This is a genomic window from Streptomyces sp. GS7 (assembly GCF_009834125.1).
In the GTDB taxonomy this organism is placed as follows: Bacteria; Actinomycetota; Actinomycetes; order Streptomycetales; family Streptomycetaceae; genus Streptomyces.
In genome coordinates this window covers 514939-572609 of record NZ_CP047146.1, presented here as the reverse complement: position 1 = coordinate 572609, position 57671 = coordinate 514939, and the positions used below count along the sequence as shown (strand labels likewise).

Below are 57671 nucleotides of genomic sequence, written 5' to 3'. Positions count from 1 at the left end.
CGCGCGAACGCCTTCTCCAGGCCCGCCACTTCGATCGGGTCGCCGAGCGACGTACCGGTGCCGTGCGCCTCGATGTAGCCGAGGGTCGCGGGGTCGGTGCCGGAGCGCCGGAAGGCGTCGGCCATCAGCTCGGCCTGCGCCTGCGGGTTGGGCACCGAGAAGCCGCCGGTCCGCCCGCCGTGGTTGAGGGACCGGCCGCGGACGACCGCGTACACGTGGTCGCCGTCCCGGAGGGCGTCGCGCAGCGGCCGCAGCAGCACGGCGCCCACGCCCTCGCCGGGGACGTAGCCGTCGCCGGAAGCGCCGAAGGCGCGGCAGCGGCCGTCCGTGGACAGGAAGGATGCCTGGCCGAGCAACAGGTACTTGTTGGGGTGGACGGCGAGGTTGACGCCACCCGCCACGGCCGCCTCGCACTCGCCGCGCAGGATGCTCTCGCACGCCTGGTGGATCGCGGTGAGCGAGGACGAGCACATGGTGTCCAGGGCGATGCTCGGCCCGCGCAGGTCGAAGAAGTACGAGGCGCGGTTGGCGATGGCGGCGTTGAACGAGGAGGGGACCAGCCCGGCGGGCTCGTCCGGGCCGCGCACGCCGAACAGCTGGTACTGGTTGTACATCACGCCCACGTACACCCCGACCGGGCGGCCCTTCCAGCTCGCCGGGGCGTGCCCGGCGTCCTCGAAGGTGTGCCAGACGGTCTGCAGGAACAGCCGCTCCTGCGGGTCGATGATCGCGGCCTCATTGGGCGAGACGTGGAAGAAGAGCGGGTCGAACTCCTCGATGCCGTCGAGGAATCCGCCCCAGCGGCCGTAGGTGCGGCCCGGGGTGCCCGGCTCGGGGGCGTGGATCGCGTCGTGGTCCCAGCGGCTCGCGGGGACCTCGGTGATGCAGTCCCTGCCGTCGCGCAGGTTCTCCCAGAAGCGGTCGAGGTCCTCGGCCATCGGGTAGCGGCCGCTGATACCGACGATGGCGATGGCGTCGTCCTCGACGGCGTCGGCGGCATCGGTGGCCCGGACGGCAGCGCCGCGGACGCGGCCTTGGACCGGCGGCTCTCCCAGCGCCAGTTGCTGGAAGGGGTGCGCATGGCGGCCGATCGACTCGATCATCCGCTCCTGGTGGCCCGCGATCGCGATGACATGGCTCGCGGTGCCGGCCAGCGCGGTCAGCAGGATGCCGGTACCGGTCGCGTCGTCGAGCGGTTCCATGCCCATGGACCGCAGCCCGGCCGCCGCGTCCTCGCTCAGCCCCATCCCGCCGCTGCGCCAGGCGGGCCAGCCGATCGAGACCGTACGGCCGTGCCGTTCGCCCGCGGCCGCCAGGCGCGCCCGTTCGGCGGCGAAGGCGTCCAGGAAGGCGTTGGCGCACGCGTAGTCGGTCTGGCCGGCGTTGCCCCAGGACGCGGCCGTGGAGGAGCAGAGTACGAAGAAGTCCAGCGGCTCCGCGCCGGTGGCGCGGTCCAGGTGCACGGTCCCGGCGACCTTGGCCGCCAGGACGGCCTCGGCGTCCGCTGCGGTCTTGCCCGCCACCATGCCGTCACGCAGCACGCCCGCGGCATGGATGACACCGTGCAGGGCGCCGAACCGCCGCCGGGCGGCCGTGACCAGCGCGGCCACGTCCTCGGTGCGCGAGACGTCGGCGACCTGGTGCAGCACCTCGGCGCCCAGCGCGGTCAGTTCGTCGATACGGCGCCGCTCCTCGGCGCCGAGCGGGGAGCGGCCGCACAGCACCAGCCGGGCCCGGTGGCGCTCGGCCAGATGGCGCGCGAACACCAGGCCCACGCCGCCGAGGCCGCCCGTGATGAGGTAGACGCCGCCCTCGCGCGGCTCGGCGGTGGGGCTCGCGGAGTCCACGGCGGCGGTCCGGCGGTAGCGGCGCACGGTGCGCCGCCCGCCGAGGATCCGTACGTCCATGTGCGCGTCGTCGGACAGCTCGGCCTCGGCCCGCTCGGCCAGCTGCGCGGCCGGCACGTCGATTTCGAGCAACGTGGCGCGGATGCCGGGGTGTTCGAGCCGGAGGCTCTTGAACATCCCGCCGAGGGCTCGCAGCGGCGTGAAGCCGCCCCCGCCCGCCGCCGACGGCGTCAGGCAGTAGACGAGTCGCACCTCGTGCTTGCCCGGCAGCCGCATCAGGGCGGCGGCGAAGTGCAGCAGGGCGGTGAACTCGCGCTCCAGTACCCGCTGGTCCGCGCCGGTCTCCGCCGGGACCCAGATGACCTCGGTGGGCAGCGCGTCCCGTGCGGCGAGCCGCGCGAACAGGCGCTGCCAGTGCTCCGCCACCGCCGGGTCGAGCCGGAAGCCGTCGCCCTCTTCGGCGAACGCGGCACCGAAGCCGACGCGGGTCGCCCGGTGCCGGCCCGGGTGGGCGGCGAGGCGTCCGGCCGGGTCGACCAGCAGCCGCGTGCCTGCCGGGGCCCCGGCGGGCACGACCGGCGGCGGCGCGTCCTCCCAGACTCCCTCCAGGTACAGCACGTCCGGCGCGGCGGCCGGCGCCGCGTCCCCCTCGGCTTCGCGCGTCTCGACTTCGCGCTTCTCGGGTTCGCGCTCCCCGTGCGCCTGGGGGGGCTCGGGCGCGGGCGCCACGTCCCCGAGCGTCTCGTGCAGATGGCCGGCGAGGCCCTGGACGGTGTTGTGCTCGAACAGGAGCGTCGGATACAGCTCCGTCGACAGGGCGGTCTCCAGTTCCCGTACGACCGCGAGCAGCGCCGTGGACTCCAGTCCCAGTTCGTAGAAGCCGCGCTCCGGGTCGATCCGGTCGGCGGTGGTGCCGAGCCGTTCGGCCAGCAGGGCGCTGATCAGATCGCGCAGGGTCCCGACGCCCGCGGCCGGCGCGGCCACCGGCGCGCCGGTGGCATCGGACGCCGTGGCCGTCGCCTCGGCCGCCGCGGCCGCCTCGGCCGGGCCTGCCGCCACCCGCGTCAGCTGGGTGATCGAACCGGCCTGCCGTACCCGCTTGGACGTCAGCCCGTGCAGCCACATCTGCCGCACGCCGTCCGCGTCGTAGAAGTCCAGGTCGCAGACGTTGAGGTCGGCGTCGTGTCCCGCGTAGCGGGGCGGCCGGGCGTGGACGCGGTTGTCGCCGCCCAGGGCCCGACGGGCGCGGAACGACTCGATGTAGATGGGGATGTAGGGCTTGCGGTCCTGCGGCGCGACCTCGCCGAAGCGCTCGGTGAACGCCTCGGCGAACTGCGAGGGCAGCAGCGTCGCGGAGTCCAGGCAGGCCGGATGGAGATGGAAGTAGTCGAGGTAGGCGGCCGCGGACGGGCTGACGGACAGCTCCGCGAGCAGCTCGCCGGCCGCGACATGGAGGGTGCCGCGGCCGCGCATGAAGTCGCCGTGCACGATTCCGGCCGCCCGCACGGCCCGGTACAGCTCCGCCATGTCGACCGTGCGGGCGCCGCGGTCCCGCAGCTCGGCGAGGTCGACGCGATGGTGCGGAAACGGCTCGCCGAGGTGGAGTTCGCACTCCAGGACGTCGGACGGCTCACCGCGGCCGCCGTCGCGCAGCAGCGGAACGCCGCGCACGGTGACGCGCCGCCGGTCCGCCCGGCCCGTGAACCGGAACTCCAGCTCGGTGTCGAACCGCTCGCTCGCGGCCACCGCCTGCTGGAAGAGGATCCGCCGCAGTTCGGCGGTCTCGGTGTCCACGCCCTTGGACCGCAGGATCCGGTAGATCAGGTCGAGGAACGAGACCCCGGGGAGGATGCTCGTGCCGTGCACCGTGTGGTCCCGCATCAACGGGTCGGTGGCGCGGACCGTCACGGTGCACTTCAGCCCGTCCAGCCGGGCATGCGGTGTGTTGCTCAAGACTCGTCCTCTAGAAGCGCAGCTCAAGGAATGGGGTGGTCTGCCCGGTGGGTGCCTGGGCGGGTGCTTCGGTGGGGGCTTCGACGGGGGCCGGGGCGGCCTCGGGCTCCGGGAACCAGTAGCGGCCGCGCCGGTACCGGGGAGGCTCCAGCGGGGCCCTCCGCCGCGGGTGCCGGGCGAGCAGCTCCGGATCCGGCTGGCTCACGATCACATGGGCGTTGGTGCCGCCGAAGCCGAAGGAGCTGACGCCCGCCCGACGGACGCCGCCGCGCCCCTGCCACTCGGTGAGCCGCCGGACCGGGAAGAACGGCGAGTCGGCGAACCGGAAGCGGGGGTTGGCCCGCTCGCAGTTCAGGGTGGGCGGCAGCTGGCCGTGCCGGATCGACAGGATCACCTTGATCAGCCCGGCGATACCGGCCGCGCTCAGCAGATGGCCGACGTTGGTCTTCACACTGCCCACGCCGCAGAACCCGGTCTCACCGGTGGTCTCGCGGAACACCGCGGTCAGCGCCTTGAGTTCCATCGGATCGCCGATCATGGTGCCGGTGCCGTGCGCCTCGACGTACGAGACCTCGTCCGCGCCCACCCCGGCGGCGCGCAGCGCGTCCGCGATCACCTCGCGCTGTGCTTCGGGGTTGGGTGTGGTGATGCCCATCGTGCGGCCGTCGTTGTTGACCGCGCTGCCGTCGAGCACCGCGTGGATGCGGTCCCCGTCGCGCAGCGCGTCCTCCAGGCGCTTGAGCAGCAGTACGCCCGCGCCCTCGCCCAGCACGATGCCGTCGGCCTTCTCGTCGAAGGTGTGGCAGCGCCCCGTCGGGGACAGCGCGCGGCCCTCGCTCATCCCCACGAACGGGATCTGGTCGAGCAGGATCTCCACGCCGCCCGCGAGCGCCATCTCGCACTCGCCGAGCCGCAGGCTCTGAGCCGCCAGGTGCACGCTGACCAGCGAGGACGAGCACGCCGAGTCGACGACCATGTTGGGGCCGCGGACGTTCAGGAAGTGGGAGACGTGCGCGGCGATGAAGTTCTGCGCCATCCCGCTGATGCTGCCGCCGCCCGGACCGGCGTGGTACGCGCCGAAGTTGGAGGTACGGGAACCGGCGAACACGCCGACCCGGCGCCCCTCGACCTCCGCCTGCTCGATCCCGGCGTCGCGCAGGCACTCGACGCCGACTTCCAGGAACTGCCGGACCAGGGGGTCGAGCCGGGGAGCCGCCGCCTCGTCGATCCGGAAGAAGGCCGGATCGAAGTCCTCGATTCCCTCCAGGTAGCCGCCCCACTTGCTGATGCTCCTGCCCGGTTCGTGGCGCTCGGAGTAGTAGCGGTCCACGTCCCAGCGGGAGCGCGGGACCTCGGTGACGGAGCTGGTACCCGAAGCCAGGTTCCGCCAGAACGCTTCCTGGTCGGGGGCGCCGGGGAAGTGGCAGGCGAGACCGATCACGGCGATCTTTCCGGCACCGGGCACCGGAGCCGCGGCGTCGGGCACCGTCGTGGCCTCGGGCACCGTGGCACGCTCGGGCGCCGCCGCGGGCTCGGGCACCGCCGCGGGCTCGGGCACCGTGGCGCCCTCCGCCTGCAGGTGCGCCGACAACCGCCGCAGCGTGGGATGTTCCAGGAAGGCGGAGGGCTCCACGGAGATCCCCGCCTCCCGTTCCACCTCGACCAGCAGCTGCGCGATCATGATCGAGTCCACGCCGAGGTCGGCGAAGTTGACGTCCGCGTCCAACCTGCTGTCATCCAGGCGCAGTTGCCGGGAGAAGACGCCGGTCAGGCGGGACAGCAGCGCGTCCTGCGCACCCTGGGCCGATGCGGACGACACGGCCGGTTCGACCGATACGGCCGGTACGGGCTCGGCCCGTTCGGCCGGTGCCGGTGCCCGGTCCGCCACGACCCGGGCGGGCAGCCTCAGCAGCAGGTCCCGGTCGAAGACTCCCGGATCCACCGCGACCGGCATCAGCACCGGCCGCCCGGACACCGCCAGGGCGCGGTGCAGCAGACCGAGGCCCGCCCGCGTCGGCAGGGTGCGCAGACCCAGGTCCCGATAGGCCGGGGTGGTCACCTCGGGCATCCCCATCGACTGCCAGCTCGGCCACTGCAGCGAGCGGAAGCAGTCGCGGCCGACCGCCGCCTGGTACTCGGCGAAGCGGTCGAGGAAGGAGTTGGCGAGGGCGTAGTCGCTGATGCCCGCGCCGAGGGCCGGAACCTGCCCGGACACCGACGAGCACAGCACGAAGAAGCGCAGCGGGTCGTCGGCCAGCGCGGCGCTCAGCTCCTGCAGCCCGGCGACCTTGGGCTCCAGTACCGTCCGCATCTCGGCGACCCCCTTGCCGACGAAGGCCGGGTTGGCGGTCAGGCCGAGTCCGGCGCAGTGCACGACCCCGGCGACGGGCCCGTACTCGGCGCGCACGGACGCGAGCGTGGACCGCAGCCACTCGCGGTCGTCGAGCCGGCCGCCGACGACGGTGACCCGCACGCCCGGCCGCTCCAGGTCCCGCAGCGCACCCAGCCGTGCGGCCAGCGCCGGATCGGTGTCCGTGGCGGCGCACAGCGCGTCCCAGTGCTCCCGCTCCGGCAGCTGCTGACGGCCCATCAGTACAAGGCGGTCGGCGCCCCGCTCGATCAGGTCGGCGGCGATCGTGCGGCCGAGGGCACCGGTACCGCCGGTGATGAGCACCGGCCGGCCGCGCAGGCCGTCCCGCCAGTCCGCGGCCGCCGGGTCGGCCTCCACCGCCTCAAGCACCGGCAGATGGCGGACGCCCTCGCGGAAGCATGCCTCGACGTCGCCGCCGTCGGCGGCGAGTTCGCGGGTGACGACCGCCCGCAGCCGCTCCGCGGTCAGCGCATACGCGTCCACGTCCACCGTCCGGGCCCGCACCCCCCGGTACTCGGCCGGCAGCACCCGCACCAGACCGGCGAACGCGGCGCCGCGCAGGCTGGGCCGCTCGGCCCGGAAGGCGGTCAGCCCGCGGGTGAAGTGCAGGTAGCACAGGCCCGTGGTGCGGAACCGGGCGACCAGTTCCTGCGCAAGGACCACCCGCGCCCAGCTCTCCCGCACCCGGTCGCACGGCTCGTCCGCGACGTCGACCAGGTCGACGACCGTGCCGATCCGGGCACCGCCGTCCAGCACCCGGCGGGCGATGCGGGTCCCCGCCTCGGGGTCGGCGTCCTCGTCGGCGCTCACCGTGACGACGAGGGCGTCCGCGCCGAACGCCTCCCTGGCCAGCGGCTCGGTGGCGGGGCCGGCCAGCACCAGGACTGGCCCGCCGGCCGGGGCCGCGGGCGCGTCGGCGCCGGCGACGCGCCCATCGACGCGCCAGTCCTTGGCGAGCACCAGCTCGCCGGATGCCGGGGCGCCGGACGCCTGCGGGGCCGCGGCCGGCACCGGCCGAGACCCCTGCCCCTGCCCCTGCCCCTGCCCCTGCCCAGTCAGCCAGTGCCGCTCCCGGGCGAACGGATAGGTCGGCAGCGTGACCAGCCGCTCGGGCGCGCCGGAGCGCAGGGCCGACCAGTCGATCTCCGCTCCGCCGACCCAGAGTTCGGCCACCGGGGCCAGGTGCCGGTCGCGCAGCATCCTGCGCAGGTAGGCCTGTCCCTCGGGCTCGGCCAGCCACGCGTGCCGCCCGCCGTCCGCGGACCGCGCGGTGCCGACGGTCAGCGCCGGTACGCCCGCGGCGTCGCCGCTCTCGGCGAACCGGGCGAGCGCGTCGCGCAGTTCGGCACGGCCACTCACCACGGCCGCCAGGCGGGCCGTCATCGGCACCCGCCCGACCTGCGAGGTGTGGGCGAGTTCGGCGAGGGTCGCGGTGGTGTCGCGGTCGAGGAACGCGGCCGTCTCGGCGGCGTAGGCACGCAGCCGGTCGGGGTTCTTGGCGGAGAGCACGAACAGCCGGGTCCCGTCGGCCCCGTCGGCCTCGTTCGCCTCGTCGCCGTTGTGCGGCGGCGCCGCGGGCGCCTCCTCCAGCACGATGTGCGCGTTGACGCCGCCGAAGCCGAAGGAGCTGACGCCGGCGCGGCGCGGCAGCGGGTTGCCCGCGGCATCGGCAGGCCGCCAGTCCCGGGCTTCGAGGACCGGGGCGAACGGGGTGGCGTCGACGCGGATGAGCGGGTTGAGCCGCTCCACGTGCAGGGTCGCGGGCAGTCGTCCGTTGCGCATCGCCAGCAGCACCTTGACGACCCCGGCGACACCGGCAGCGGGCTCCAGGTGGCCGATGTTGCTCTTGACGGTGCCGAGGCCCACCTCGGTCGCGGACCCGGACGTGCCCTGCGGCACGTCCCGCGAGGCGTCCTCGGCCAACCGGCGCCACGCCTGCTGGATGGCGTCCACCTCGACCGGGTCGCCGAGTTCGGTGCCGGTGCCGTGCATCTCCACGTACGACACCGTCCCGACCGGCACCGCCGCGTCGCGGTAGGCGGCCACCAGCAGGTCCGCCTGGGCATCGGGATTGGGCGCGGTGAGGGAGGTGGCGTGGCCGCCGTGGTTCACGGCGCTGCCGCGGATCACCCCGTGCACCCGGTCGCCGTCGGCGAGGGCGCGGGACAGCGGCTTGAGGATGAGCGCGGCGACGCCCTCGCCCTTGACGTAGCCGTCGGCGCGGCTGTCCATGGCCTTGCAGCGGCCGTCGGGCGCGAGCACCCCGAGCTGGTGCGCGCTGACGACGGTCTGCGGCGACAGGACCAGGCTCACGCCGCCCGCGATGGCCAGCTCGCTCTCGCCGGACCGCAGCGAGCGCACGGCCCGGTGGAGTGCCACCAGCGAGCTGGAGCAGGCGGTGTCGATGCTCTCGCTCGGGCCGCGCAGGTCGAGCAGGTAGGAGATGCGGTTGGCCAGCATGGTGCGGGCCAGCCCGGCCCCCGCGTAGGCGTTGGGCTCACCGCCGCCCAGCACCATCGACTCGTAGTCGGTGAACTGCGTGCCGACGAAGACGCACACCGGGCGCCCGGCGAGGGAGTCGGGGCGGCGGCCGGCGTCCTCCAGCGCCTTCCACGCCTCCTCCAGGAAGAGCCGGTGCTGGGGGTCCATCACCTCCGCCTCAAGCGGCGAGATCTTGAAGAACAGCGGGTCGAACCGGTCCACGTCCTCCAGGAACCCGCCCCACCGCGGGGTTCCCGGGAACCGCTCGGCCAGCTCCCGCCAGTCCCAGCGCCCGGCCGGAGCCTCACCGATCAGGTCGCGGCCCCGCACCAGGTTGTCCCAGAAGGCGTCGGGATCGGGCGAGCCGGGGAACCGCCCGCTCATGCCGATGACGGCGATCGGCTCGTCGGAGGTGAGGGCGCGGGTGCGGGCGCCCTCGCGGGCGGCGGGTGCGGTATCGCCCTGCCGGGCGAGGAGCGCGGGCGCCGCTGCCGCGGGCGGCGCCGACGCGGCGGCCTCCCGGGCGGCGGGCGGGTCCGCCACCGGCGGTGCCGGGGCGTGCACCCGGCCCAGGTCGGCGGCGTACTCCGCCACCAGGTAGTCGCCGAGCTTCGCGATCGTGTTGGCCGAGAAGAGCGCGGTGGTCGGCACGTCGATGTCGTAGCGCTCGCTCAGTTCGTGGGAGAGCGTCTTGAGGCCGAACGAGTCGAGCCCGTACTCGCCGAACCCCGCGTCCGCCTCCAGCGCGTCGGCGGGCATGCCGAGCACGCCCGAGAGAATCCGGCGCAGCTCCTGTACGGCCGTGGCCCTCAGCGTCGTGCCCGGCACGGCGGCGGGGGCCGCCCCGGCGGCGGCCGACGCCTGCGTGCCGGGGTCCGCCACGGCAGGAGGCCGCGCCGTGGGCCGCTCCGGCTCGGCGCCCTCGGCGGCCCGGACGTGCGCGCGCACCCGGTCCCGGTCGCCCGGGACGGCCATCAGCCGGGCCGGACCTCCGGCGAGCGCGAGGTCGAGCACCCGCTCGCCCTCGCCGGTCTCCAGGTAGCGGAAGCCGGTGGTGGCGAAGTAGCGCTCCTCGTCCGCCGCTTCGACGTGCATGCCACCGTCGCGCCACATGGGCCAGTCGACGGCGACGGTCCTGCCGCGCCGCGCCCCGGCCGCGCGCAGCGCCTCCCGTTCGGCCGCGAAGCCGTCGAGGTAGCGGGCGCCGACACCGTAGTCGACCAGTCCGAAGTCACCGAGGTGGCCGGAGGTCGAGGAGTACAGCACGAACAGGTCCAGGTCCTGGTCGCGGGTGGCCTCGTCGAGCGCCCGGGTGCCGTCGATGCGGGGCCGCAGCTGTGCGCGCAGCTCCGTCAGGTCCTTGTCGGGCAGCGGCCGTCCGCTGACGGTTCCGGCCAGGTGGAAGACGCCGTCGAGACCGCCCCACCGGGCGGTGATCCCGGCGACCACCTCGGCCATGCGGGCGGCGTCGGCGACGTCGCCCTGGAAGTAGTCGGCCTCGGCGCCCAGTTCGCGCAGCTCGGCCAGGTGCGCCCGCTTCGCCGCGTCGAGGGGCGAGCGGCCGAGCAGGGCCAGCCGGGCCCGGTGGCGGGTGGCGAGGGTGCGGGCGAGCAGCCGCCCCAGCCCGCCCGTACCGCCGGTGATCAGGTACACGCCCCGGTCCCGGAAGGCGGAGCCGGCAGGTCCGGCGGCGGCCGCGCCGAGTTCGGCGGCGGGCAGCTCCCGCTGGTGCTGGGTGCGGCGTTCGGCGCCGTCGTGGCGCACCACCGCCGCGTCCAGCCGTTCGGCGGCGAGTTCGGCCAGCAGGCTCCGCTCCTCGTACGGGCCGGTGAAGCGGATCACCGAGAAGGCGGTGCCGGGGGAGATCGCCCGGAGCGCCCCCGCGAAACCGCCCCACGCCTCGGCGAGCGCGGCGTCCCCCTGTTCGCCGGTGGCGACCTGGACCCGGTCCACGGCCGCGCCGACCGCCACGACGGCCTTCAGCAGCAGGGCGAGCGACTCGGGGCCGTAGGCGGTGCGCTGCTCGGCGGTGCCCGCGGCCAGCGGCCACAGGTGGGCGATCCGGCCGACCCGGATGCCGCGCTCGCGCAGGCTCCGCAGCAGCCGGACGTAGTCCTCGGGGCGGCCCGGGTCGAGTTCGTAGGAGTGCTCCCCGAGTTGCCGGAACGCCGCGCCCGGCCGCACGGCCACGGGTGCGCCGGGCAGCCGGCCGACGAGCGCGTCGTCCGCGCACAGGGCCAGCGTCGTCCCGGCGAAGGTCCCGGCGGCGGGGACCGGGGTCCGCCGCCACTCGGTGCCGAACAGCAGCACGTCGTCGGGCAGCGGCGCCGGAGCGGCGGCCGCCGTCCGCTCCCCGGCGGGGAACCAGTAGCGGTCCTCGGCGAACGGATACGTGGGCAGGGACCGGCGCGCGGGCACCGTCCGGTACAGCCGCCGCCAGTCGACCGCCGCGCCCCGGACCCACGCCGCGGCGACGGCCCCCAAATCCCCTTCCCGCGCGTCGGGTTCGGGCGGGGTGGCGCCGCGCTCGACGCGGCCGGTCAGCACACCGCCGCCGCGCCCCTCCAGCCAGTCCCGCAGGCGCTCCCGTGCCTCCTCCCCGTCGCGGGCGACGAGGGCGAGGCGCTCGGGCAGGGCGGGGCGGCCGACCTGCAGGGTGTAGGCGGTGCCGGTCAGGTCGCGCGGCCACGCGGCGGCGGACGCGGACGGGGTCGGCGCCGAGGCCGGCGCCGACACGAACGCCCGCGCGTACGCGCGCAGCCGCTCCGGGTCCCGGGCCGAGAGGGCGAACACCACCGGCTCCGACTCCGCGGGCGGCTCCTTCGCCGCGTACTCCTCCAGCACCACGTGTGCGTTCACTCCTCCATAGCCGAACGAGCTGATACCGGCGCGGCGGGGCAACTCCCGCCCGTCCGCGCCGCGCGGGCCGTGCCACGGGCGGCTCTCGAACGGCACGTGGAACGGCGAACCTTCCAGCCGGAGGTAGCCGTTGAGCTCCCGGACGTTGGGGTTGCCGGGGATCCGGCGGTGCCGCAGCGCGAGCAGGGCGCGCAGCAGGGCGGCGATCCCGGCGGCCGGCTCAAGGTGCCCGATGGCGTTCTTGAGCGCGGCGAGCGCGCAGTGCGGCTCGTCGGGCGCCGGGTGGCCCCAGCGGCCGTAGAGCGTGGCGAACGCCTGCCGCAGCCCGTTGACCTCGGCGGGGTCGCCGATGACGGTGCCGGTGCCGTGGGTCTCGATGTAGCCGATGGTGCGCGGGTCGACACCGGCCCTGGTGTGCGCGGCGACGATGACGTCGGCCTGTGCGCCCGGGTTGGGCGCGGTGAGCGAGTTGGCCCGGCCGCCGTGGCCCACGGCGGTGCCGCGCAGCACGGCGTGGATCGGGTTGCCGTCCGCGAGGGCCCTGCTCAGCCGCTTGAGCACCACGGCGCCGACGCCCTCGCCGCGCACGTATCCGTCGGCGTCCTTGTCGAACGCCCGGCCCACGCCGTCGGGGCTGAGCATGCCCGCCCGTTCCAGGGAGGCGAAGCTCACCGGCGACAGCAGCACGCTCACGCCGCCCACGATCACCGTGTCGCAGTGCCCGAGTTCCAGCGCCTCGGCGGCGCGGTGCAGCGCCACCAGCGAGCTGGAGCACGCGGTGTCGACCGGCTCGCTCGGGCCGCGCAGGTCGAGGTGGTACGAGATGCGGTTGGCCAGCATCGAGGGGGTCAGGCCGGTCGACGCGTAGGCGTCCACCGTCACCCCGGAGCGCTGGATCAGCTCCGCGTACTCGGCGGCGCCCACGCCCACGAAGAGGCCCGTCGGGGTCCCCGCCAGGTCGCCCGGGTCGATGCCCGCGTCCTCGATCGCGGTCCACACCGTGCGCAGCAGCAGCCGCTGCCGCGGGTCCATCCACGCCGCCTCGCGGGGCGAGATCCCGAAGAACAGCGGGTCGAAGCGGTCGATGCCGGGCATGAACCCGCCGCGGTGCACGCGGGTGCGGTCGGCGGCCTCGGCGGGGTCGCCGTGCGCCGCCCGCCAGTCCCACCGGTCGGCGGGCACCTCGGAGACGAGGTCACCGCCGCCCTCCAGGTTCGCCCAGAAGGCGTCCAGGTCGGGCGACCCGGGCAGGATCCCGGCCATGCCGACGACCACCACGGGGTCCTCGGCGGGGGGCGCGGAACGGTGCTGCGGCCGTGCCGCGGCCGCGGTCCGCGGCTCCTGCGCACGTCCGGGCTCGGCCGCGGCCACGGACTCGGCCGCGGACTCGGCCGCGGCCACGGGTACGGGCTCGGCCACGGGTGCGCGCACGGACTGCGGCGCCTGATCGTCCACCAGCTCGGCGGCGTGCTCCCGCCACAGCAGGGCGGTGAGCGCGGCCGGGGTCGACGCCTCCAGGAACGTGTCCGGGGTGACCGGCACCGCGAGGCCCTGGCTCACCTGGTCGGCCAGTTTGATCAGGGCGAGAGAGTCCAGGCCGTGGGCGTGGAAGGTCAGCTCGGGGTCCAGCTCCGCACCGGGGTAGCCGGTGAGCCCGGACAGCAGCTCCAGTACGCGCTCGGCGAGCCAGGGCGGCGGCTCGGCGCCCGGCGCGGCGGCGGACTGCCGCTGACGACGCGGGGCCGTCCCCGCCGCGGTGACGGGGGCGGACGGCGCTGGCGCGCTCGGCCGCTCCGGGTTCCGCGCGGCGATCCAGGTGCGCTCGCGCGCGAACGGGTACGCGGGCAGGGACATCGGCCGCGGCCGCACCGCATACAGCGCGGACCAGTCGAACTCGGCGCCCTCCGCCCAGCGTTGGGCCAGCCGGTCCAGACCGGCACGGCTGGTGTCCGTACCGACGGGCTCGGGGGCGGGGCGCAGCCAGGTCTCGCCGCGCACGGTCCCGCGGTGGACGCCCGGCACGCGGTCGTCACCTGCGGCGAAGCGGCGCAGCGCCTCGCTCAGTTCCCGTGCGTCGGAGGCGACCAGGGCCAGCCGCTCCCCCATCGCCTCACGGCCCGCCTGGAGCGTCCAGGCCAACCGGTCCAGGTCGAGGGCGGCCGCCGTCGCCGGCGCCTGTCCGGCGAGTGCCGCGGCCACCTGCCGGAGCGTCAGCTGCTCGTGGAGGGCGTCCGGGCGCACCCGGTCCGGGTCGAGGGCGTGCCACTCCGCGACCCGGCGCACCAGGTCCAGAACCGCCATCAGGTCGAGGCCGAGATCGGCAAGCGTCTCGTCGGGCGCGGCGCCGGAGACGCCGGCGAGACCGGCGAGTTCGGCGGCGAGGGCGTCCGCCGGATCGGCGCCCCCGGTGGCGGCGCGGACGCCGTGCTCACCGCCGCTCAGGAAGGCGTGCATCTCCGCTGCCACCTCGCGCAGCCGCTCCGCGTCCCGCGCGGAGAAGGCGAACAGCCGCGGCCCGTCCGCCCGCCACGCGGGCGCGGCGGGCTCGGGGTACTCCTCCAGGACCAGGTGGGCGTTGGCCCCGCCCGCCCCGAAGGCACTGACCCCGGCGCGCAGCGGCAGCCCGTCCGGCTGCCAGGCGGCGCGCGTCCGCTGCACCTCGAACGGCACGTCCGCCCAGTCGATCCTGGGGTTGAGCCGCTCGGCGTGCAGGGACGGCACGAGTTCCCGATGGCGCATCTGCAGCAGCACCTTGGCGACGGCCGCGACACCGGCCGCCGACTCCAAGTGGCCGACGGCCGACTTGAGCGAGCCGAGGGCGATCTTCGGCGCGCCCGCCGGTCGGCCGGTCCCGAACGCCCTCACCAGCCCGGCCATTTCGGTCGGGTCGCCCAGCGCCGTACCGGTGCCGTGGGCTTCGAGGTACGACAGCGTGCCCGGGTCGACGTCCGCACGCCGCAGCGCCTGCGAGACGAGTTCGCCCTGTGCCACCGGATTGGGCACGGCGTACCCGCCGGTCTTGCCGCCGTGGTTCAGGGCGCTGCCCAGGATCACGCCGTGGATCCGGTCGCCGTCCCGCTCCGCCAGCTCCAGCGGCTTCAGCAGCAGGGCGCCGACGCCCTCGCCGGGGACCATGCCGTCACCGCCCTCGCCGAAGCTGCGGCAGCGGCCGTCGGTGGAGGTGAAGCCGCCCGCGGCGAGTTGGGTGTACTTGCGCGGGTGCACCGCGAGGTTGACGCCGCCCGCCAGGGCGTAGTCCGCGTCGCCCAGCATGAGCGCCTCGCACGCCAGGTGGATGGCGCTGAGCGACGAGGAGCACATGGTGTCGACGGCCAGGCTGGGCCCCTGGAAGTCGAAGAAGTACGACACCCGGTTGGCGATCGAGGCGTAGCCCATGCCGCCCGCCAGGCCGTCCTCGGTCTCGTACAGCTGGTAGTGGCCGTACATGACGCCGACGTACACGCCGACCTTGGCGCCGCGCAGCCGGGCCCGCGGATAGCCCGCGTCCTCCAGCGTCCGCCACGCCGTCTGCAGGAACAGCCGCTCCTGCGGATCGGTCAACTCGGCCTCGTTGCGCGACATCTGGAAGAAGCGCGGGTCGAACTCGTCGACGCCGTCGAGGAATCCGCCCCACCGGCTGATCGGCGTGCCGTCGATCTCGGTGCGCTGCCGCCAGTCCCAGCGGTCCTGGGGCACCTCGCGTACGCAGTCCCGGCCGGAGCGCAGGTTGTCCCAGAACGCGTCGAGGTCGCGCGCCATGGGGTACCGGCCCGCCACCCCGATGATCGCGATCTTGCGCCAGCCGGCGGGCGCGGCCGCACCGCGCGGGACGGCGAACGCACCGCCGGGGGTCGGCACGTTGCCGCCTGCGGCGGGATCGTCTCCGCTCCCCCGCCCGTCGGGCTCGGGCGCCGTGCCGGGCCCGCCCGCAGTGGGCTGCCCGCCGTCGGCACGTGCCGAGGCGGGCTCCGCCTGGGGCAGCAGCGCCGTGCGCAGCGCGTCCGCGTGCTGTTCGAGGAAGTGGTCGACGAGCTGACCGATCGTCGGGTACTCGAACAGCAGCGTGGCGGGCAGCGAGCCGACCTCGGGGGCCAGCAGATCGACGATGCGCGGTGTGGTCAGCGAGTCGATGCCGAAGTTCTCGAACGTCTCCTCAGGGAAGAGGCGGTCCTCGGGCACCTGCAGGACCTCGCTGAAGGCCCGCTTGACGTATGCCTCGACGGCCGGGCGCAGCGCCCCGTCACCGTTGGTCGTGCCCGGTACGGGAGCCGCCGTGGCGGGTGCTGCCGTGGCGGGTGCTGCCGTGGCGGGTGCTGCCGTGGCGGGTGCTGCCGTGGCGGGTGCTGCCGTGGCGGGTGCTGCCGTGGCGGGAGTGGCCGGGGTGCCCGTCGCCGGTACCGGATCCGCGCCGCGCTCGGCGACCACCACGCACTGGGTGTGCCCCTCGTCCGCCGGGACCGCCCGGCTGCGGGCGAACCCGGCCATGCCGAGCGCCCGTTCCCACTGCTCGCCGGACAGCAGCGGCGAACCGGGCAGCCGCAGGTGCTCGTCCTTGTTCAGCCACCAGCCGTCGAGCAGGCCGAAGGTGAGCGTGGTGGTGAGGACGTTCTGGCTGGCCTCGTTGAGGACGAGCCAGCCCCCGGGCCGCAGCAGGGCCCGGACGCGCCCCAGCGTGGCCAGCAGGTCGTCGGTGGCGTGCAGCACGTTGGCGGCGACCACCAGGTCGAAGTCGGCGAGTGCGAAGCCCTGGTCCTGCGGGTCCCGGCTCGCGTCCAGCGTCCGGAACTCCACGAACGGGTACTGCCGCGCGAAGCGCTCCCGGCCGTGCTGCAGGAACGCCATGGAGATGTCCGTGTAGACGTAGCGCACGGGCGCGCCGAGCCGTGCCAGCTCCGGCAGCACACTGGCGGTCGTGCCGCCGGTGCCCGCGCCCACCTCCAGGACCGACAGCGGCCGCGCGCCGCCCCCGGTCCGCACGCGCTCCGCCAGGGAGCGGCCGACGGCCGAGGTCACCAGGTGGTTGGCGCGGTCGACCACCGGGCTGCCGCGGTAGGCGCCCTCGACGAGCGCGGTGGAGCCGCCCGGGAACATCACATCGGTGGCGCGGACCTCCCCGCGCAGGACCGGGAACAGGTTGCGCATGCAGGGCCCCAGCAGCCGGTCGAAGCGGTTGAGCGCCTCCGTCCGCTCGCACAGCCCGACCAGCTCGCCCTCCGGGTCGCCCGGCACCGCCACCCCGGCCGGGGCGAACTCGCCGCGCTCCTCACGGAGTCTGCCGTGCACGGTCAGTACGCGCAGCAGCTCCGCGAACAGGCGGCGCTGCTTGGGCCGGATCCCGAGCCGCTCGGCGAGCCGCGGCTCGCTCCAGCGCTCCGCGGCGGCGAGGAAGACACCGTGCTCGCGGAAGCACCGCCACAGCCAGTCCAGCATGATGCGGTCGAGGTGCTCGCTGACGGTCTGCGTCAGCAGCCGGGGCACCGGCGGCTGTGCCGCCAGCTCGCCGACGATGGCGAACGCGTCGTCCGTGCCGTCGGTGTGCGAGAAGTCCACCCCGGCGGATTCGAGCACCTGACGGCTGGCCTTGGTGACCACCGTCTGTCGTTCTTCGTGTCCCAGCACGTGGTCCACCGCCGCCATTCCCTCCGCGGGCGTGATCGAGAAGATTCCGCTCTGGGCCAGCCGCTCCCGGTAGCGGTTCTGGGCGACGATGCCCACCGTGCCCCAGAAACCCCAGTTGACGACCCGGACGGCCGCGTCGAGGCGGGCGTCGAGGAAGTGGGCGAACGCGTCCTCGAAGGTGCTGCCCGCCGCGTAGTTGCTCTGGCCCGCGCTCCCCGACAGCGCCACCGCCGACGAGAAGAACAGCACGAAGTCCAGCGACAGCGACCGGACCGCGGCCAGCAGCGCCACGCTGGTCCGGGTCTTCGCGTCCAGCGCCGCCCGGAAGGTGGCCTCGTCCATGTTGGCCACGCTCTTGTCGCTCAGCACGATCGTGGAGTGGACGACTCCGTGCAGCGCGCCGTGCGTCTGCACCGTCCGCCGCACCACCCGCTCCAGCTCGTCGGCCCGGCCCGCGTCGGCGCGCTCGTACGACACGCTCCGGCCGTCCGGATCGATCTGCCGCAGCCGCTCGCGGCGCGCGTCGTCCAGGGCACTGCGGCCCACCAGGACGACCCTCGCCCCGAACTCGCGCACCAGCCAGGCGGTCACCTCCAGGCCGATGCCGCCCGCGCCGCCGAGGATCAGGTACACCCCGCCGCGGCGGATGCGCGCCCGCTCACTTCGGGCAGGCGCCACCGGCACCAGCTTGCGGCGGTACCCGGCGCCCGCGCGCAGCGCGAGCGGCCCCTGGGCACCGGCCGCGGTGCCCAGCGCCACCAGCCGTGCCACGGACTCGGCGACGGTACGGGCACTCTCCGCACCGGCGCGGTCGAGTACCGACACCTGCCAGCGCGGGCACTCCTGCGCGAGCGACTGGGCCAGGCCGTGCAGGCTCCCCGCGAACGGGTTGCCCACCGGCTCGCCCGCCACACCGCAGACATCCTCGGTGACCACCGCCAGCCGCAGGGGGCGCGCCGCGGCGCCGTCCGCCAGCAGCGACTTCACCAGCCGGAACAGTGCCAGCACACCGCGCTGCTGGCTGTCCTCCAAGTCCGCCGCGTCGTCGTGGCGTTCGCCGGGCCGCGCGGAGCCGGAGAGGAAGTACAGGGTGTCGGGGAGCGGCAGCCCGCCCAGCGCCGCCACGTCCGCGGCGCGCGCCACCAGCGGCTGGCCCGGGGCCCGGTCGGACAGCTCCCGGGCGAGCGGCTCGGATCCCTCGTCGTGCACGATCCACACACTGCCGAGGGGCTCCTCGGGCGCTTCGGGCACCGCGAGTCCGGTCCAGCGCGGGGCGAACAGCAGTCCGTCCAACCGGCCGCCGTCGTCGGGCGGAACGACCTCGGCGGCGGGCGCCCGACCGGACGCGGCCGGCGCGGCGGAGGGCGCCGCCTCGGCCGGCGCGGGCCGCAGCGCGAAGTCGCGCAGCCGCACGCACACGTGGCCCTCGTCGTCCAGCAGATCGATGTCGTAGCGGTCGGGTCCGCAGGCCCGTACGTGCGCATAGCCCTGCTGCGCGAGCCGGTGCCGGATCTCCACCGCACCGACCGCGTACGGCACCATCGCCCGCCCGGACGTGCGGTCCCGCAGCGCGGCGAAGGTGTGCAGGGCGCTGTCCAGCAGGGCCGGGTGCAGCACGCAGGACGCGAGCGCCGCGCCCGCGGCCTCGGGGACCGCGAGCCGGGCGAGCGCCTCGCCGTCTCCGGCCTCGATCCACTCGACGCCGCGCAGGGCGGGGCCGTACACCAGCCCGGCCGCCGCGAAGTCCGCGTACAGCCGGGCGCCTTCGAAGCGCTCGGGGCAGCGGGCCCGTACCGACTCGACCGGCACGCGTTCGTCCGCGATGCCCTCCGGAAGCCGCTCGACCGCGCCCTGTGCGAACAGCACGCGCGCGTCGCCGTCCCGGCCGCGCAGCTCGAAGTCCAGTCCGCTGCCGGTCCGGCGCAGCGCGAGCCACGCGGCGCGCTCCCGGTCGTCCACGGTCAGCGGACGAAGCCAGCGCACGTCACGCAGTACGCACCGCTCGGCCAGACCGGTCTCCTGGGCGGCCGCACGCGCCATCTCCAGCGCGGCCACGCCGGGCAGCAGCCGGACGCCGCCCACCTGGTGGTCGCGGATCAGCGGGTGGTCCGGTCCGAAACCGGTACCGAAGGCGAGGGCCCCGTCCAGGCTCTCCGCCGGGTCGACCCGGTCCAGCAGCGGGTGCCGCACTCCGCCGGCCGCCGAGCCGTCGTACGCGCCGGCCGTACCGCGCCGGGCGGGCGCCAGCGTGTCGCCGTCGGTGATCCAGCAGCGCATCTCCTCGAAGGGGTAGCCGGGCAGCGGTACCCGCGCGGGCGCGGCGTCGTACAGCAGGTGCCACTCGGGCGCCCCGCCGCGCACCCACAGACCGGCCACGGCGGCCGTGTCGCGCCGCTCGACGGCCTGCCGTACCTCGTCCCGCGACACGCGGGTGCCGCTGTCGCGCGACGCTCCGCGCACCGTGCCCTGCCACACCCCGTCGGGCAGCGGGCCGCCCTCGGCGAACGCGGTCAGCGCGGCGGCGAGTCGGTCGACCGACGGGGCCACCACGGCCAGCCGGTCGTCCAGTGCCTCCCGGCCCACCTGGAGGGTGTGGGCCATGGCGGCCGGGTCGGTCCGCGGGTGCCGGGCGAGGAACCCGGCGAACCTGCGGGCGAGTTCACGCAGCCGCTCGGGGGTCTTCGCCGAGAGCGGGAAGACCCACGGCCCCTGTGCCGCGGGCCGCGCGGAACCGTCCGCGGGGCCCGGACGGTGCTCCTCGACGATCAGGTGGGCGTTGGCGCCGCCCGCACCGAAGGAGCTGATCCCGGCGCGCAGCGGCCCGCCGTCCGACGGACTCCACGGCGCCACCTCGCGCTGCACCGCGAACGGCGAATCCGCCCAGTCGATGTGCGGGTTGGGGATGTCGGAGTGGAGCGAGGGCACCAGCGTCCGGTGCTTCATCTGGAGCAGCACCTTGCACAGGGCCGCCATGCCCGCCGCCGACTCCAGGTGCCCGATGTTGGACTTCACCGAGCCGATCGGCAGGCTCCCCGGGGCCAGCCCGGCCCCCTCGAACGCGAGGGTCAGCCCGCGGATCTCCACCGGGTCGCCGAGCGCGGTGCCGGTGCCGTGCGCCTCCACGTAGGAGACGGCGCCGGGGTCGATACCGGCGCCCTCGATGGCACGGCTGATCAACTCGCCCTGGGCGAGCGGGTTGGGGACGGTGAAGCCGTTGGTGCGGCCGCCGTGGCCCAGCGCGCTGCCGAGGATGGTCGCGTAGACGTGGTCGCCGTCGCGCAGCGCCTTGCCGAGCGGCTTGAGCAGCACGGCACCGACCCCCTCGCCGGGCACATAGCCGTCGCCGCCCTCGCCGAAGCTGCGGCACAGTCCGTCGCTGGACGTGAACCGGCCCTGCCCGAGGAAGCGGTACTTGTACGGGTGCACGTGCAGGTTCACGCCGCCGGCGAGCGCCACCTCCGCCTCCCCGGACCGCAGGTCCCGGATGGCGAGGTGGATGGCGCTCAGCGCCGAGGAGCACATGGTGTCCACGGTCAGGCTGGGACCGCCGAACCCCATCGTGTAGGAGACGCGGTTGGCGATCGAGGCGTACGAGGAGGCGGCGATACGGCCGTTGTCCGCCTCGTACAGCTGGTAGAGGGCGTACATCGCGCCCACGTAGACGCCGACCCGGCCGGACGACCGCAGGGCGGCCCTGGTGTAGCCGGCGTCCTCCAGCGTGTGCCAGGCCGTCTGGAGGAAGAGCCGCTCCTGCGGATCGACGATCTCGGCCTCGCGCGGGGAGATGCCGAAGAAGAGCGGGTCGAACCGGTCGATGCCGCGGACGAAGCTGCCCCAGCGGCTGTACGGGACGGAGCGGTCGGCCTCGGTGGCGTCGTCGTAGTCCCGCCAGTCCCAGCGGTCGGCGGGGATCTCGGTGACGAGGTTCCGGCCGGCGCGCAGGTTCTCCCAGAAGGCGTCCAGGTCGTCGGACTCGGCGAAGCGGGCGTTGACGCCGATGATGGCGATCGGCTCGTCGTGTCCGGACACGGACACGGACATGGATTCCGATGCGGACTCGGATGCGGGGGCGGGGGCGCTGAGCGGGACCGCGGGTGCACTGCCGGGTGCGGGTGCGGGCGCGTCGCCGCTTGCGGCGGGCGGCTGCGCTTCCGGCGCGGGGGCCAGGGCCGCCAGTTTCTCGCCGTGCCGCTCGGCGAAGTAGCCCGCCAGCGAGCGCAGTTCCTGGTACTCGAAGAACAGCGTCTTCGGCAGCGGCCCGAAGTGCTCTTCCAGCCTGCGGTTCAGATCCATGATCAGGATGGAGTCGATGCCGTATGCCTGGAAGGCGGTCTCCGGCTCGATCTCCTCGGCGGGCATGTCGAAGACACCGGCCAGGATCTCCTTCAGATACGCCTCGGCCCGCACGCGCGGATCCGGCCCGGCCACCGCGGGGGCGGCGATCGCCGCCGGCGGGGCGGTGCGCGCGAGCGGCCTGCTCGCGGCGCCGGCCAGCAGCTCCCGCAGCTTCGCCGGGCGGCCCCGGGCGATCAGCAGGTGGCTGCCGTCGTGTCCGGCGGCGGCGTCGAAGGCGGCCAGCGCCTCGGCGGTCGGCAGCGCCTGCAGACCCACCGCACCGGCCATCCGGTCCTGGGCCGCCCGGTCCATCGCCATGCGGATGCCGCCGTCCTGCCACAGCGACCACAGCAGCGACAGCGTGCGCCCCGGCCGCCCGCCTTCCCGGCGGCGTGCCTCGCGCCACTCGGCGAAGGCGTCGAGGAAGCGGTTGGCGTAGGCGTAGTCGCCCTGTCCGGGCGAGCCCGCGGCGCCGGACATGGAGGAGAACAGCACGAAGAAGTCGAGCGGTTCGTCGGCCGTGGCCCGGTCCAGCTCGATGGTGCCGCGCACCTTCGGTGCCAGTACCTCGGCCCAGTCCTGCGGGTCCTTGCCCAGCAGATACGCGTCCCGCGTCGTGCCCGCCAGGTGCAGCACCCCGTGCAGCGCGCCGGACTCGGCGCGGACGCCCTCGACGAGCGCCGCCGCCTCGCCGGGCTCGCCCAGGCGCGCCTGCCGGTATCGGACGTCGATGCCCTCCGCGCGCAGCGCCGCCAACTCGCGTTCCACCGTGCCGTCGTGGGCCGAGCGGCCGGAGAGCACGAAGCGCGTCGCCCGGTCCGCGGCGGCCAGGTGCCGTACGACGATCCGGCCGAGGCCGCCGAGGCCGCCGGTGACCAGGTAGACGCCGCCGTCGCGCAGGGTCAGCCCGGTGCGCCCGGCGCTCGCGAAGTCGGTGACCTGCTCCCAGCTCCGCACCCGGCGCTCACCGGACCGGTAGCCGACGGCGAACTCGTGCGCGTCGGCCGCGATCTCCCGCGTCACCGCGTGGGCGCGCTCCTCGGTGGAGCCCGGCGGCACGACGATCACGGAGAGCAGGAAGCCGGGCTGCTCGTTGGCGAGGGTCCTGGCCAGACCGTCGAGGGCGGCGCTGAGGCAGTCGTCGAGAGCGCCGGTGGCCTCGTAGACGTACAGCAGCCGCACCGGCTGTGCGAAGCGCGCCCGCGACCAGGCGCGGAACAGGGCGGTCAGCTGCAGCGCGGGCTGGTCGAGCGGGCCTTCGGCGGCCGGGCACGCGGTCGCGTCCCAGACGACGACCGCGGGGCCGCGGCCGCGCCCGGCCCGCTCGGCGAAGAACCGGCCCCAGTCCTCCTCGCTGCCCGGCCTCAACTGCCGGTCGCCGTCCGCCGTCTCGCCGAACCGGGTTCCGGGACGTACCCGCAGCGCGGGCGCGCCCGGCAGCAGCCCGGCGAGCGCCGGGTCGGCGCCGACGACCACGACGTCGCCGTCGACCGGGGGGCACTCGACATCGGAGGCGACGGGCGACGGGCGCCACACCTCCTCGAAGGCGACCGTCTCCGCGGCCGCTCCTGCCGCTCCTGCCGCTCCTGCCGCTTCCGCCGATCCCCTCGATCCAGTCGATCCAGTCGATTCCGCCGCCGGGCCGGCGTCGGCGGGGCGCAGGGCGTGGGTCCGACCGACCGCGCGGGTGACCAGGCCCCGGATGCGCAGCACGATCCGGCCGTCGTCGTCCGTGAGGGTCAGGTCGTGGCCGGTGTCCCGCGCCGGGGCCCCGGCGGTGCCGGTGGCGGGCGCCGCGGGCACCGCATGTACATGGCCGCGGCGCGGCAGCGGCGCCAGGATCTCCAACGAGCCGAGCGAGAAGGGGAGTCTGCGCTCCTCCGCGCCCTCCGGGTCGGACGAGGTCCACAGCGCGGCCTGGAGCATGCCGTCCAGCAGCGAGGGGTGCAGGGTGAACATCTCGTGCGGCAGGTCGGCCGCCTCGGGCACCTCGACCCGGGCCAGCACCTCGGCGTCGCCGCGCACCAGGGAGCGCAGCGGCCGGAAGCTCGGCCCGTATCCGCCGCCGAGCCGGTCGAAGAGCGCGTAGCACTCCGCGCCCGTGACGGGCTGCGGGCAGCGCGCGCGTATCTCCGCCAGGTCGAGGACGGGCCGCCCGTCGGCCGCGGGCTCTGCGCCGGGCTCCGCGCCGGACGCCGCTGCGGGCTCCTCGGCGAAGCCGATCCGGCCCGCCGAGCACAGCTCGCCGCTCTCGGCGTCCTCGCCCCGCCTGACCTCGTACGCGCAGGACAGGTCGTCCGCCCCCGGCGTCAGCCGCAGCCATACGCGCACCGGTCGGTCGGTGACGATGACCGGCCGCGCCCACAGGACGTCGGAGACGGTCCGCACCCGGCCGCGGCCGGTGCGCCCCGCGGTGGCGGCGGCCAGTTCCAGCGCGGCGACCGCGGGCAGGATCTTCAACTCCCCGATGGCGTGGTCGCGCAGGAAGAACTCGGTGCCGCCGAGCGTGGCCGAGAAGTCCCGACCCATCGCGTCGGCCGCCACCGCGACCAGCGGGTGCCCGCCGCGGGCGGCGGCCGCTCCGGTGGAGCCGTTACCCGCGCCGGGGGCCGGGTCCGGCTCGGCCACCCAGTACGGGCGGGTGTCGTAGGGCGGGGTGGGGAGGGACAGCCGGGCGGGGCGCGGTCCGTCCCCGTACCGCTGCCGCCAGTCCACGGACGCGCCTTCGGCCCAGCGCCGGGCGAGTTCCTCGGGGTCGTCGGTGGTGAGGGGCCCACCCGGGGCGTCGCCCGGCACACTGCCGCGCCACAGACCGGGAGCGCCCTCCGGGTCGGCCGCGAACGCGCCCAGCCGCTCGGCGAGTTCACCGAACGAGGACACCACGAACGCCAGGCGCTCGCGCAGCGGCTCCCGCCCCACCTGAAGGGTGTGCGCGAAGCGCGCCAGCAGGCGCGGTGGCGCGTCCCGGCCGTCCTGGCCGTCCTGGAGGCGCCGTGCGGTCCATCGCGCGAGGCGATCGGCGTACCGCACGAGATGCTCCTGCCGGGACGCGGACAGCACGATGACGTACCGCTGCGAAGAGGTCTTCTGCTTCTCAACCATCTACTGTTCCTCTGCTGCCTCTTCGAGCACGACATGCACGTTGCTGCCGCCCATACCGAACGAACTCACGCCCGCCCGCCTGGGCTGCGCCCGCCCGCGCTCGTCGCGTGGCGGATCCCAGGCGGTGGTGTGCGTCTGCAGGTGGAAGGGGCTGCCGTCGAAGTCGAGCATGGGGTTGGGGCTGGTCAGGTGGACCAGGCCGGGCAGCGTGCGGTGCTTCATGGCCAGCAGCACCTTCACCACGCCCGCCACACCCGCGGCCGCTTCCAGGTGGCCGATGTTGGTCTTGACCGAGCCCAGTGCGATCCGCGCCGCGCCCGCCGCCGGCCCCCAGCGGTCCAGGAGGTGGGCGAAGGCGTCCTTCAGCCCTTCCACCTCGATGGGGTCGCCGAGCGCGGTGCCGGTGCCGTGGGTCTCGATGTAGCCGACCGAGGCGGGCGGGATGCCCGCCGCCTCGTGGGCGCGGACCGTCACATCCGTCTGGGCCCTGGGGTTGGGGACGGTCAGCGAGTGGGTACGGCCGCCGTGGTTCTCCGCCGAGCCGATGATGACTCCGTGGACGGGGTCGCCGTCGGCCCGCGCCCGGTCGAGGCGCTTGAGCAGCAGCAGGACGACGCCCTCGCCCCGCCCGTAGCCGTCGGCGCGCGCGTCGAAGGTCTTGCAGCGGCCGTCGGGGCTGAGCATGCCGGCGCGGCGCAGGCCGCGGTAGCCGTGGGGGGACAGCAGCAGGTTGGCGCCGCCCGCCAGCGCCGTGTCGCAGTCGCCGAGTTGCAGCGAGCGCACGGCCCGGTGGACGGCGACCAGCGAGCTGGAGCAGGCCGTGTCGTAGATCGTGCTCTGGCCGCTCAGGTTGAACAGGTGGGAGATCCGGTTGGCCGCGACGGAGGCGACGTTGCCGATCAGGAAGTGGTCGTCCGTCTCGCGCTCGTGGCCGAGCAGGCTGAAGTAGTCGGCGCCGGTGATGCCCACGAAGACCCCGGTCCTGGTGCCCGCGAACGCCTCCGGGGCCAGGCCCGCGTCCTGCATGGCCTCGTGGGCCGCGTGCAGCAGCAGCCGGTGCTGGGGGTCCATCTGGGCCGCTTCCCGGGGCGAGACACGGAACAGCGGCGCGTCGAAGCCCTCGACGTCGCGGACGAAGGAGCCCTGGAAGGCCATCGGGTCGCCGTCCGCGTAGCGGCCGAACAGGCTGCGCGAGAAGCCGCGTTGCATCGGGTACGGCCGGACCAGGTCGCGCATCCCGGACAGGTGCGACCAGAACTCGTCGAGCGTGTCGGACTCCGGCAGCCGGCCGCCGATGCCGACGATCGCCACGGGCGGGTATCCGGTGCCGGAAGGCGCCGCGCGTTCCGTGCGGTCGCCGCGTACCGCGGCCGGTGCGCGGCGGGTCGCCGCGCGCCCGGCCCGGGGCTCCCCGGCGGGTGCGCGGTAGCGGCCGCCGAGCTGTTCCGGGAACTTCGCCAGGAGGTGGGCGGCGAGGGCGTCCAGCGTGGGGTGGCCGTAGAACGCCGTCGGCGGGACCGTCACCGCCAGCCGGTCGCGCAGCACCGCGCTGAGCCGGGTGAAGCGGATCGAGTCGAATCCGTAGTCGCCGATCGGGCGCCGGGGCGAGATGTCCTGCGCGGGCACGCGCGCGATCTCGGCCGCCCAGCCGCGCAGTTCCTCGCGCAGCAGCGCCACCGGACCGCCCTCCGGGTCGCCCGCCGGGTCGTCTGCCGGGTCGTCTGCCGGGTCACCGGCCTGGTCGTCCGCCGGACCGGCAGCCGCGGCGGCGACGGGGTGCCCGTGCCGGCGCACGATCTCGTCGATGTCCAGCCGCCGCAGCGGTCCGGTGTCGATCTTCGCGTTGGGCGTCTGCGGGAAGGACGTCAGCGGGACGAGGCGGGCGGGGACCATGTAGTCCGGCAACCACTCCGCCAGCCGCGCGCGCAGCCGGTCCGCATACGCCTCCGGCGCCTGGGCCGCCTCCCGTGTCTGCACGAACGCCACCAGGGCCGGATGCCCCGCGACGTCCTCGCGGAGCAGCACCCGGGCCTCGTCGACGAGCCCGGTGCGGCGCAACGCGGCCTCGATCTCGCCGAGTTCGATGCGGTAGCCGCGCAGCTTGACCTGCCGGTCGAGACGCCCGAGGAGTGCGAGGCCGCCGTCGGGGAGGTGCCGGGCGGCGTCCCCGGTCCGGAACAGCCGGCCGGGCTCGCCGAGGAAGGCGCCGTCCGGGAACTTCCCGGCGGTCAGCTCGGGGCGGCCGCGGTAGCCGCGGGCGACGCCGTGCCCGGCGATGTACAGCTCTCCGGGTGTGCCGAACGGGACCGGCCTGCGGTACTCGTCCAGCACGTGGAAGCGGGTGTTGGCGATCGGCGTGCCCACGCCGACCGGCCGGTGGCGGCGCACCCGGCCTACGGAGGACCAGATGGTCGTCTCGGTCGGCCCGTACATGTTCCAGACCTCGTCGGCCCGGCTCAGCAGCTGTTCGGCCAGCTCCGGGGTGAGGGCCTCGCCGCCGCACAGGATCCTGCCGTTCAGCCGACCGCTCCAGCCGGCCGCCAGCAGCATCTGCCAGGTGGCGGGGGTGGCCTGCACGATGGTGGCCGCCGAGCGCTCCAGCTGCTCCCTGAGCGCGAAGCCGTCCCGTGCCACCTCGGAGGCGGCGATCTCGACGGTGGCGCCGCGGGTCAGCGGCAGCAGCAGCTCCAGACCGGCGATGTCGAAGCTGACGGTGGTGACGGCGAGCAGCCGGTCGCCCGCCGCGCAGCCGGGCCGCTCCCCCATCGCGGCAAGGAAGTTGACCAGACTGCCGTGGCTGATCTCCACACCCTTCGGCGTGCCGGTGGAGCCGGAGGTGTAGAGGACGTACGCGGTGCCGTCGTTGAAGCCGGAGCCGCCGGGAGCGGCGTGGTGCGGCTCGGCGGGGGCCGTCCAGTCGATCTCGTCCAGCACCACCGGCTCGGCCCCGGCACCCGGGCCCGGCAGGGCGGCGGCCGACGCGGCGTCCGTCACCACGGTGGCCAGCCGCGCGTCCTCGGCGATGAACGCCAGCCGCTCGGCCGGGAATCCGGGGTCGAGCGGTACGTACGCGGCGCCCGCGCGGTGCACCGCGAGCAGGGCCACGATCAGCTCGGCGCGGCGGTCGGCCAGGACACCGACCAGCGCGCCGGGCCGCACGCCGCGGTCGCGCAGCAGGGCGGCCAACAGCTCGACGCGGTGCGCGAGTTCGCGGTAGGTCAGGGACGTGTCCGCGTCGAGCACCGCCGTCACGTCCGGCGTCCGCCCGGCCTGGGCCAGGATCAGCTCGGCCGCGGTGAGGTGGCAGGGGTGTGCGGCGGCCGTGGCGTTGGCCCGGCGCAGCAGCTCGCGCTCACGCGGGCCGGCCAGCGCGATGGCGTCGAGTGCGCGACCGGTGTCCTCGGTCATCCGGGCGAGGAGTTCGCGGTAGTGCTCGGCGAAGCGCTCCACGGTGGGCCGCTCGAACTGCCCGGGGTCGTACTTGACGTGCACCAGGGCGCGGTCGCCCCGCACCACCACCTCGACGACGAGGTCGGACTCGCCCTCCTGGGTGACGGCGAGGGCGTCCTCGAAGAGGGTCTGCCCGGCCGCCATGTCCAGGTCCCTGCCGACCCCCTGCTGGAGGTAGAAGCCGATGTCGAAGGAGGCGTCGGGGTTGCCGTCGCGGCGCAGGTCGTCGACGACCGCGGCGAACGGGTAGACGCTGTGGTCCTCCGCGTCCGACAGCGCGTCGTGGACCGACTCACACAGCCCGCGGACCGTCATCCCCGGCGCGCACGCGGTGCGCAGCACCACCGGGTTGATCAGGTAGCCGACGGTCCGGTCGAAGTCCTGCGTGGGCCGCCCGTCCGTGGGGACCATCACGCAGATGTCGTCCTGGCCGCTGTAGCGGTGCAGCAGCCACACGAACGCGGCGTACACCACGCTGAAGGGCGTCAGCCGCAGCTGCCGGGCGGCGCCGCGGACGGCGGCCCAGGCCGGTTCGTCGAGTTCGAGCTGCACGCTCGCGCCCACGTAGCGCGAGGGGCCCACGCGCCGGTGGTCGACCAGCCGGTCGAGGACGGCCGAGGTCGAGGCGCCCTTCAGGCGGCGGGTCCAGTACGCACGGTCCTCCGCCGCGTCCGGGCCGGCCAGCATCTCCCGCTGCCAGCGCACGAAGTCGCGGTACGGCGGGGCAGGTTGCTCCGCCGTGGGCGCGAGTGCCCCGGTCGCCGCGAGGCTCTCGTAGTCGGCCACGAGGTCCCGCAGCAGCAGGTGGCTGGTGACGCCGTCGGTGACCAGGTGGTGGAAGACCAGCAGCAGGAGCGGCCCGGACCGCGGCCCGCGCACGAAGTGGGCGCGGTAGAGCGGGTCGTGCTCCAGGTCGAACGGCGTCCGGATGAGTTCGCGGACGCGCTCCAGCAGCTCCGCCTCGGTGAGGTGGGACAGGTCCAGCTCCCCCAGCGCGATCCCGCGGTCGGCGACGACCTGCACGGGGCCGTCCTCGCCCGGCCGGACGTTGATCCGCAGGCTCGGGTGGCGCCGCACCGCGGCCGACAGCGCCTCCTCCAGGAGCCGGGGGTCGGCGTCCGGGCGGAGCCGCAGCGCCAGCGGGAGGTTGTAGGCGGCGGAGGCGGGCGCGCTCTGCTGGATCGCCCACAGCGCCGCCTGCCCCCGGCTGAGCGGGTACCCGCGCTCCGCGGGCCCGGTCGGGCGCACGGACCCGTCGGCACGTACAGGCTCGTCGGCACGTACAGGCTCGTCGGCACGTACGGACTCGTCGGCCCGTACGGGCTCGGGCTGTTCGGATGCGGGGTCCGTCGGCGCCGCGGGAGCCGTGAGGCCGCGCAGCAACGGCAGGGCCTGCTCCTCGGTGAGGCTGCCCGCCGCGATCGCCGACAGGACCGCTCGCAGGGCGTCCCGGTCGTGCCCGCCACCCCGGTTGTTCAGGTTGCCGCTCATCGGGCCGTGCCCCTTCCCAGCCGCGCGAGCGCGTCCTCGACGCCGAGTTCTCCGGAGGTGAGCCCGCCCAGCAGGGCGCGCAGCTCGCCCTCCGCACCGGAATCGGCCACCGAGCCGGCGTCGGCCGCCGCACCCGAGTCGACCACCGGGCCGGCGCCCAGCTCCGCCGGGAACGTCTCGCCCAGCTTGCGGGCGAAGTCGCGGATGGACCCGTCCGCGGAGAAGAACCGGGCGGGCACCCGGACGCCGTACTGCGCGCCCAGCGCGCGGGAGAGCCGGCGCAGCCCGAGCGAGTCCACGCCGTAGTCGGCCAGGCAGCGGTCGGGCAGCAGCCTGGCCGGGTCGATGCCCAGGTGCCGGCCGAGCAGGGCGGCGATGGTGCGCTCCAGCGTTTCGGAGGCATCCGGCACCACGGGGGCGGGCGCGCCGGCCCGATCCGGCTCCCGTACGGGCGCCCTCTCGGCTGCCGGGACCTCGTCCCGTACAGGTGCCCGATCCGCTGCCGGGACCTCTTCCCGTACGGGCTGTTCGTCCCGTACGGACCGTTCGTCCCGTACGGCCGGTTCGGGCTCCTCCTCGGGCGCGGCGGCGAGCGTCACCCCGTACGCCTGCCCCTGCGCGCAGTGCTCACCGGGCCGCAGCCAGTACCGCTCCCTGGCGAAGGGGTACGTCGGCACCGGAATCCGGCGCGGCGCGCCGCCCGGCCACAGCAGGTCCCAGTCGACGGGGGCCCCGCCCACCCACAGGCGGGCCAGCTTCTCCCACTTGCGGCCCGCGACGACCATGCGCAGGTACTCCCGGCCCTCGGGGCCCTCCAGCAGCAGCTCCGAACCCGCGCCGAGCGCACGGACGTTGCCGCTGACCAGGCCCTTGACGGACCTCTCGCCCGCCAGCCAGCGGACCAGCCCGCCGCGCAGCCCGTCCAGGTCGTCGGCGACGACGGCCAGCCGCTCGTCCATCGCGTCGCGGCCGGTCTGCAGGGTGCGGGTGAGCGCGGCCAGGTCGGTTCCGGCCGGTGGCTCGCGCAGCCAGTCCGCGATGCGGGCCGCGTAGGCGCGCAGCCGGTCCTCGGTCCTGGCCGAGAGCACGAAGACCCCGGGCCCGGCGGCGACATGGGCGGACGGCGACGGCTCGTCGCCGCGGTCCCGGTATTCCTCGACGACCACGTGGGCGTTCACCCCGCCGATGCCGAAGGAGCTGACGCCGGCGCGGCGCGGCAGCTCGCGGCCGTGCCCGTCGCGCAGCCGCTGCCAGGGCCGGCTCTCGCGCAGGACGTGGAAGGGGCTGCCGTCCAGCCGCAGGTGCGGGTTGATCTCCTGGATGTGCAGGTTCTTCGGCAGCAGGCCGTGCCGCAGCGCCAGCAGCACCTTGAGCAGGCCCGCGATCCCGGCACCCGACTCCAGGTGGCCGGTGTTGCTCTTCACCGCGCCCAACGCGCAGTGGGCGTCGGGGCGTTCGGCCACCCCCCACTCGCGGTAGAGCGTCGCGAACGCCGACTTCAGGCCCTCGATCTCGATCGGGTCGCCGAGCGAGGTGCCGGTGCCGTGCGTCTCGACGTAGGTCACCGTGCGCGGGTCGGTACCGGCCTGCCGGTGCGCCTTGGCCACGACCGCGGCCTGGGCGTCGGGATTGGGGGCGGTGAGCGAGTTGGCGCGGCCGCCGTGGCCCACCGCGCTGCCCCGGATCACGCCGTGGATGACGTCCCCGTCCGCGATCGCCGCGGACAGCCGCTTGAGCAGGACCATGCCCACGCCCTCGGACCGCACATAGCCGTCGGCCCGCGCGTCGAAGGTCTTGCACCGGCCGTCCGCGGTGCTGAGCATCCCGGCCTGGCTGGTGTCGACGTGCAGGGTGGGCGAGGCGACGACGTTGACGCCGCCCGCGAGGGCCATCTCGCAGTCGCCGTCCCGGATCGCCGCGACGGCGCGGTGCAGCGCCACCAGGGACGAGGAGCAGGCGGTGTCGATGGCCTCGCTGGGGCCTCGCAGGTCGAGCAGGTACGAGACCCGGTTGGCCATGATCGCGTGGGACCGGCCGATGGAGTTGTAGCCGTCGAGCGGGGTGCCGAAGGCGTGCTGGACCTCGAAGTAGTCGTACGTGCTCGCGCCGAGGAACACCCCGGTGTCGGTCCTGGCGAGCGCGGACGGGCGGATGCCCGCGTCCTCGACGCAGCCCCAGACCGCTTCCAGGACCAGCCGGTGCTGCGGGTCCATGGCCTCCGCCTCGGTCGGGGAGATGCCGAAGAAGAGCGGATCGAACTCGTCCACCCGGCGCATGAACCCGCCCCACTTGACGAGGGTCTTGAACTCGCCGGGCTCCGGGTCGCCGTGGATGGTGCGCCAGTCCCAGCGGTCGGCGGGGATCTCGGTGATGAGGTCGTCGCCCGCCGCCAGGTGCGCCCAGAACTCGTCCAGGTCGTCCGACTGCGGCAGCCTTCCGGCCATGCCGACCACGGCGACCGCGTCCTCGTACGGGCCGGGGGCAGGGTCAGGGGCAGGGGTGCCCACCGGCTCCGGTGCGGGCGCGGACCCGGCCGCCTGCGCGACGGGCTGCACGGGCTCCTCGGGCTGCACGGGCTCCACGGGCTCCGTCCGCGCCGCCGGCGCCTGCCGCGCGTAGTGGTGCCCCAGCTCCTCGGGGTGGCTGCGCACCGCCTTCTCGACCAGGTCCTCGGTGGTGGAGATGCCGAAGAAGTAAGCCGGGGTCACGTCCAGGCCGAAGACCTCGTTGAAGGTCTGGCTCAGCCGCGTGTAGGCGATCGAGTCGAAGCCGAACCGGGCCAGCTCCGCGTCCGGGCGCAGCACGTCCGCGCTCACCTTGGCCGCTTCGCACACCAGGCGGTGGATGTCCGCGCGCAGCGCGGGCCCCCAGTCCGCGTCCGGGTCCGCGGTGCGGGGAGCGGCCACGCGGGCGCTCTCCCTCCGTTCGCGTACGCCGAGTTCGGCGAGGAACTCCTCGCTACCCGAAACCACCGTCAACTGAACTCCCTCCCGGCCCAGCGCCTCGGTCATCGCCCGCAGCCCCCGCGCGGGCGGAATCGGTGTCACACCGGCCTCCTCCAGCCGGTCCCGGTACCTCTCGGCCAGGGCCGAGGTGCCCCACGCCCCCCAGTCCACGACCCTTACGGGGTAGGGGAGTTCGGCGGCCAGGACGTGCGCGTAGGCGTCCTGGAAGGCGCAGGCGGCCGCGTAGCCGCTCTGCCCCGGGTTGCCGAGGAAGGACTGCACGGAGGAGAAGACCAGCAGGAAGTCCAGGGCCTCCTTGCCGAACACGTCGACCACGGCGGCCGTGGTCCGGGTCTTGGACTCCAGCCCCTCCCGGAAGGCGGCCTCGTCGGCGGCGTACAGCGCCCGGTCGCGCAGCACGTTCGCCGCGTGCACCACCCCGTTGACGGGCCCGAACCGCCGGGTGACGGTGTCCGCCACCCGCCGCAGCTGCTCCGGGTCGCCCGCGTCGGCGGGTACGTACACGGCGTGCTCGCCGCTCGGGTCGACCGCCGCGAGGCGGGCGCGGCGCGCGTCGTCCAGCGGGCTCCGGCCGACCAGGGCCACCCGGGCGCCGTACTCCCGCACCAGGTGCGCGGCCACGTCCGAGCCGATGTCCCCGGCACCGCCGATCACCACATAGACGCCGTTCGCGCGCAGCCTGTCCGGCCGCGGCGGGGCGGGCCGCTCCGGCGACCGCGGTACGGCCTCCAGCACGGGCCGGAGGAAACGGCCCTCGCGCAGGGCCAGTTCGGCGCCGGACCGGCCGGTCACGGCCGACACCCGCTCCGCCGCGGCGGCCGTGTCCCGCACGGTCTCGTCCCAGTCCAGGTCCAGGGTGGCGATCCGCCAGGACGCGCACTCGCGGCGCAGGGACCTGGTGAACCCCCACAGTTCGGCGGCGGCGGGGTTGCGCACCCGGGCGCCCGCGGCCGGGCAGGCGTCGCTGGTGACCACGGTCAGCTCGGTACCGGCACCGGCGGCGGGCTGCCCGAGCAGCTGCCGGACCAGCCGGAACAGCGCCAGGACGCCCGTCTCCTCGGCGGCGGCGAGCGCACCGACGTGCTCGCCGGGCAGCGGGGCAACGGGCCGTCGGACCCCGGCGAGGAAGTACACGGTGGCCGGGGCGGGACGGTCCTCGGCGCGGAGTTCCTCCGGGCGGTCGGCACGGACGCGTACGACCGGCCGGGGAGCGAGCCGGGCCGCGAGGGCGTCCGCGAGGGCGGTGCCGTCCTCGGTGTGCACCACCCAGGCGGGTCCCGAGGCGGCGGACCGCGGCCCGTCCGGCGGGGCGTCGGCCACCCAACCGGGTACGTACAGCAGGTCGTCCACCGACTCCGGCTCCGCCGTCTCCCGCTGCACCGGCTCCGAGGAGGGCTCCTCGAACCAGCAGCGCATCCGCTCGAAGGGGTAGGTCGGCAGCGGCAGCAGCCGGGCGCGGCGGCCGGTGTGCAGCCGCCGCCACTCCACGTCGGTGCCGTCCACCCACAGCCGCGCCAGCACCTTCGGGTCGGGCGCCCGCCAGATCGCCGCCGGCAGCTCGGGGGCGGCGTCGCCGCCGAGCAGGAGGCCGTAGGGCGAATCGGCGGCCCCGGCCGTGCCGCCGACCAGTACGGCGGTCCGCGCGGCCGGTGCGGTGTGCTCGCCGCGCGCGAAGGCGGCCAGCGCGGCGGCCAGTTCCGCCGGGGCGGCGGCGACCACCGCCAGCCGGTGCTCCATGGCGTCCCGGCCGACCTGCAGGGTGTGGGCGATGTCGGCCCACTCCTGCCGCAGCACGGACTCGGGGCGCCGGGACACGTACGCCTCCAGCGCGGCGGCGTACGCCCGCAGCGCGGCGGGGGTCCTGGCGGAGAGCACGAACACCTGGTCCGTCAGGGGCGGTTCACCGCCGTGGCGCTCGGCCTCGTCGGCCTTCTCCAGTACGACGTGCGCGTTGACGCCCCCGTATCCGAAGGAGCTGACCCCGGCCCGGAGCGGGAGTTCCCGCCCCCGCCCGTCGCGCGGCCGCCGCCACGGGGTCGCCTCGGTGAGCAGCCGGAACGGGCTGCCGTCGAGCCGCAGATAGGGGTTGGGCTGCCGCAGGTGGAGCGAGGGGGGCAGGGTCTCGTGCTCCATGGCCAGCAGGACCTTGAGCACTCCGGCGATCCCGGCCGCCGACTCCAGGTGGCCGATGTTGGTCTTCACCGCGCCCAGCGCGCAGTAGGCGCCCTTGGGCGGCGCGCTGCCACTGTCCTTGAACAGCCGGGCGAACGCGGTCTTCAGGCCGTCGATCTCGACGGGGTCGCCCAGCTGGGTGCCGGTGCCGTGCGTCTCGACATAGGTGACGGTGGCGGGGTCGACGCCCGCCCGTCGATACGCCTCGACGAGCATCCCGGCCTGGCTCGCGGGGTTGGGCGCGGTCAGCGAACGCGCCCGGCCGCCGTGGTTCACCGCGCTGCCCCGCAGCCAGGCGCGGACCCGGTGCCCCGCCGCCTGCGCCCGGCCGCGGCTCGTCAGCACGACGAGTCCCATGCCCTCGCCGCGCACGAAGCCGTCCGCCGCGCTGTCGAAGGTCTTGCAGCGCCCGTCCGGGCTCAGCATGCCGGTGCGGTCGAGGAGTTCGTAGTTGCGTGGCGACAGGAGCAGGTTGACGCCGCCCGCGATGGCCACCTCGCAGCTGCCGCTGCGGATCGCCTCGGCTGCCCGGTGCAGCGCCACCAGGGAGCTGGAGCACCCGGTGTTCACGGGCTCGCTGGGGCCGTGCAGGTCAAGGAGGTAGGAGATGCGGTTGACCAGGATCGAGTGCGTGTTGGCGGTGGCGCCGAAGGCGTCGATCTCGGCGCCCGCGGCCATCTGGAGTTCCTGGTAGTCGTTCGAACCGACGCCGACGAAGAGCGCGGTGTCGGAACCGGCCAGGCTGCCGGGCGCGATCCCGGCGTCCTCCAGACCGGCCCAGACCGTCTGCAGGAAGAGCCGCTGCTGCGGGTCCATGCCCTCGGCCTCGCGCGGCGAGATGCCGAAGAGCAGCGGGTCGAAAAGGTCCACGCCCTCGATGAACGCGCCCTGGCGGGCGGCCGGGCGCAGCGCCGGGCGGTCCGCCGGGACGGCGGTGACCAGGTCGTCGCCCGCCGCCAGGTGCGCCCAGAACGCGTCCAGGTCGTCGGACTGCGGGAGCCTTCCGGCCATGCCGACGACGGCGACCGGTTCGTCGTGTCCGGCCCGCCCGGCCGCGACCGCGGGTGCACCGCCGGGTGCGGGTGCGGATACAGGAGCGGGTACGGATACAGGAGCGGGTACGGATACGGGCACGGGAGCGGGCACCGGCTGCGGGGCGGGCCGCTCGGCCGGCGCGCCGTCGGCGGCGGCGGCGCCGACGGCGACATCGCCGCCGGGCGCCCCGTACCTCGCGTGCAGCACCGCCGGGTGGTCGGCCGCGAGCTTGTCGATGAGGGCGCGCAGCGTGGGGGTCTCGTAGAAGATGGTCGGGGTGACGTCGAAGCCGTAGGACTCGTTGAGCCGCGTCGCCAGCAGGCTGTAGCTGATCGAGTCGAAGCCGAAGGTGCCCAGCTCCTGGTCCGGGTCGAGGTCCTCGGTCGCGATCCCGGACGCGTCGGACGTCAGCCGGAGCAGGTCGCGCTGGAAGCGCGCACGCAGCTCCCCCGCGTCGTCCCGCGGGGCGGTCGCCGCCGCCGGGCGCCCGCCGGCCTCGCCGGCGGACGTGGCCGGAACCGCGGCGACGGCCGCACCGTCGCTCCGGGCGACGAGCACGTGCTGGAAGTTCCGCGTGGTCCAGCGGGTGCCGGGCAGCGCGGCGAGGTCGCGGTAGCCGAGCCCCTCGGTCACCGCGCGCCAGCCCGCCACGTCGAGCAGCGGCGAGCCGGGCAGCCGCAGCGCCGTGTCGTCGTGCTGCCACCAGCCGTCGAAGAGCCCGTAGGTGACGGTGGACTGCACGGTGACCGAGGTGAGTTCGTTGAGCAGCAGCCAACCGCCCGCGCGCAGCGCCGTCTTGACGTTCCCCAGCGTGCGCCGGATGTCGCGGGTGGCGTGGATGACGTTGGCGGCGACCACCAGGTCGTACGAGCCGGGCTCGAAGCCCTGCCGGGCGAGCTCCTGGTCCGCGTCCAGCCGCTTGAAGCGCAGGAACGGGTAGCGGGTTCCGTACTCGCGCCTGCCGTGTGCCAGGAAGGTGGCGGACAGGTCGGTGTAGGTGTACTCCAGCCGGTCGCCGTACGGCTCCAGGGCGCGCAGCAGCCCGGCCGAGGTGCCGCCGGTGCCCGAGCCCACCTCCAGGATCCTGATCTTCTCCCCGCCGGCCAGGGCGGGCAGCCGCTCGCGCACGTAGGCGAGCACGCAGTCGTTGAGGACGTCGTTGTAGACGTCGCTGATCGGATTGCCCTTGTAGACGCCCTCCATGAGGGAGGTGCCGGAGCTGGGGAAGAGCAGGTCGGTGGCGAGCAGCTCGCCGCGCAGCAGTTCGGGGTAGCGGCTCAGGCAGAGCGAGAGCAGCCGCACGAACACGGCGAGGTCGTCCCGCTCGGCGGCCAGCGCGTCCAGCCGCGCCGCGTGCCCGACGCGGCGGCACTCGGCCAGCGCCGCGGGCTCGGGGGCGTAGCGGCCACCGGCGGAGCGCAGCAGTCCGGCCTCGTGGAGGAGGTCGAGGACCTTGCCCAGCAGCCGCTCGTAGCGGGGTACGACGCCGATCCGGCGGCCCACGGTCGCCTCGTCCGCGGCGTCGCCGGGCCCCTGCCAGGCGCCCATGCCGTCGAGCAGCCGCAGCAGCCAGCCGCGGGCGACCTCGGCCATCCGCTCGTCCAGGGCGTGGAAGTCCGCGATGGCCGTCACTCCTGCCGCGTCCGGCACCAGGCCGTCCTCCAGCCGGCTCGGGGCGGGCGCGGGCGCACCGGCCGGCACGTCATCGCCCGGAGCCCCGGCGGTCTTCGAGGGGGGCGGCGTCACCGGCTCCGGCCGGGGGGCGTCGCCGCCCAGGCCGAGCCGCCGCAGCAGCCGGTCCTCGGCGGGCAGCGCGAGCACCTGCGGCCACTCGCCGCCCAGCACGCGCAGCACCGTCTCCCAGCCCTCGCGCGGCGAGATGGAGTGGAAACCCTGCCGGGTGAGGTTCGCGCGGTGGCTCTCGGTCGCCACCGCGCCGACGGTTCCCCAGTACCCCCAGTCGACGGCGCGTACCGGGAACGGCATCCGCTGGTCCAGGGCGTGGGCGAAGGCGTCCTGGAAGGTCGATCCGGCGGCGTAGTGGGCGAGCCCGGGGTCGCCGAGGAAGGACTGCGCCGAGGAGAACAGCAGCAGGAAGTCCAGCGGCTCGGCACGGAAGACCTCGGCCAGCGCGACGCTGACCCGGGACTTGGCGGCCAGGCCCGCCCGCAGGTCGGCCTCGTCGAGGTGGCGGACCAGGCCGCTCGCGTGGTCCAGCGCGGAGTGGATCACTCCGTGGACGGGTCCGAACCGCTCGTGGACGCGGTCCAGTCCGGCGCGCAGGCTCACGGTGTCCGAGGCATCGGCCTGGACGTAGTACAGGCGGGAGCCGTCGGGGTCGGCGTCGGCGATGCGGCGGCGACGCTCGTCGTCGAGCGGGCTGCGCCCGATCAGGGCCACCCGCGCGGCGTGGTCGCGGGCCAGGAACCGGGCGGTCTCCAGCCCGATGCCCCCCGCGCCGCCGACGATGACGTACGTGCCGCCGGCGCGGATCCGCCCGGCGGCGGGCGCGGGCAGGGCCACGGGGCGGAGGGCCTGCGCGTACCGGGCCCCGGCGCGCAGGGCCACCCGCGCGCCGCGCACCGCGGGTTCGGCGACGACACGGTCCGCGAACTCGCCCCACAGCGGACTGGACGGCTCGGGCAGGGTGCCGCCGAGGCCGAGGTCCACCACGGGGACCGTCCAGTGCCGGTGCTCGTTCTCCAGCACCCGCGCCAGGCCGGACAGGCCCCCGGCGAGCGGGTTGCCGACCGGTTCGCCGCCCACCGCCCACACGTCACCGGTGACGACCTTCCAGCTGAGCCGGCGGGTCGCGGCCAGCGGGACGGCGAGCTGCCGGGCGCACCGGAACAGGGCCCGTACGCCCGTCTCCTCGGCGCGCTCCAGAGCGGCCACCCCGGCCGGGTCGGCTCCTTCGTGGAGACCGCCGAGGAAGTACACGGTTCCCAGGCCCGTCAGGGCGTCGCGCAGCGCGCCCGGCGCCTGCGGGTCGGCCGCGTCCACCTCCCAGCGGCCCTCCCCCGACGGACGGGTCCGGGTGCCCAGTTCGGCCCGTACCACCTCCTGGTGCGGGTGCCGCTCGGCCAGCGCGTCGGCCAGAGCGCGGCCCGCCGCGGTGTGCACGACGAGCACCGGTCCGGACGGATCGGCGGCACCGGGCCCGGCAGGGTCCGTCCGCAGCCAGGTGGTGGTGTACGTGAACTCCGGCACCGCGTCCTCCGGCGTGCTGGGCCCGGTCGTCCGCGGCGGGAGAGCGCGGGTCTCCACCCAGCAGCGGCGTCGGGTGAAGGGGTAGAGGGGCAGGCCGACCTTGCGCGGCGCGCCGTGGGCGTACAGGGCCCGCCAGTCCACCGGCGCGCCGGTCGCCCAGAGCCGGGCCAGGGCGTCGAGGTCGCGGCGGGCCAGCGCCTCCCGTGCGGCCTCGGCGTCCGAGGCCGCGGGGCGCTTGACGGTGCCGCGGTGGACGCGGTCGCCGACGGCGCCGCGGTCGAGGAAGTCCCGCAGTGCGGCGCGCAGTTCGCCGAGGTCGGACACGACCAGGGCCAGCCGCTCCGCCATGGCCTCGCGGCCGGTCTGGGAGGTGTGCGCGATCTCGGCGAGGGACGGGGTGCCGGCGTCGGCCGGTCCGGCCGCCTCGCCGCGCGGCGCCGCCAGCCGGCCGGCCGCCTGCGCCAGGGTGGTGCCGAGGTCGAGGCGCGGGCCGGTGCCGCCGCCGGCCGGGAAGCGCTCGGCGATCTCCTGCTCGAAGCGGCGCAGGTCGGCGGCGTCCAGGCCCCACTCGTCGAGCCCGGCGTCCGGGTCGGGCAGCGCACCGGACAGGCCGGACAACTCGGCGGCGATACGGCCCAGTTCGGCGAGCACATCCGACGCGGCACGGCGCCAGCCTGGCGCCCCGCCGGACGGTGCGCCGGGCTCCTCGCCGAGGAAGGCCAGATACCGCTCGGCCAGCTGCCGGAGGTTCTCCTCCTTCTTGGCGGACAGCACGACGACCTGCGGGCCGCCCGACTCGCGGTCGGCCCGGCCGGCCGGTCCGGGAGCGCCGGTGACGCCGTCGAACTCCTCCACGATCACATGGCCGTTGGCGCCGCCCGCGCCGAAGGCGCTGACGCCCGCCCGGCGCGGCGACAGGTCCCCGCCGGCGGCGCGCCGCTCCCAGGGGCCCAGGCTCCGCTGCACCCGGAACCGGGACGCCGCCCAGTCGACGGCCGGGTTGAGCTCGTCCGAGTGCAGCGAGGGCGCCAGCATGCGGTGCCGCATCTGCAGCAGCACCTTGGTCAGTCCGGCGATGCCCGCGGCCGGTTCGAGGTGGCCCATGGTGGACTTCACCGAGCCGATCGGGACCGGCTCCGCGCCGGGTTCGAGAGGGCCGAACACCCGCTCCAGGGCGGACATCTCGATCGGGTCGCCGAGCGCGGTGCCGGTGCCGTGCGCCTCCAGGTAGCCGATCGTGGCCGGGTCCACGCCGGACCGGTCCAGCGCCGCCCGCAGCAGGTCCGCCTGGGCCGCCGGGTTGGGCACGAAGTACCCGCCGGACCGGCCGCCGTGGTTGACGACGCTGCCCTTGATCACGCCGTGCACCCGGTCGCCGTCGGCCAGCGCCCGCTCCAGGGGCTTGAGCAGCACCGCGCCCACGCCCTCGCCCGGCACATAGCCGTCGCCGCCCGCGCCGAAGCTGCGGCAGCGGCCGTCGCTGGAGACGAACCCGGCCTGGCTGAGGTACAGGTACTTGTACGGGTGCGCCGCGACGTTGACCCCGCCGGCGAACGCGACGTCGCACTCCCCGGCCAGCAGGCTCTGGCAGGCCAGGTGGAGCGCGACCAGCGACGACGAGCACATCGTGTCCACGGCCAGGCTCGGCCCGTGGAAGTCGAAGAAGTACGAGACCCGGTTGGCCACCGACGACGAGAACGAGGTCGGCAGCACGGGCAGCCGCTCGGGCGCGTCCAGGCCCAGCATCTGGTACTGGTTGAACATCACGCCCGCGAAGACGCCGACGCGGGAGGCGGCCAACTCCTCGCGGGTGCAGCCCGCGTCCTCCATGGTGTGCCAGACCGTCTCCAGGAACAGCCGCTCCTGCGGGTCCATGGCCTCGGCCTCGCGCGGCGTGATCTGGAAGAAGTACGGGTCGAAACGGTCGGCGTCGGCCAGGAAGCCGCCCCACTTACTGGAGGAGCGGCCCGGCGTGTTCCGTTCGGGGTGGAAGAAGTCCCGCTGCGACCAGCGCTCTTCGGGGATCTCCGAGACGCAGTCGCGGCCCGCGGCGAGGTTCCGCCACAGCTCGTCCAGGTCCGCGGACATCGGGTAGCGGCCCGCCAGACCGACGATCGCGATGTCCCTGGCCCCGCTCACGGACCCGTCCCCCTCCGGCGCACGCTCGGTCACCTCCGCGCCGGGGGCCGCCACCGTCCGCAGGTCGAACGGGGCGCCGGGCACCGCCGCGTCGAGGGACCGCAGGATGCCCGCCCGGTCGCCGTGGAAGAGGACCAGCTCGGCCTCGGCGCGGTGCAGCCCCGCGCGGAAGACCTCGACGCCGGCGTCGGCGCGCAGCGGGACCTGCCCGTGCCTGCGGAAGTACGCCTCGGTCGCCTCGTCGGCGCGCATACCGCCGTCGCCCCACAGCGGCCAGCCGAACGCCAGGCTGCGGCCGGGCCGCCGGGCGGTCTGCCGCTGGCGCGCGAAGGCGTTCAGGAAGGCGTTGGCGACGGCGTAGTCGGACTGGCCCGCGTTGCCGACGGCGCCGGTCACCGACGAGAACAGCGCGAAGAAGTCGAGCGGTTCACCGCTCGTCGCCTCGTCGAGCAGGACCGCGCCCCGCACCTTGGGGGCCAGCACCCGGCGGATGTCCTCCTCCGCCTTGCCCCGTACGAGCGCGTCCCGCAGCACGCCCGCGGCGTGCACGACGCCGTGGATCTCCCCGTGGCGGGCGCGGGCCTCGCGCACCACCCGTGCCACGTCCGCCGCCTCCGCGGCGTCGGCGCGCACATAGTGCACCTGGGCCCCGTACCGTTCCAGCGCGCGCAGTTCGGCCCGGGCGGCGGCGTCCGGCTCGGAGCGTCCGAAGAGCACGAGGCGGGCCCGTACGGTCCGGGCCAGCCAGTCGGCGAAGAGGCGGCCGAGCCCGCCGTTGCCGCCGCTGACGAGGTAGACGCCGCGGTCCCGCAGCGGCAGCGGCTGCGCCGCGTCCGTCGTCAGCGACAGCTCGCGGTACCGGCGTACCTGGCGCCGCGCACCCTCGTAGCGCACCCACGCCTCGGCGCCCGCGCCCAGCTCGCGCCGTAGGAGGTCGCCCAGGGGCGCGGCGTCCGGTCCGCCGGGCCCGCCCAGCTCCACCACCGTGAGGCGCAGCCGCGGCTGCTCGATCCGGACGGTCTTGGCCAGCCCGGCGAGCGCGCCGGGCACGGTCGCCGCCAACTCTCCGTCGGCGGCGGCCACATGCAGCAGCGGCAGCTCGGTGTGCCGGTCGCATTCCAGCACCGCCCGGCTCAGCGCGAGCAGCGACGCGCAGGCCCGCTCGACGGCGTCCGGCAGGTCGGCCGCGGCGCCGGGCGCGGACTCGGGACCCAGGTGCACGACGGCGTCCGGGAACCGGTCGCCGCCGGCCGGCCCGTCGAGGAGCCGCCGGTAGTCCTCGTACCCGCCGGGGGCCGCCGTCAGCACCTCCGGCGTGCCGGGCAGCTGCCGGGCGGCCTCGCGCAGGCGCGCGGCGAGGGACGTGTCACCGGCGACGAGGAGGACCGTGCGCAGCGGCCGCCCCTCCGCGGGAAGCGTGCCGTCGTCCGGGACCCAGGTGCCCGTGAGGCAGAGCGTCCCGGCCGCGGCGCCCTCCGCCGCCGCCGGCTCCGGCTCCGGCTCCGCCGCCGTCTCGGGCCCGGGTGCGGCGTCCACCGGAATCCGGTCGGCCAGGTAGGCCGCGACGCTGTCGACCGTGTTGTACTCGAAGAGCAGCGTGGGGTAGAGCGCGATCGCCCAGCGCTCCTCCAACGCCCTCACCAGGCTGAGCAGTTGCGTCGAGTCCAGGCCCAGGTCGTAGAAGCCGCGGTCGGAGTCGACGGGTGCGGTGTCGTCCTGCAGCAGGGCGTGCACGGCCCGGACGACCTCCTGGCGGGTCCGCTCCAGGTGGCCCGCCGCATCCGCCGCATCCCGCTCCCGCGCGGGGCGCTCCGCGGCGGCGTTGCGGGGCAGGTCGCGGACGGCCGCCGGGGCGGGGACCGGCTGCTGCGGCGCGTCGGTCCGGGTGAGCCGCGTGATCAGCTCACGGGACCTGATCCGCTTCAGGGCGAGCCTCTCGAAACGGGCGACCAGCCGGCCGTGGGCGCCGTACAGGTCGATGTCGACGTGCAGGACGTCGTCGGCCACGCCCTCGTGCGCGCGCAGGCGCACCCGGCACGCGTCGCCGAGCGGGCCGGAGGCCCGGAACGCGGCGATGTGGAAGGGGATCAGCGGCCGGGGTTCGCTCTCCTCGCCGGAGAAGGCCAGGGCGTAGCTCTGCATCGTCGAGGCGTCGAGCAGTGCCGGGTGGAGCAGGAAGTCCGCGCGGCTCTCCCGCGCCTCCTCCCCCAGCGCGATCTCCGCGAGCAGCCCGTCCGCGCGGTGCCGGATGGTGCCGTGGCACTTCATGAAGGGGCGGTGGTGGATCTCGGCGGCCCGCCCGAGGACGTACACCCGCTCCACGTCCTCCTGCCGGCCCGCCGCGTCGCCCCGCTCCGCGCCGACGGGCAGCACGTCCTCGGGGAACGGGCTGCCGAGGTGCAGCTCGGCCTCCATGTGCGCGGTCCACCCGTCGTCCGACGGCCGGCCGTGCCGCAGCCTGCGGCTGCGGGCCCGTACCCGGTGGCAGGCGCTCCCCGGCTCCACCTCGACCTCGATCTCGCGGTCGAACTCGTCGGTGGTGACGACCGGTTCGACGAAGAGCACGTTCCGCAGCTCGGTGCGGTCCAGGGCGAAGCCCTGCTCGTCGAGGAGCCGGTAGACGATGTCGAGGAACGTCACACCGGGCAGGGTGCGGACGCCGTGCACCCGGTGGTCGTCGACGAGCGGGTTGGCACTGGTGAGGGTCAGACGGCAGCGAATGGCCTGGTGCGGTTCCACAGGGTCTCTTCCTGGTTCCACGATCAACCGGTAGGCAGGAAAGTCAGGTCGAGGCGTGCCGACCGCTTCTTCTCGTTCAGGGGCGCGGACGCCTTCGGGTACGGCGGCTCCTTCTTGAGCGGCCAGATGGCCTTCCGGTCGTAGGCCGGAGGCGGCAGCGGCTGCCGGGACGCGTACCCGGTGGCCCGCGCCCCGTCCGCGGCGCGCCGCAGGATCAGGTGCGCGTTCGTACCGCCGAAGCCGAAGGAGCTGACCGCCGCGCGCTCCAGCGCGGGCCCCGAGGAGAAGTCGCGGGCCTCGGTGACCGGGTGGAAGGGCGACTCGGGGAAGGCGAACCGCGGGTTGGGGGTGACGCAGTTGAGCGTCGGCGGGATCCGCTGGTGCCGCAGGGCCAGTACGACCTTGATCAGACCGGCCACACCGGCCGCGCTGAGCAGGTGGCCGACGTTCGTCTTCACGCTGCCCACGCCGCAGAACGCGGTGTCGGCGGTGTAGCGCCGGTAGGCGGTGGTCAGGGCCTGCAGCTCGATCGGGTCGCCGATCATGGTGCCGGTGCCGTGGGTCTCGACGTAGCCGATCGTCCGCGGGTCGATGCCACCGCGCTCCAGCGCCTCCTGGATCAGCTCGCGCTGGGCCCGCACACTGGGCGTGGTGTAGCCCATGGTGCGGCCGTCGTTGTTGACGGCGCCGGCCTCGATCACGGCGAGCACCCGGTCCCCGTCCCGCTCCGCGTGGTCCAGGCGCTTGAGCAGCACCATGCCCGCGCCCTCGCCGGGCACGAATCCGTCCGCGGCCTCGTCGAAGGTGTGGCACCGGCCGGTCGGTGACAGCGCCTTGCCCTCGCTGAGCAGCAGGTACGGGTCCTCGTCCAGGAGCAGGTCGACGCCGCCCGCCAGCGCCAGCTCCGTCTCGCCCAGCGCGAGGCTCTGGCAGGCCAGGTGCACGGTGACCAGCGAGGAGGAACAGGCGCTGTCCACCACCAGGTTCGGCCCCGAGAGATCGAGGAAGTGGGAGAGGTGGGCGGCGATGAAGTTCTGGTTGAGGCCGACGATGGCCTCGCGGGGCAACGGCCGCAGGTACTCGCGGTAGTTGGCGGACCGGGTGCCGAGGTAGACGCCGACGCGGCGCCCCTTCAGCCCGTCCTCCCGGTAGCCCGCGTCCCGCAGGCACTCGGCGCCGACCTCCAGCGCCTTGCGGGCCAGCGGGTCGAGGTAGCCGGCGGTGCGCTCGTCGATGCCGAAGTACGCGGCGTCGAAGTCGGCGGCGTCGTCGATGAACCCGCCCCACTTGCTGATGCTCTTGCCGGGCCCGCCGTCGGGTGAGTACAGCGCGTTCACGTCCCACCGCTCCGGCGGGACCTCCACGACATGGCTCCGGCCCTCGACCAGGTTCCGCCAGAAGGTGGCCGGGGCGTCGGCGCCGGGAAAGCGGCAGGCCATGCCGATGACCGCGATCGGCACGGGGCCGGCCGGCACGACGGGGCCCGCGGCACGGGCCGCTTCGGGCCGCGGGGCGACGGTCGCGTGCTCGCCGGCGCCGTGCGCGGGTGCGCCGCCGGTCGCATGCGCGGCGCGGTCGACGGCGCCGTCCGCCGCGCCGGGCCCGACCGCGGACCGGACCGCCGCGGGCACCTGCTCCGCGAGCGTGGCCGCCAGCTCCGTCAACGTGGGGTACTGCTGGACCAGCGTCGGGTCGACGGGCCGGCCGAGCGCACCCTCCAGCTCGCGGACCAGCTCGGCCAACAGCAGGGAGTCGACGCCGAGTTCGGCGAACGAGGCGGCCGGCGGCAGGGTGCCGGGGTCCGCCTTCAGAGTCCGCGCGAAGACACCGGTCAGCCAGGCGAGGACCGCCGCCGGGTCCGTCTCGCCCGACCGCGCCGGGGCGGCCGCCGCGACGGAATCGGGGGCGGGGGCACCCGCCCCGGCCGGCACGACGGCGGACCCGACGGCGCCGGCCGGCGCGGTGGTCGACCGCTCCGGCGCCCTGAGCAGACCGTCGAGGCGCAGCCGGGCCCGGTCGGCCCGGCACGGCAGCAGCACCGGGTGCCCCGGCACGGCGAGCGCGCCGTCCAGCAGAGCGAGCGCGTCCCCCACGGCCAGGGCGGGGATGCCGAGTTCGTCGGCGGCGCCACCACGGCCCCGGCCCAGGCCGGTGTCCTCCCACACCGGCCACTGCAGGGAGCGGACGGCGCAGTCGCCACGGCCGTCGTGCGCGGCCGCGAAGTCGTCGAGGAAGGCGTTGGCGGCCGCGTAGTCGCCGTAGGAGACGGCGAGCCGGGGCACCGCCGCGGAGATCGACGAGAACAGCGCGAGCAGCCGCGGCGGCTGGTCCGCGAGAGCGGCCCACAGCGTCCGGACGCCCCGCACCTTCGGGTCCAGGACCCCCTGGACGTCCTTGGGCTCCTTGGTCAGCAGGAAGCGGCTGTCGTCCATCGCACCCGCGCCGTGGAAGACCGCGGTGACGGGCCCGTGCCGCTGCCGGGTCCGGTCCAGGAGCCGCCGGAGCGAGGCGGCGTCGCGGAGCGCGTGGGTGCGCACCTCCACCGAGGCACCCGCCTCCGCCAGCTCCACCAGTGCCCCGAGCCGCCGCGCGAGCCTGGGGTCCGTCTGCGGATCGCGGGCGAGCGAGGCCCACTTGGCGCGCGCCGGCAGCCTGCCGCGGCCGATCAGCAACAGGTGGCGGGCGCCGCGCCGGTGCAGCTCGCGCGCGAGGTGCAGGCCGATCTCCCCGGTGCCACCGGTGATCACCACGGTGCCCGCGGCGGCCTCGTCGAGCGGGCTCGCCCCGGCGGCCGCGGCGGCCCGCTCCTCCTCGGCGAGGAAGCGCAGCGACGCGCACTCGCGCCGCCCCGCGCGGTGGCGGACCTGTGTCTGCCGGTCGCGCAGCGCGAGTTCGGCGGCGACGACGGGTGCCAGCTCCTCGGGCCGGTCCGGCCCGAACTCCACGTCGACGGTCCGGCTCTCCACGCTGCGGAACTCGCTCGACAGCATCCGGTACAGGCCCGCCGCCTCCGTGGCCACCGGGCCCCGGGTCACATGCAGGCAGGTGAGCGACGGCAGCCGGTGGTGCGCGAGGAGTTCCTGCAGCAGCACCAGCCGGTTCCGGAACACCGCGGCGCTCCCGCCGGCCCCTCCTTCCTCGCCTTCCTCGCCCTCCTCGCGCCAGTCCGCCAGGTCGACGATTCCCGCGAGCCGCTCGCCCCCGGCCAGGCCGCCGTGCGCGGCCAGCACCGCGTCCAGCGAGCCGGGTTGGCCGGTGAGGTCCGCGACGTGCACGGTGATCGCCCGGTGCGCACCGCCCTGTCGGGCGAAGAGCGCGGACGCGGCCCGCGCCGACGCGTCGTCGACCAGGACCAGATACGCGCCTTCGGCAGGAGCCCCGGCCGCCGGCGCGGCGTCCGCCCGCCAGCTCCGCGCCAGGAACTCCTCGGCCACGAGCGGCTTCTCGGCAGGTTCCTCGGCGGATTCCACGGCAGGTTCCACGGCCGCGACCCAGTGCCGGTCGCGGCGGAACGGATAGGTGGGCAGCGACACCCGCCCCGGCCGGGTGCGGGCGCCCCACTCCGCGGCCCAGTCGATCTCGGCGCCCGCCTCCCAGCGCCGGGCGAGCGCACCGGGGGCGGATGCGGCGTCCGCGTCGCGCTCCCCCGCAAGCCACCCGCGCAGCACCCGGCGCAACTCGTCGAGCGAGGACGCCACGGCCGCCAGCCGCTCCGGCAACTGCGCACGGCCCGTCTGCAGGGTGTGGGCGACGGCGGCCAGGTGGGGGCGCGGGCCGTCGTCGGGCGAGCCGTCGAGGAACGCGAGCAGGTTGCGGGCCGCGTCGGCCAGGGCGTCGGGGGTCCGGGCCGAGAGGGGGACCACGTACGGGCCGTCGTCCGCGCCCGGCGCGCCGCCGTCCCGCGACGCGGGCTCCAGGAACTCCTCCAGCACGACGTGCGCGTTGGTGCCGCCCATCCCGAACGAGCTGACACCGGCCCGGCGCGGCACCGGCCGCCCGTCGGCGTCGGTGAAGCGGTGCCAGGGCGTCTGCTCGCTCTGGATGCGGAACGGCGAACCGGCAAGGCGTATCCGGTGGTTGAGCCGGGTGAAGTTGCGGGTCGCGGGCAGCACACCGTGCCGCATCGCGAGCATCACCTTGATCATCCCGGCGACGCCCGCGGCCGCCTCCAGATGACCGATGTTGGTCTTCAGCGAGCCGATCCCGCAGTGCCCCTCCGGCGGCAGGGGCTGCTCCCGGTCCCGGTGGAGCTGCTCGAAGGCACCGACGACGCCGGCGATCTCGATCGGGTCGCCGAGCACGGTGCCGGTGCCGTGCGCCTCCAGGTAGCCCACGGTCGCGGGGTCGATCCCGGCCGCCTCGTACGCCTGCTTCAGCAGCGCCGCCTGGGCGTCGGCGTTGGGGGCGGTGAGCGACTGGGCCTGGCCGCCGTGGTTGACCGCCGCGCTCTTGATCACGGCGTACACCTGGTCGCCGTCCGCGCGGGCCTGCCGCAGCGGCTTGAGCACCAGCGCGCACACGCCCTCGCCGCGCACATAACCGTTCGCGGCCTCGTCGAAGGTCCGGCACCGGCCGTCCGCGCTGAGCACCCCGGTCCTGGCGTACGCCCGGTGCTGGCCGGGGTCGCAGATGACGTTGACCCCGCCGACCAACGCCTGCTCACAACTGCCGTCGCGCAGCGCCCGCACCGCCTGGTCCACGGCGACCAGCGAGGACGAGCACAGCGTGTCGACGGCGACGCTGCTGCCGTGGAACCCGAAGGCGAACGACACCCGGTTGGCGACGACCGACGGCGAGGTGGCGACGCTGCGATGCGGCTCGACCGTCCGCAGGCGCTCGCGCAGCACCGCCGCGTAGTCGCTGTGGCACACGCCCACGAACACGCCCGTACGGCTGCCGCGCAGCCGTGTGACGTCGTGACCGGCGTCCTCGAAGGCTTCCCACGCGACCTCCAGGAACAGCCGCTGCTGGGGGTCCATCAGCTCGGCCTCGCGCGGCGAGACCCGGAAGAAGGAGTGGTCGAAGCGCCGGATGTCGGCCAGGAACCCACCGCGCCCGGCCACCTGCCCCGGTCCGTCGGGCTCGCCGCCCGCGGTGTGCCGCTCCCAGCGGTCGGCGGGGATCTCACCGATGGTCTCCCGCCCCTCGGCGAGCACGCGCCACAGCTCGGCGGCGGTGTCGGCGCCGGGGAAGCGGCCCGCCAGGCCGACGACGGCGATCTCGTCGGACCCGGCACGGCGCGGGCGCCGCCGCGGCCGGGCGGCACGCTGCCGCGGTGCGGGACGGGGCGCCTCGGCCGGCCCGGCTGCCTCCCGCCCCGGCTCGTGCCCCCGCTCCAGCCCCTGCTCCCGCGCCACCACGCGCGCGAGGTCGGCGACGGTGAAGCTCTGGAAGAGCCGGCTGGGGTCGACCTCGGTGCCGAGTTCGCCGGTGGCCTCGTGCGCGAAGGCGGACAGGGTGAAGCTGTCGAGCCCCAGCTCGCGCAGGTCCGTGCCGTCGGTGAGCCGGTCCGCCGGCACATCGAGCGCGCGGGCCATGACCGGCAGCAGCCGCGCGGCCAGGCCGGCCGCGGCGGTCCGGTCCCCGTCCGCCGACCCCGCACGGCGCACGGGCGCCTCGGGCGCCTCGCACCCGGTCAGCTCCTTGAGCGTACGGATCCGGGCCAGCGGCGCCCCGTCGCTCTCGCGCAGCAGCGTCGAGGCGAGGTGCACCCGGCCGCCGTCGAACCGGCAGGAGTCGAGCCGGTACACGACGGCGTCGTCCGGGCCGCAGTTGCCCAGGTAGAGCACATCGCGGGCCACCGTCGAGGCCGCGCCGGACCAGTCCGCGCCCCGGCCGTCCCCGTCGGCGGGGAGGCCGGTGGTGTGGAAATACAGCCGCTCGCAGTGATCGTTGATGTGCGGGTAGGAGGCGAAGTAGAGCAGACCCGCGCCGTTGAGGTCGTAGTAGGGGTTGAGGTCGTACACGTGGCGGAACAGCTCGCCACCCGCCTCCGCCGGCTCCAGCGGCCGGGCCGGGTCGGCCTGCCGCGCCGCCATGAACCCGCGCTGGAAGGCGAGGAGGCTCTCGTCGACGCCCTCGGAGGCCGATGGACCGTCGGCACCGCCGGTCCGGGGCACGACAGGGGCCAGCGCGCCGCCCGCCGTGCGCTTGGCGAAGACCGTCATCAGCCGGGCCGTCACCACCCGCTCCCCGGCGCGCAGTTCGGTGTCGCCGGCGAAGGTCCGCTCGTCGAGACGGGTCAGGCGCCCCGTCAGCGTGACGGCGTCGCCCTCCCGGAAGGCACTCAGCGGCTGCCGGGCGTCCGTCGCGATGCGTACGAAAACGGGGAGCAGCCGGTCTCCTCGCGCGTCCCGCAGCTCGGTGACGGGGACGCCGAAGTGCTCCCCGAGCAGCTGCCAGTGGAGGTCGCCGCACTCCTTGAAGAGCCAGTTCTCGGAAAGGCCGCCCACCGCCATGTGCGGCAGGGCCAGGCGAATGGTCCTGGGTTGCACCGATCCCCCTTGCGAACTGACGCTGCGGATATGGCACGGACCGCGGCTTTCCGCCTTCTGCGGCTGCATTCGACCAGAGGGCCGCGGATCTCCGGAACCCCTAACTTCACCTGCCGGTAGGGGACTCATAGGGGCTCGCCCACCCGTCCTGAACTGCGGGAATTCCAGCCCCCGGAGCCCGGGTGGGCGGCAGCACGGGCCCGGTCACCAGGGCCGCCGCGATCGTGGCGGGGCGAAAGGGCACGGCGACCGCCCCGACGTAGCCGGGCAGCGGCTCCAGGTGCGTGAGATGCCAGCTGCGCCCCGTCGGGAAGGCCGGGCCGCGCGCCCGCGGCACGGTCGGCGCGTCGGTGTCCAGCTCCACCTCGAAGGCGTCCAGGGGGATGGTCAGCCCGGCACCGATGGCCTTGACCACCGCTTCCTTGCGCGTCCAGCCGCGGTGGAAGGCGCCGCTGCGCCGGTCCGCGGGAAGGCCGTCCAGCACCCGGCGCTCCGCGGGGTGGAAGTAGTGCGCGACACCGGTGGCGTCGTGGCCGTGCCGCACCGCCTCGACGTCGACGCCGATCGCCTCGCGCGCGATGCCGACCAGGGCCAGCTCCGCGCAGTGGGAGAGGTTGAACTCCAGGCCCGGCGCGCCCGCCGGCCGGTCCAGGCGCGGCTTTCCGTGCGGGCCGGTGCCGAAGCGCAGGTCCCGCGGACGGACCGGTACGTACCAGGACAGCACCTGCCGTACGAAGGCGTGGCTGATGACGTACTGGCGACGGTGCCGGGGAAAGACGAAGGAGTCCGCCCTGGCCCTCTCCTCCGGCGAGAGCACCGCGCGGAGATCCCCGGGATCGTCCTCCCAGGAATGCAGCCGCACCGCCCAAAGATGCACGCTCTCCGCGCCTACGGCATATTCTGAGAAAGCGTCAACTGACCTTATGGACCAGGCGACTTGGGGGGTGGCAAGGACGTTCATCGACCCACCCGTCCCCCGTTCCCGCCGCGCGTCCCGATCTCCAGCGCCATTGGAACAGAGGGGGTCCGGGCCAGGAACCCCTATCCTCACCGCACCGGACTAGGGGCGCTAAGGGGTGTACGGGCGCACGACGTCCGGCTGTGATCGGCATACCCCGATCCGGAGCACCTGGGTCCGTGAAAATGGCACTAGTCCCCTACCATCCGTCTTGCTACGGTTGCATGCGAGCAAGGCGGGTACGACCACACCACGGTCCTTCAGCCCCGAACAGTCCGGAATCCCGGACTTCAGCGGGATGACACCGAGGACGCCCACCCTGCCCTGCTCGCAACGGGGAACGGGGGCTGGCAAGTGATCGTGGACCGCGACGTCGAGATATCCCAGCTGACCGGGATGCTCACGGAGTGCGTCTCGGGGACAGGAACGCTGGCTGTCATCCGTGGGAGCACCGCAACCGGCAAGACCGAGCTGCTCCATTTACTGTGCGAGCGCGCGGCCGGGCAGGGGTTCCAGGTGCTGACCGCGATCGGCAGCGCCATGGAGCAGTGGTTTCCGTATGCACTCCTGGAGCAGCTGTTCCCCGATGTGGCCGCCGTGGCGGAGCAGGAGAGCGGCCCGGCCGCCGAACTCCCCCACCGGCCCGGCGCCGAGTCCGTACCACCCCGCGTCCTGCGGCACGTACACCGCACGGCCACGGAACTGGCCGCCCAGGCACCGCTGCTCCTGGCCATCGACGACATGCAGTACGCCGACACCGCTTCCCTGCAGTGCCTGCTCTACCTGATCCGCCGCTTCCGGACCGAGCGCATCGCCCTCGTGGTCACCGAGAGCCCGCGCAGCACCGCGGACCACGCGCTGCTGGGCGAACTCCAGTACCAACCACGGGCCCGCCGGATCCAGTTGGGCACGCTCGGCCGGGACGGGGTCGTCCGGCTGGTCGCCGGGGAACTGGGCGAAGAGGCCGCCGAGCGGCTCGCCGACGAGTTCCTCGACGTCAGCGGCGGCAATCCGCTGCTGTTGCGCGCGCTGGTCCACGACACCGCCTACCGCCGCAACCTCTCCTCGGGGCGGGCCCGGCTCGTCATCGCGGACGGCTTCCAACAGGCCGCGCTGGCCTGCGTGCACCGCAGCGGCCCCGACTACGTACGCGTCGCCCGCGGCCTCGCCGTGCTGGACGGGCACGCCCCGCCCGGCCTGCTCGGCAACCTCGTCGAGGTCGGCCCGCAGGCCACCGCCCACGCCGTCGAGGCGCTGGAGGAGGCGGGCCTGCTCGACGGCGGCGGGCGGTTCCGCCACCCCGCGCTGTGCGGCGCCGTGCTCGGCGACATCCCGGCCGAGGCGCTCACCGCGCTGCGGGGACGCGCCGCCCGGCTGCTCCACGAGCAGGGCGCACCGCAGACCGCGGTCGCCGCCCAGCTGTTGGAGTGCGGCCCGCTCGGCGAGGACTGGGAAGCGTCCCTGCTGCGGGCGGCCGCCGAGCAGTTCCTGACCGACGACCGCAGCACGCTCGCGGCGCACTGCCTGCACCTGGCCAGCCGCTGCTCCGGCGACGAGGCGGAGGCCCTCGCCTTCAAGGCGGCCGCGGCGCACATCACCTGGCGGCTCGACCCCAAGGCCGCGGTGCCGCAGCTCAAGGCGCTGGCCGCGTCCGCACAAGACGGGCTGCTGCCGCCCACCATGAGACTGCAACTGCTCCGCGCCCTGCTCTGGAACGGCCTGGAGGACGAGGCCGTCAAGGTCTCCGAAGGGCTGCCGGAGTCCGCCCCCGAGCCGCAGTTCACCAGTCATCTGCTCGCCACCCGGCTGCGGTTGGCCTCCACCTACCCCGGCGCGCTGAGCCGGATGCACGGGGCGCTGGGCCCGGCCGAACCGGAGCGGTGCCTGCCCACGTCGGAGACGGTCTCGGCACAGCTGAACGCGGCCTGCGCCGTGTACTACGCACTGACCGGCGGGGACCCCGACGACATCGTTGCCAGGGCCGAGCACGTGCTCCAGTACGTACGCCTCGGCCGCAACTCCCTTGAGGTGCCGCTCTCGGCGCTGCACGCCCTGATCTACATCGACCGGCTGAACCTCGCGGACTCCTGGTGCGACCAGCTGCTCGCCCAGTCGGCCAAGCAGTTCGCCCCCGCCTGGGACGCCCTGCTGCTCTCGACCAAGGCGATGGTCTCGCTGCGCCGGGGCAGCCTGCCCGCGGCCCGGGAGCAGGCGGGAGACGCCCTGTCCCGGATCCCGACCCAGGGCTGGGGCATCGGCCTCGCGCTGCCGCTGGCCACCCTGATCGAAACGCACACCGCCACGGGCGAATACGAGGCCGCGGCCGAGCTGCTGAGCCGTCCGCTCCCCGAAGCCGCCTTCAGGACCCGCTTCGGGCTGCACTACCAGTACGCGCGAGGCCGGTACCACCTGGCCATCGAGCAGCCCCAGGCGGCGCTGACCTGCTTCCTCGCCTGCGGCGAGCAGCTCCAGAAGTGGCAGCTGGACTCCCCCGGACTGGTGCCCTGGCGCAGCGCCGCGGCGGAGGCATGGCTGCGGCTGGACAAGCCGGACCGGGCCGTCCGACTGCTCACCGAGCAGCTGGACCAGGCCGAGCCGCGGCAGCCGAGGGCCGTCGGTGCCGCACTGCGGATCCTGGCCGCCACCCGACCGCCGGCCCAGCGCCAGGCCCTGCTCGGCCGGGCCCTGGAGATGTTCCAGGCCGGCAGCGACCGCTACGGCATGGCCTGGACGCTGGCCGATCTGGGCCAGGCCCAGCAGCAGTTGGGGAAGGGCAACGAGGCCCGGCACGTGGTGCGCCGCGCCTGGCGGCTCGCCCAGGAGTGCGGTGCACAGCAGCTGCTGCGTACGCTGCAGCCCGCTCTGCCTCCGGGCCTCCCGGCCCCCCGCGCCGACGAACGCGCGATGCGGGCCGAGACGCTCACCGACGCCGAGCGGCGGGTTGCCGCGCTGGCCGCCCAGGGATACACCAACCGGGAGGTGGCCGCGAAGCTGTTCATCACGGTCAGCACCGTCGAACAGCACCTCACCAAGGTCTACCGGAAGTTCCACATCAAGCACCGCCATCAACTGCCCGCGAACCTGGCCTTCGACGACGCCGACATCGCCTAGGGCCTGCCCGACGGAACTCCCCGGGCGGCGCAGGCCGGCAGCAGCACGTCGGAGATCACGTTGATCACCGAGGCCCGGTGCTGCTCGATGTAGAAGTGGCCGCCCGGATAGACCCGCAGCTCGCACGCGCCCGTGGTGTGGCCGCTCCAGGCGCGGGCCTCCTCGATGGTGGTCTCCGGGTCGGCGTCGCCCACCAGCACCGTGACCGGGCAGCCGACCCGGGCGTCGGGATCGCCCCGGTACGAACCGGCCACCGCGTAGTCGGCCCGGATCACGGGGAGGAAGATGCGCAGCAGCTCCGGGTCCTCCAGGATCCTGGCGTCCGTGCCGCTGAGCCGCTGCAGCTCCGCCTTGACCTCCTCGCCGGAGGGCAGCTCCGTACGCGGGTCGTAGCGGTGCCGGGAAGGGGCGCGGCGCGCCGAGGCGAACAGGCCGACCGGGGCGACCCCCTGCTCCCGCTCCAGGATGCGGGCGAGTTCGAAGGCGACCGCGGCCCCCATGCTGTGGCCGAACAGCGCCACCGGCCGGTCGAGGGTCCCGCGCAGCACCTCGGCCACGGACGCGGCCAGCTCCGCCACACTGCGGGCGGGCGGCTCCCAGCAGCGGTCCTGCCGACCGGGGTACTGCACGGCCAGCACCTCAACCGAGGGGGAGAGCCCCTCGGAGAGCGGGAAGCAGGAGTTGGCCGAACTCCCCGCGTGCGGAAGGCACACCAGAGTGACGGCGCTGTCCGGGGCAGGGTGGAACCGCCGCATCCACAGGTCGTAATCCTCGGTCCGGGAGATCAAGGCGATCATTCCTATCCGGTGACACATGTGCAGCTACGCGCCGTGTCCGGCGCACCCAGCCAGAGTGCTCGGATCCGATGACCGGGAACACCCCTACCACCGACACAAACAGCAGGCGCACCCCCTAACCACGAAAACGCAGCGGGCCCGCACATCACAGGGATGTGCGGGCCCGCTGCGCACTCAGGCGACCCCAGCCTCTGCAGGCAGGAAGATCAGACCGTCGTTACTTGATGACCTTGGTGACCTGGCCGGCACCGACGGTACGGCCACCCTCGCGGATGGTGAAGCGGAGGTTCTCCTCCATGGCGACGGGCTGGATGAGCGACACGGTCATCGTGGCGTTGTCGCCCGGCATGACCATCTCGGTGCCCTCGGGGAGGGTCACGACGCCGGTCACGTCCGTCGTACGGAAGTAGAACTGCGGACGGTAGTTGTTGAAGAACGGGGTGTGGCGGCCGCCCTCGTCCTTGGAGAGGATGTACGCCGTGGCCTCGAACTCGGTGTGCGGGGTGACCGAACCCGGCTTGATGATGCACTGGCCGCGCTCGACGTCCTCGCGCTTGATGCCGCGGAGCAGCAGACCGACGTTCTCACCGGCCTGGCCCTCGTCGAGCAGCTTGCGGAACATCTCGATGCCGGTGACGGTGGTCGTCGTCTTCTCGTTCTTGATGCCGATGATGTCGACGGTCTCGTTGACCTTGAGGACACCACGCTCGATACGACCGGTGACAACGGTGCCACGGCCGGTGATCGTGAAGACGTCCTCGATCGGCATCAGGAACGGCTGGTCGACGTCACGCTCCGGCTGCGGGACGTACTCGTCCACGGCCTTCATCAGTTCCTGGACGGAAGCGACCCACTTCTCGTCGCCCTCAAGGGCCTTCAGCGCGGAGACCTGGACGACCGGCAGGTCGTCGCCCGGGAACTCGTACTCGCTGAGGAGCTCACGCACCTCGAGCTCGACGAGCTCCATGATCTCCTCGTCGTCCACCATGTCGGCCTTGTTCAGGGCGACGACGATGTACGGAACGTTCGACTGGCGGGCCAGGAGCACGTGCTCCTTGGTCTGCGGCATCGGGCCGTCGGTGGCGGCGACCACGAGGATGGCGCCGTCCATCTGCGCCGCACCGGTGATCATGTTCTTGATGTAGTCCGCGTGACCCGGGCAGTCGACGTGGGCGTAGTGACGCGACGCGGTCTGGTACTCGACGTGCGCGATCGAGATGGTGATACCGCGCTGGCGCTCCTCAGGGGCCTTGTCGATGTCCTCGAACGGCGTGAACGGGTTCAGGTCCGGGAACTGGTCGTGCAGCACCTTGGTGATCGCCGCGGTAAGGGTCGTCTTACCGTGGTCGACGTGACCGATGGTGCCAATGTTGACGTGCGGCTTGGTCCGCTCGAACTTCGCCTTCGCCACTGGGGTCCTCCTGAAGAGTGGTTCTGTACGCCTTACTCATCGGCGCCAGGTGATCTTTGCTGGGGTGCCGCCTGACGGGGCAATTCTCACGGTTCGCGGGAGATTGCCCCATCAGACGGTGTCAAGCCTAAAGCGTGGTGCGTCCGGCTCTTGCGAGACCGGCCTTACTCGCCCTTGGCCTTGGCGATGATCTCCTCGGCGACGTTCTTCGGAACCTCGGCGTAGGAGTCGAACTGCATCGAGTAGCTGGCGCGACCCGACGTCTTGCTGCGGAGGTCTCCGACGTAGCCGAACATCTCCGAGAGCGGAACCAGGCCCGTGACGAGCTTGGCGCCGGCGCGGTCCTCCATGGACTGGATCTGCCCACGGCGGGAGTTGATGTCGCCGATCACATCGCCCATGTAGTCCTCGGGCGTGGTGACCTCGACCTTCATCATCGGCTCCAGCAGGGCCGGGCTGGCCTTGCGGGCGGCCTCCTTGAAGGCCATCGAGCCGGCGATCTTGAAGGCCATTTCCGACGAGTCGACCTCGTGGAAGGCACCGTCGAGAAGGGTGACCTTGACGCCCGTGAGCGGGTATCCGGCGAGGACACCGAACTCCATGGCCTCCTGGCAGCCGGCGTCCACGGACGGGATGTACTCCCGCGGGATGCGGCCACCGGTGACCTTGTTCTCGAACTCGTAGCCATCGCCTTCGAGCGGCTCGAGGGCGATCTGGACCTTCGCGAACTGACCGGAACCACCGGTCTGCTTCTTGTGCGTGTAGTCCAGGCGCTCGACCGGCTTGCGCAGCGTCTCGCGGTACGCGACCTGCGGCTTGCCGACGTTGGCCTCGACCCGGAACTCACGCTTCATACGGTCGACCAGCACGTCGAGGTGCAGCTCGCCCATACCCGCGATGATGGTCTGGCCGGTCTCCTCGTCGGTGTGCACCTGGAACGAGGGGTCCTCTTCGGCGAGACGCTGGATGGCGACACCCAGCTTCTCCTGGTCGCCCTTGGACTTGGGCTCGATGGCGACCTGGATGACCGGGGCCGGGAACTCCATCGACTCCAGGATCACCGGAGCGCTCGCGTCGCAGAGGGTCTCACCGGTGGTGGTCTGCTTCAGACCCATGACGGCGACGATGTCG

General features: G+C 74.7%; 10 protein-coding genes (2 of these 10 only partly in view). 1 reads left to right on the top strand and 9 read right to left on the bottom strand.

What is annotated here, in order from left to right; all coding sequences use genetic code 11:
* From GR130_RS02350 to GR130_RS02325, 6 genes are all read right to left on the bottom strand, one after another.
* On the bottom strand, positions 1-3800 hold the start of the coding sequence (locus GR130_RS02350) for an SDR family NAD(P)-dependent oxidoreductase (protein WP_236572714.1). It extends 4015 nt beyond the left edge of the window; 3800 of the gene's 7815 nt are visible here — the first part of the coding sequence; its start codon is at positions 3798-3800; its stop codon lies off the left edge, out of view.
* 10 nt (positions 3801-3810) lie between these two features.
* Positions 3811-24567 (bottom strand): SDR family NAD(P)-dependent oxidoreductase, encoded by a 20757-nt coding sequence (locus GR130_RS02345; protein ID WP_159503163.1) that lies wholly within the window; start codon positions 24565-24567, stop codon positions 3811-3813.
* Positions 24568-29508, bottom strand: coding sequence for a non-ribosomal peptide synthetase (locus GR130_RS02340; RefSeq protein ID WP_159503162.1), 4941 nt, complete (start codon positions 29506-29508; stop codon positions 24568-24570).
* Positions 29505-43769 carry an SDR family NAD(P)-dependent oxidoreductase gene (locus tag GR130_RS41255; protein WP_159503161.1) on the bottom strand — a complete coding sequence of 4755 codons (14265 nt, stop codon included), beginning with the start codon at positions 43767-43769 and terminating at the stop codon, positions 29505-29507. The genes GR130_RS02340 and GR130_RS41255 overlap by 4 nt, the downstream gene beginning before the upstream one ends.
* Positions 43770-43792: 23 nt before the next feature.
* Positions 43793-50263: a beta-ketoacyl synthase N-terminal-like domain-containing protein gene (locus GR130_RS02330; RefSeq protein WP_159503160.1), complete on the bottom strand. Its 6471-nt coding sequence runs from the start codon at positions 50261-50263 to the stop codon at positions 43793-43795.
* Positions 50264-50369: 106 nt separating this feature from the next.
* Complete coding sequence (locus GR130_RS02325; RefSeq protein ID WP_236572712.1) at positions 50370-51125, bottom strand: 4'-phosphopantetheinyl transferase family protein; 756 nt, start codon at positions 51123-51125, stop codon at positions 50370-50372.
* Positions 51126-51575: 450 nt separating this feature from the next.
* Here GR130_RS02325 and GR130_RS02320 point away from each other — a divergent pair, with 450 nt between their 5' ends.
* Positions 51576-54332 carry a helix-turn-helix transcriptional regulator gene (locus GR130_RS02320; RefSeq protein WP_236572710.1) on the top strand — a complete coding sequence of 919 codons (2757 nt, stop codon included), beginning with the start codon at positions 51576-51578 and terminating at the stop codon, positions 54330-54332.
* Here the strand turns inward: GR130_RS02320 and GR130_RS02315 are convergent.
* From GR130_RS02315 to fusA, 3 genes are all read right to left on the bottom strand, one after another.
* Positions 54329-55120 (bottom strand): thioesterase II family protein, encoded by a 792-nt coding sequence (locus GR130_RS02315; protein WP_443043528.1) that lies wholly within the window; start codon positions 55118-55120, stop codon positions 54329-54331. The genes GR130_RS02320 and GR130_RS02315 overlap by 4 nt on opposite strands.
* 226 nt (positions 55121-55346) lie before the next feature.
* Positions 55347-56540 carry an elongation factor Tu gene (tuf, locus tag GR130_RS02310; RefSeq protein WP_159503157.1) on the bottom strand — a complete coding sequence of 398 codons (1194 nt, stop codon included), beginning with the start codon at positions 56538-56540 and terminating at the stop codon, positions 55347-55349.
* A gap of 164 nt (positions 56541-56704) precedes the next feature.
* On the bottom strand, positions 56705-57671 hold the end of the coding sequence (gene fusA / locus GR130_RS02305) for an elongation factor G (protein WP_159503156.1). Its footprint extends 1154 nt past the window's final position; 967 of the gene's 2121 nt are visible here — the last part of the coding sequence; its start codon lies off the right edge, out of view; the stop codon is at positions 56705-56707.

What these genes read in the sequence shown, in the direction of transcription:
- GR130_RS02340 (WP_159503162.1), bottom strand. Translation starts at nt 29,508, where the DNA reads ATGAGCGGCAACCTGAACAACCGGGGTGGCGGGCACGACCGGGACGCC.
- GR130_RS02345 (WP_159503163.1), bottom strand. Translation starts at nt 24,567, where the DNA reads ATGGTTGAGAAGCAGAAGACCTCTTCGCAGCGGTACGTCATCGTGCTG.